The sequence below is a fragment of the Propionivibrio sp. genome (assembly GCF_029255185.1).
Lineage (GTDB): Bacteria > Pseudomonadota > Gammaproteobacteria > Burkholderiales > Rhodocyclaceae > Propionivibrio.
The window spans coordinates 1-57663 of sequence record NZ_JAPUVO010000101.1 but is presented as its reverse complement, the minus strand read 5'-3'; the positions used below and the strand labels follow the sequence as shown (position 1 = coordinate 57663).

The following is a 57663-nucleotide window of genomic DNA, read 5'->3' as shown; positions in this document are numbered from 1 at the left end:
TTCGACTCGCTCCACCGCCCACGGCAACGTCAGACCCAGCAATTGCCGATACAACTCCACGCTTTCCATCGCACGCCCTCCTTGAAGACCATGCGCGAAAGCGTACTACTGACCCACAGAAATGTCTGAAGGACCTTAATTGGTAGCGGCGGCAGTGACACCGTGCTGGGCGGTGCCGGCAACGACGTGCTTCTGGCCGGCGACTACACTACCTATTACCACGCCGGCATGGGCTATACGGAAACGGGAACAGCCAACATCCTCGAAGGCGGCACCGGGACGGACCAACTCTGGGGCAGCGGCGGCTCGGACACCTACCGCTATAAGCTGGGCGACGGTGCGGACACCATCAACGAGGTGGCCTACGCCAATCAACGCGCCCTGGACACGGGGACCGACCGTATCGTGCTGGGTGCGGGAATCGCCCCGGCGGACGTGACGGTCAGCCGCTCGGGCAACAATCTGGTGCTCAAGTTTGCCAATGCCGGGGACCAGATCACGATCAATGCCTGGATTGACAACAGGCAGCGCGTTGAACAGCTGCAGTTTGCCGACGGCACGATATGGACAGCGGCAGAGCTGACCAATCGTTCGATGATCGGATCGGACGCGGCGGATATCATCGAGATGTGGGCCGACGCCACCTCTGCCCAGGGCCGGGGCGGCAATGACACGATCATCGCTGGTGCGAGCATCAGTACGCTGAGCGGCGGCCAGGGCGACGACAGCTATGCCATCGACATTGCCGGCGATGTCGTTGTCGAAGCGGCCGGCGAAGGGGTCGATCTTGTCCGGGCTAGCGTGAGCTACACCCTCGCGGCCAACGTCGAGAACCTGACCTTGACCGGCACAGCGGCCATCAATGGCACCGGCAACGCACTTGACAACGTGCTCACTGGCAATAGCGCGGCCAACGTGCTGACCGGCGCGGCCGGTAATGACAGCTATGTCGTCGACAACGCCGGCGATATCGTTGTCGAGGCGGCCGGCGAAGGAGTCGATCTCGTCCAGACCAGCGTGAGCTACACCCTCGCGGCTAACGTCGAGAACCTGACGCTGACCGGAACGGCGGCTATCAACGGCACCGGCAACGCACTCGACAACGTGCTCACCGGCAATAGCGCGGTCAACACCTTGCGGGGGGGCTTGGGTAATGACACCTACGTGGTCGACAACACCGGTGATATCGTTGTCGAGGCGCTCGGCGAAGGGGTCGATCTTGTCCGGGCTAGCGTGAGCTACACCCTCGCGGCCAACGTTGAGAACCTGACGCTGACGGGCACGGCGGCCATCAATGGCACGGGCAACGCACTCGACAACGTGCTCACTGGCAACAGCGCGGCCAATACCCTCTCTGGCGGCGCCGGGGCTGACACCCTGCGCGGTGGTCTGGGCAACGACACCTTTGTCGTCGATAACGCTGGCGATATCGTCAGTGAAGCGCTCAACGAGGGGACTGACCTCGTCCAGGCGAGCATCAGCTACACGCTCGCCGCTAACGTCGAGAACCTGACGCTGACCGGAACGGCGGCTATCAATGCCACCGGCAACACCCTGAACAATGTGCTCACCGGCAATAGCGCGGCCAATACGCTGACCGGCGGCCTGGGTAATGACACTTATGTGATTGGCGCTGGCGATGTCGTCATCGAGGCGCTCAACGAAGGCACCGACCTTGTCCAGTCAAGCATCAGCTACACGCTCGCCGACAACGTCGAGAACCTGACGCTGACTGGGACGGCGGCCATTAACGCCACCGGTAACGCGCTCGATAACGTACTCACCGGCAATAGTGCGGCCAATATACTCGCCGGCGGTCTGGGGAGCGACACCTATGTGGTCGGCGCTGGCGATGTCGTCATCGAGGCGCTCAACGCCGGCACTGACCTCGTTCAGGCTAGCGTCAGCTATACGCTGACCGACAACGTCGAGAACCTGACCTTGACCGGAACGAGCGCCATCAATGGTACGGGCAACACGCAGAACAACATTCTGGCCGGCAATAGTGCGGCCAATAGTCTTGATGGCGGTAGCGGCGCCGATTCGATGCTTGGGGGTGCGGGTAACGATAGCTACGTTGTCGATAACACCGGCGATGTCGTTAGCGAGAATCTTAACGCCGGCACCGACCTTGTTCAGTCAAGTATCAGCTACACGCTGACCGACAACGTCGAGAACCTGACGCTGACCGGCGCCACCGCGATCAACGCCACCGGCAACGCCTTGAACAACGTGCTCACCGGCAACAGCGCGGCCAACACGCTGACCGGCGGTTTGGGTAATGACATTTATGTGGTCGACGCTGGCGATGTCGTCATCGAGGCGCTCAACGCCGGCACCGACCTCGTCCAGGCTAGCATCAGCTATACGCTGACCGACAACGTCGAGAACCTGACGCTGACTGGCGCAGCAGCGATTGACGGCGTCGGCAATGCGCTCAACAACGTGCTCACCGGCAACAGCGCGGCCAATACACTCGCCGGCGGCCTAGGTAATGACACTTATGTAGTCGGCGCCGGCGATGTCGTTATTGAGGCGCTCAACGCCGGCACCGACCTCGTCCAGGCTAGCGTCAGCTACGCGCTGACCGACAATGTCGAGAACCTGACCTTGACTGGCGCCACCGCGATCAACGCCACCGGTAACGCCCTGAACAACATGCTCACCGGCAATAGTGCGGCCAATATGCTCATCGGCGGTGCCGGTAATGACGCCTTAAATGGGGGCGCCGGGGCCGATATCCTCGAAGGCGGCGTTGGTAATGACGCGCTAATCGACACGGCGGGCAATGCGCTCTTTGACGGCGGTGCTGGTGCCGATACCCTGACCGGCGGTGCCGGCGCCGAAGTCTTCCTCGGTGGCCTGGGTAATGACACGCTCAACACCGGCGCGGGCAACGACGTCATTCTCTTCAACAAGGGGGACGGGCAGGACACCGTGCTGGCTGGCGGCACCGGCAGCGACACGCTGTCGCTTGGCGGCAACTTTGCCTACAACGACCTGACCTTCAGCAAGGCGAGCAACGACCTGGTCCTCAAGGTCAGCGCTGACGACAAGCTGACCTTCAATGGCTGGTATGCCGCACTGCCGTCGCGGCCGATCGTCACCCTGCAAATCGTTGCCGAGGCGCTGGCCGGCTACGCCGAGGGCGGCGCTGATCCGCTCCTTAACCACAAGGTCGAGACTTTCGACTTCACCGGCCTGGTCGCGGCCTTCGATGCCGCACGGGCGGCGGATTCAAACATGTCCAGCTGGACGGCGATGCATGCGCTCCTGGACAAGCATCTGGCCGCTTCGAACAGCGCCGCGCTGGGCGGCGATCTGGCCTACCAGTACGGTAACACCGGGTCGCTTGGGGGTGTTGGACTCATTGCTGCGCAGCAACTCATCGGCGACCCGCACCTGGGTACTGGGGCGCAGACGCTGAAGACTACGGCGCAGTTGCAGGAGGGGGTGGTTCGGCTTTGATTCTAAAATCCTTACCGCAAAGGCGCGAAGACGCGAAGATCACAAAGAAAACAAGGGATTGCATGGATTTCCCCATTCGCCATTTGGATGAGGGCTGTGGGCAGAAATAACAAGAGCTAAGCTGTTGATGTTTTTTGCGGCACTCTGCGTCCTTCGCGTCTTTGCGGTGAACAACTGGGTTTTTAAGGATAACTGAGTTTTGCAGAGTTATCATTGGCGGTCATCGCCGACGCGCTGTGCCGCCTTTGGCACAGCGCCAATTTTGGAGAAATGAAATGTCTGAAAACAACGCGCATGCCGCTGCTCTGGCAGCGCTTGAGCAAGCCAAAGACGGCTTGTCGAAACTGCCTATCCTCGGGCCGGCCTTGTGGCTTTACGCTCGTGATCCGATCAAGAAATTCATGTTCGTCGGCGATCTGGACTGGGCGGTATTGCCGCCCGTCGTACTCGACCAATGCCGGCTTTATACCAAGAATGGTCTGCCCTATGCCTTCGTGACCTGGGCTTTGGTGAATGAAGCCGTGGCGGATCGTTTGCGCTCCGCCCAACCAAAAATCGCCCCGCACGAATGGAAAAGCGGCGAGGCGGTATGGATCATTGACGCCGTGGCGCCCTTTGGCCAGTTGGAGGAAACACTCAAGGACTTGCGCGAGACGATCTTCCGCGGTCGCCAGGTCTGTGCGATGCTTCCCGATGCCGCCAAACAGGGCGCGATGACGGTGCACGAGTGGCCGCCAACACCCGTGCCGACGACGCACTGATGAACCTGCCGGTGACCAAAACGCTTTCGCCCGAGGCGCTTGATTTTGCTCCGGGGTTGCTGTCCATTCAGGAGAGTCCGCCGGCCAGGCTGCCGCGCACGGTGCTGTATGTGGTCAGCACGCTTTTTGTCATTCTTCTGCTGTGGGCGATTTTCGGCAAGCTGGATATCATTGCCAGCGCTGAAGGGCGGCTGGTGCCGCAGACCTATGTCAAAATCGTCCAGCCCGCCGATGCCGGCATTGTCCAGGAGATTCTGGTTCAGGAAGGTCAAGCGGTGCGCGCCGGTCAGGTTTTGATCCGCATGGATACCCAAATCGCCAAGGCCGACGAGCAAACGATAGCCACCGAGTTGACCTTGCGTTCCCTGCAACTGCGGCGCATCGACGCCGAACTCGCCGGTCAGCCGCTCAAGCGCACGGTGACTGATCCGGATGATTTATTCCGTTCGGTTGAGGCGCAGTACCGCGATCGCCGTCAGTCCTACCAGGACGCTCTGGGTCAGGCTCAGGACGCCTTGAGAAAAACCCAGCGCGATTATGACTCCGGCAAGGAGGTGCTGGCCAAGTTGCGCGAGGTCACGCCGATCCTCAAAGCGCAGTCGGATTCCTTCAGCGATATGGGCAAGGAAGGGTATGTCGCCCAGGTTACCGTGCGCGATAAGCAGCGCGAATACCTCGAAAAAGCCCGTGACCTGCGCGCCCAGGAGGAAACCGTCGCCAGCCTGGCAGCGGCCATGGCTCAGGCCGGCAAGCAATTGAGTCAGATTACGTCAAAGTATCGCAGTGAACTGCAAAACGAGCGGGTCGAGACCGAAGGGAATTACCGCAAATTGCAACAGGAGCAACTCAAACAGGAACACAAGTCCGGCCTGCTCGAACTCAAGGCTTCGCAGGCCGGCATCATCAAGGATCTTGCCACCCATACCATTGGCACGGTGGTTTCGCCCGGCACCGTCGTGCTTTCGCTGGTGCCTGAGAACGAGCCCCTGGTGGTCGAGGTCATGGTCAAGAACGACGATGTCGGCTTTGTCTATCCGCAGCAGCAGGTCAAGGTCAAGCTGGCGGCCTATCCCTTCCAGAAATACGGCATGCTCGACGGTGAGGTGATTCATGTCGGCCCGGATGCGAGTGAAGGCGCCAGCCCGTCGTCCAAAGACCCGGCAAAAGAAAAGGTGCCGGCCCAGCTCACGTACAAGGCGCTGATCGCGCTCAAGACCCAGGTGCTGGAAGCCCAGGGGCAGACTTTCAAGCTGGTTCCGGGTATGCAGGCGGTTGCCGAGATCAACCAGGGGCAACGCACGGTCATGGAATATCTGCTCTCGCCGATCCAGAAAACGCTGTACGACAGTGGGCGCGAACGATGAAGCGCCTGAAGCGTCTGATGTACCGGACAGTTTGTGCCGGTCTGTCGGCGATCATGCCGTTGGGATTGGCCTGCGCTGCCGATTTGCTCGATGTCTATCGACTGGCGCAGCTTAACGATCCGGGCTTCGAGGCGGCGCGTTACACGCTTGCGGCGGCTCAACAAAAAATCCCGCTGGCGCGCGCCGGGCTTTTGCCGGTTGTGGCGGCCACTGGCAACGATGGCCGCACACAGGCCAACACGGCCTTCAGCACTGCCCCGGCCCTGCAACGCGATGTCAATACCTGGAACTGGACGCTGCAACTGACCCAGCCGGTGATCCGAATCCAGAATCTCTACGCTTACAGTGAATCCGAATCGATTGTCGAGCAGGCCACGGCGCAGTTTGCCCAGGCCGAACAGGAGCTTGTCCTGCGCGTGGCGCGGGTTTATTTCGATGTGGTGGTGGCCGAAGATGGCATCGCCGTGGCCGATGCCCAACTTAGGGCCATGGGCGAACAACTGGCAATTGCCAAACGGGGTTTTCAGGCCGGGACAACAACCGTCACCGATGTGCATGAAGCCCAGTCACGCATCGACCTCGCCCGCGCGCAACGGGTCGCCGCCCTGAACGAGCTGGAGACCAAGCGTTCAGAACTTGAGAAGGTGGTGGGCCAGTTACCCACCCGGCTTGCGGTATTGCGTCCATCGGTCGTTGCGCCAAGGCCTGCGCCAGACGATCCCGAGGCCTGGATCAGCCAGGCCAAAGACAATAATCCACTGGTGCGCGCACAACAGGCCGCGCTGATGGCGGCGGAATCGGCAGTGAAAAAGTTCCGTTCGGAACATCTGCCGACCGTGGACTTTACGGCGTCTTACGGTGGCAATTATGCTTCGGGCAGCCTGACAACCCCGGTGGATTACTCAACCCAGGCCAGGTCGAAGGCGCTTGGTGTGCAGTTGAACATCCCGATCTTTTCGGGCGGCGCGACGAATGCACGGGTCGCCGAAGCTGTATCCAACCGCCATAAAACCCGCGCCGATCTCGAAGCGGCAAGGCGGCAGGCAGCCAGCGACGCCCGGCAGGCCTACGCGGGAATCACCAACGGCCTGGCCCAGATCGAAGCGCTCGATTCGGCGGTGCTCTCGGGAGAAAGCGCGGTCAAGGGGAATCAGGTTGGTTATACGCTCGGCATCCGCATTAACATCGATGTCCTGAACGCGGAACAGCAGCTCTATACGACGCAGCGTGATCTGAGCAAGGCGCGTTACGAGACCCTGTTTCAGGGGCTCAAACTCAAAGCTGCGGCCGGCGTGTTAAGCGAGGACGATCTGTCAGCGCTCAATGGCCTGTTGGGGCCGCGCTTGCTTGAAGCGCAGGCGGGGTAAGTATTGACACCAACTAAATTCGGTACTAAATTCAGACCTGTCGAATTCTGGGAGGCAACATGCAGTCCATCGCCAACATCAAGTCCATTTCGTACCTGAAGAGCCATGCGGCCAAGATTTCCGAAGATCTGGAAATGAATGGGAATCCGTTTGTTATCACCCAAAATGGTGAGGCCAGTATGGTGATAGAGGGCGTCAAGCAGTTTCAGGAAAAGGAAGCGCTCATTGCGGCTTTGAAAATCATCGCCTTGGGCGAGAAGGACCGCATATACGGGAAAGGCATTTCCGCTGCGGACTCAAGGGCGCAACTGCTGGCTGCTCGTCAAAGCCGAAAATAATGGCGGTCATCATTCTTCCCGATGCCCAGACGGACTTGCTTTCGCTTCAGGACTACATGCTCGACAAGTGGGGCGAAGTCGCATGGCTGAAAGCTGAGGACGAGATTTTTGACAAGTTGGAGAAAGTTGACTCTGGAGTTTTCAATGGAACGCCTGTCCAAGAACTGGCATCAGTGGGCATCTTGGACTACCAGAACGTCTATACCTCGCATCACAAATTGGTCTACCGACAGATCGGCAGCGATACCTATTTGTACCTCATTGCCGGGCATAGGCAGGACTACCCCACGATTCTAGCGAAACGGTTGTTGAGCAGGTGACTGGTTGATTGGTTAATACCGTTGAAATGCCCACGCTCCATCAACGCCAAGGCATTCGGATCGGCCGGGGAAGCGATCGGCATGATCAGCGACGCGCTTGCCTGAAGCGCAGGCGGTTCATACGGATCAAAAGAGGTGGGAAGCCGGTCGTTAAGCCGGGTTCTGTCGTGGACAACCATTCCTCTAGGCGTACTGTTGCCAGCACGCTCAAGCAGCCTACCCGGAAGCGGCGCGAGCCACGCCATGCGCTTCCCTATTTGGCCTTGCTTCAGATGGGGTTTGCCGTGCCGTCCGTGTTACCACGTCCGCGGTGAGCTCTTACCTCGGCCGGACTCTCGCCCGACCGCCCCGGCTTTCGCCAGGGCGCCGTTTCACCCTTACCGGCCCGGGTTTCCCCGTGCTTAGGCGGTCTATTCTCTGTTGCACTTTCCGTCACCTCACGGTGCCCGGTCGTTAACCGGCATCTTGCTCTGCGAAGCCCGGACTTTCCTCTCGGCTAAGACTTGCGCCTTTCGCCCAGCGGTTGCCTGGCCGACTTCCCGCGGCGATTATAACCTTGATCTCCTGCTCGGATTGCGGCGACAGTATTTGACAAGCCGGGGCTGGGTACGTAAATTCCGCCCATGACAACCCGTCGCGCTTTTCGCCGGCGGGTTGTTTGCTTTACACATCACGCACCAAGGTAGATATCATGCAGCCCGACCGCACAGCCGAACTCAAAACCCTGCTCCAGCAACGCATCCTCGTTCTTGACGGCGCCATGGGCACCATGATCCAGCGCCACCGGCTGCATGAAGCCGATTATCGCGGCGAGCGCTTTGCCGGCCATGGGCACGACCTGAAGGGTAACAACGATCTGTTGCTGCTCACCCGCCCGGAAGTGATACGCGGCATTCATGCCGAGTATCTGGCCGCTGGCGCCGACATTCTGGAGACTAATACCTTCAACGCCACGGCCGTGTCGCAGGCCGACTACCAACTGGAGGCCATCGTTTATGAACTGAACTTCGCCGGTGCGCAACTCGCCCGTGCGGCCTGCGACGAGTACACCGCCAAGGATCAGGCCAAGCCGCGTTTCGTCGCCGGCGTTCTCGGCCCGACCTCGCGCACGGCGTCGATTTCGCCGGACGTCAATGATCCGGGCTATCGCAATACCAGCTTCGACCAACTGGTTGACACCTATGGCGAAGCGATCCGCGGCCTGTGCGACGGTGGCGCCGATATCCTGCTGGTTGAGACGATTTTCGACACGCTCAACGCCAAGGCGGCGCTGTTCTCGATCGAGCAGCATTTCGAGAAGGTCGGGCGGCGCTGGCCGGTGATGATTTCGGGGACGATCACCGATGCTTCCGGGCGCACGCTTTCCGGGCAGACCGCCGAAGCCTTCTGGAATTCGCTCAGCCACATTCGCCCGCTGTCCTTTGGTCTGAACTGCGCGCTCGGCGCTGCGGAACTACGCCAGTACGTCGAGGAACTGTCGCGCATCTGCGACTGTTTTATCTCGGCGCACCCGAACGCCGGCTTGCCCAACCCGCTGTCGCCGACCGGCTACGATGAGACGCCCGAGCAACTGGCCGTGGAAATCGTCGACTGGGCGAAACAGGGTTTCGTCAACATCGTCGGCGGCTGCTGCGGTACCTCGCCGGCGCATATTGCGGCAATTGCCCAAGGCGTTGCCGGCAGCGCGCCGCGCGCGGTTCCGCAAATTGAAAAGAAACTGCGCCTGTCGGGACTCGAACCCTTTAACGTCGGCAAGGATTCACTTTTCGTGAACGTCGGCGAACGCACTAACGTGACCGGATCGAAAGCTTTTTCGCGCATGATCCTTGAAGGCCGCCTTGACGATGCGCTGGCCGTCGCTCGCCAGCAGGTCGAGAATGGTGCGCAGGTGATCGACATCAATATGGACGAGGCGATGCTGGACTCGAAAGCGGCGATGGACCGCTTTCTCAAGCTGATCGCCACCGAGCCTGACATCTCGCGCGTGCCGATCATGATCGACTCGTCCAAATGGGAGATTATCGAGGCCGGCCTCAAGTGCATCCAGGGCAAGGGCATCGTCAACTCGATCTCGATGAAGGAGGGCGAAGCCGCCTTCCTGCATCATGCTAGGCTCGCTCGCCGCTACGGCGCAGCGGTCGTGGTAATGGCCTTTGACGAGGCCGGGCAGGCTGATACCTATGCGCGCAAAACCGAAATCTGCAAACGCGCCTACGATCTGCTGCTCGGTATCGGTTTTCCGCCCGAGGACATCATTTTCGATCCGAACATCTTCGCCATCGCCACCGGCATTGAGGAACACGACAACTACGCCGTTGACTTCATCGAAGCCTGCCGCTGGATTCGCGCCAGGCTGCCGCACGCGCAGGTCTCCGGTGGCGTCTCCAACGTTTCCTTTTCATTCCGCGGCAACGACCCGGTGCGCGAAGCGATCCACACCGTATTCCTTTATCATGCGGTCAAGGCCGGGCTGTCGATGGGCATCGTCAATGCCGGCATGCTTGGCGTTTATGACGATCTTGATGCAGAACTGCGCGAGAAAGTCGAGGCGGTGGTGCTCAACCGCAACCCGGGATCCGGCGAAGCACTGGTTGAGTTTGCCCTGACGGTGAAGGAAGGCAAGGCGAAAGACACGGGCCCCGACCTTGCGTGGCGCGAGCTGGATGTTGAGGCCCGCCTCTCGCACGCGTTGGTCAAGGGAATTACCGACTTCGTCGTCGCTGATACCGAGGAGTGCCGCGCCGCACTCGAAGCCGCCGGCCAGCCGCCACTGTCGGTCATTGAAGGCCCGCTGATGAATGGCATGAACGTCGTTGGCGATCTCTTCGGCGCCGGCAAGATGTTCCTGCCGCAGGTCGTCAAATCGGCACGGGTCATGAAGCAGGCGGTGGCACATCTGATCCCCTTTGTCGAAGCCGAAAAGCTGCGCACTGGCGCGACGAGCAAGGGCCGGATCGTTATCGCCACGGTCAAGGGGGATGTCCATGATATCGGCAAGAACATCGTCGGCGTCGTGCTCGGCTGCAACGGCTACGATGTTATTGATCTGGGTGTCATGGTGTCTTGCGACCGGATTTTGCACGCCGCGAAGGAGCACGGCGCGCAGGCGATTGGCCTGTCAGGACTGATCACCCCGTCGCTTGAGGAAATGGGCCACGTCGCCGCTGAAATGCAGCGTCTGGGCTTTGCTGACGGCGGCCAGGGTGAAGCCATCCCGCTGCTGATCGGAGGCGCTACGACCAGCCGCGCGCATACGGCAATCAAGATCGCGCCGCACTACTCCGGCCCGGTGGTCTATGTGCCCGATGCCTCGCGCGCTGTGGGCGTCGTCACCAAGCTGCTGTCGATCGACAATGCCGCCGGTTTCAAGGCCGAAATTGCTGCCGACTACGAGAAGGTTCGTGTGCAGCATGCCAACAAGAAAGGCGTCCAGCTCGTCACACTGGCCGCTGCGCGCAGCAATCGTTTTATTTGGAATGCCGATCCCGCCTATCGGCCGCCCGCTCCGCTAAAGCCCGGCCTGCACGTGCTGCGCAATGTCGATCTGGCCACGCTTGCCGCCTATATCGACTGGGGGCCCTTCTTTCAAACCTGGGATCTGGCGGGTGCGTTTCCGAAGATCCTCGACGATGCGGTGGTTGGCGAAACGGCACGCTCGGTTTTTGCCGACGGCCAGGCCATGCTCAACGCCATGGTCGCTGAACAGTGGATCACCGCCAACGCGGTTTTTGGCTTATATCCGGCCAATGCCGTTGATGATGATATCGAACTTTATGCCGATGAATCGCGCAGCGAAAAACTGATGGTCTGGCACAACCTGCGCCAGCAACACGAACGCCCGGCGGGCAAGCCACATTACTGCCTCGCCGATTTTGTCGCGGGTCAAGGTACGCCTGACTGGATCGGTGTCTTCGCCGTCAGCGCCGGTCTGGGAATCGAGAAAAAACTCGCGCAGTTTGAAGCGGCACACGACGATTACCGCGCGATCATGCTCAAATCGCTCGCCGACCGCCTCGCCGAGGCTTGTGCCGAGTGGCTGCACGCGCAGGTGCGGCGCGACTACTGGGGCTATGCATCAGGTGAAACCTTGAGCAGCGATGCGCTGATTGGCGAGGCATATCAGGGCATCCGTCCCGCACCCGGCTATCCGGCATGCCCGGATCATACCGTCAAGGGGCCGCTGTTCGCGCTACTCGACGCTACGGTCAACGCTGATATGGGGCTGACCGAATCCTTTGCCATGACACCGGCGGCGGCTGTTTCGGGGTTTTTCCTGGCGCACCCGCAGGCACGCTATTTTGCGATCAGCAAAATCGGCCGTGATCAGCTCGAAGACTGGGCGCAACGCACCGGTTTGAGTGTTGCGCAAGCCGAACGCTGGTTGGCGCCGCTGCTCTGATCTGTGCGCTGAGGTCTGGGGTGAATCTTCCCGATTTCGTCGAACGCGAGGCCAATCTGGTCGCACGCAATACGCTGGCGCTGCCTGCACATGCGGCGCTTTACGCCAAGATCCATTCGGCCGATCAGCTCACCCTGCTTGCCGGCAAAGTCCCTTCACGCTGCTTCATTCTCGGCGACGGCAGCAATCTCGTTCTGACTGGCGATTTTAATGGTCTCGTTCTGCATATGGCCATCGGAGGCCGCGAACTGGCCGCTGAAGATGCCGATGCCTGGTACGTGCGCGCCGGCGCCGGCGAGAACTGGCACGACTTTGTCGGCTGGACGCTGGCGCAGGGTTGGCCGGGGCTGGAAAATCTGTCCTTGATTCCCGGAACGGTCGGCGCCGCACCGATCCAGAACATCGGCGCCTACGGGCTGGAAGTCGCTGATCGCTTCCATTGCCTCAATGCCTGCGACATGCTTACTGGCCAGACCGTGCGTCTTGACCACAGCGCCTGCCGCTTCGCCTATCGTGACAGTGTCTTCAAGCAGCAGGGCTGGCATCTGGACGGCCGTCTGGCGATCACCGACGTGACTTTTCGTCTGCCCAAGGTCTGGCAGCCGCTTACCCGCTACGCCGATGTCGCTGCCGAGCTTGAGGCGCAGGGCATCGTCACCGCAAGCGCCCAGCAGATCGCTCATGCCATCATTGCCATCCGCCGGCGCAAGCTGCCCGATCCGGCGCAGCTGGCCAACGCCGGGAGCTTTTTCCAGAATCCGGTGGTCGATGCGGCAGCGGCGGACCGCTTGCTGGCCTGCCACCCCGGTTTGCCGCACTACCCGCAGGCCGACGGTCGCAGCAAACTGGCTGCCGGCTGGCTGGTCGAGCAGGCCGGCTGGAAAGGCCGGGACCTCGGCCCGGTCGGCATGTACGAAAAGCAGGCGCTGGTTCTGGTCAATCGCGGCGGAGCGACGGGCAGTGACGTCATGGCGCTGATGCAGGCCGTTCAGCGCGATGTGCGTGCGAAGTTTGGCGTCGAACTTAAGCCCGAGCCGATCCTGCTCTGAGCAGCAAGAGGTGGAAAAAAATCCACCACCAAGATGCCCCGCAGGAAATCCCCTTGGGGGACACCAAGGGGGCACCAAGAAATACCAAGTTGTTTTGCTTGGTGAATCTTGGTGACTTGGTGGTTTGCTGTTTCTCGTTGGCTAGTCGACGCGCTCGAAGCGCACTTGCCCGTACATCTGCGGGTGCTTGCTGGCGATCCAGTAGCCTGCTTCGGATTCGGCGCGTTCCCAGGTGGCGGCGCGCAGCGGAACGTGCTGCACGCCGCCGTCGGCCGGCGTCCATTCGAGCGTATAACTGCGCACACCGCCGCGGTCCTGCAAACGAATTCGTCGGGTCCATCTGGGTGGCTCACGGCGCAAGGTGGCAGCGGGATGGTTAAGGTGCAGCCTGAACAAAGGCCCTTTGGCGCGATGCTGAACGATGTAAACGCGGTCCTTGACGACTTCTTCAACAATGCCCCAATCGGGACAGGCGGCGATGATTGCCGCAACAGCTTGTTCTGATTCGTTGCGAACAATTTCGGCATCGACCTGATGCGTCTCTTCCTGGCTTTCGACCAGATCGTGCCACGGCAAGCCTTGTCGTGTCGGCGGCGGGAAGGGCAGTGGCCGCTTACCTTCCCGGATGCGGGCGAAGAGCGATGACTTGTGCACGTCTTCCAGGTCGACCAGGGGAAAGGCCGAACGTGGTTGCGAGGGGAAGCTGCCGGCGCCCATGTAACCAACGTCCCACAACGTTCGCAACCACTCTGCGGCATCGAGCGCCACTTGTTCCAACTGCGCTTCAAACTCACTGTCTTCGCCCCCGCCTTCAGCGCCAACCGGCCCCGAAAGCAATTCGGCCTCGTGCATTCGCGCGCGCAGGCATTCCTGGTACAGGCGGCCTACCCATTCGGCATCAGCGGTAGGCAGGTGCTCAATGCGCTCCGCCAGGTTCATCAACTCGTCGGCGTCGAGCGGAGTGTATTCATTTTGCATGGATTGCATGGATTCCGCAGCTCAGGTTGTCGGTGCGAGTTTAGCGTTTAGCGCCAGCTTCGGATAGCTGCTTTTCTCGGCGGATAAATTAAAGATAGAATGGATAAACATTTAATAACTGCGTCGGCATTTAATCTTTCACATGCGCAAATCCGACCTTCACCCCAGCCTGCAGGCATCCTGCATCCCGATTCCGAATCGATCGGGATGTTATGCCGTGGTTCCGCCGCCGGTACCGACGTCCATCGATGTGCCGGCCAGCCACGGGTTGTTCGTGCTCGCGCGCCGGGAACTGGAGGCGCTTGGCGAAGTTATTGACCGCAACAAAGCCTTCGCGGATCTGGTCTTTCACATGTTGAATCGGCGGGAGGCTGTCGACAGCAGTCAGATCGAGGGGACGCATACCGGGTTCGATGGACTCTTGATCCATGAGATCGAGGCCGGTACCGAAGACGCGCGCCCAGACCAGGACGCCGACGAGACCTTGGGGTATGTTCGCGCGTTTATGTTCGGAAGTCGGGAGGTCGATCGCCGGGGGCAAGCGGCGCTGGATCTTGACTTGATCCAGAGCTTGCACGCGAAGCTGCTCGAAGGCCAGGACCGAGTCGATCCTGGCCGCTGGCGGACGATTCAGAACTATATCGGGATGCGGTTGGAGACCGCGCGCTACATCCCGCCGCCAGCGGCCGAGGTGCCACGACTCATGGGAGGCATGGTCGAGCTCTTGCAGTACGAGCCGGACGGTGTTGCTGAAGTGTCGATCCTGATGCGCGCGGGGATCGCGCATGCTCAATTCGAAGCTATCCACCCGTTCCTTGATGGCAATGGGCGGACCGGTCGTCTGTTGCTGCCGCTGATGCTCAAGGCAGCGGGCGCGCCACCGATCCACCTGGCAACCTTCTTGAAGGTCCGGCAACAGGAGTACTACGACACACTCTGGCAAGCGCAGACGCGCTTGAACTGGACACCTTGGATGCGCCTGTTCTTGGAGAGCGTCGTCGCCTCGTGTCGCCATACCGTGCAGGTTTTCGCGAACCTGCGAGACATTCAGGGGCGGTGGCAAGGCATCCTTGCCGAAAAGGGGAAGCGCCGGCATGCGGCGATCTGGAGCGTAACAAACTTGCTGCTCGGGCAGCCCGTCGTCACGGTGAATGCTGTCGCCGAGCGTCTTGATGTCACGTTCCCCGCCGCCAATGACGCAATCGCGGAACTGGTGGATCTCGACATCCTCCGGCCGGCGAATACGCAACGCCGGCATCGGGTATTCCACGCCCACGAAGTCGTGAATGCCCTGTATACGGGCCTGGATGCAGTTCTCGACGACGTTGCACGACTGACGGCGCTGGAAGTCGGGAACGAGGATGATGGAGGCGGTGGGTTTCGCCCGTAGGTTTGTAGCTATTTCAAAGAGTGAATGACGACTTTTTTCGCCATAGCCCTCATGGTAGAGTACTGGTCCGGGCGTGAAACACGATGCCCGATAATAAAAAGTTCCGGGCAGTTTTCGACAACTGATGCTGTACGTAACAGTACTTTTTTCGCTCGCTTGTCGACGTAGTCAGTCTCAACAAAAGCACTGCTGGCTCTGCACCCCTGGGGTGTTTCCTTCGGTTATCGAGTTGTTTTAACATGAGGTTATGGAGATCTGAATGGCACTGACTATCGGAGTACCGCGGGAAGTTTTTGCGGGTGAAAAGCGCGTCGCAACTGTTCCCGATGTCGTTGAGAAACTGATCAAACTGGGTTTCAAGGTCGCTGTCGAATCAGGTGCTGGCGATGCTGCAAACTTCGGTGACGACGTCTACCGCACTGCTGGTGCAGAAATCATTGGCGACGCCGCCACGCTGTGGGCTACGTCCGACATCGTTTTCAAGGTTCGCGGCCCGAGCACTGATGAAGTCGGCCTATTGCGCGAAGGCGGCACGCTGCTTTCCTTCATCTGGCCGGCACAAAATCCGGAGCTGCTCCAGAAGCTCGCCGCTAAGAAGGCGACCGTGCTGGCCATCGACTCGCTGCCGCGCACGCTCTCCCGCGCCCAGAAAATGGACGCGTTGACCTCCCAGGCTGGCGTCGCGGGCTACCGCGCCGTCATCGAGGCCGCCAACGCCTTCGGCCGCTTCTTCAACGGCCAGATCACAGCGGCCGGTAAGGTTCCGCCGGCCAAGGTCTTCATTGCCGGTGCTGGCGTGGCGGGCTTGTCGGCGATCGGTACTGCCGCCAACCTCGGCGCCATCGTTCGCGCCAACGACACGCGCGCCGAAGTAGCCGATCAGGTTGTGTCGCTGGGCGGTGAATTCGTCAAGGTTGATTACGAGGAAGAAGGTTCCGGCGGCGGCGGTTACGCGAAGGTGATGAGCGAGGGCTTTCAGAAAGCCCAGCGCGACATGTACGCCAAGCAATCCAAGGAAGTGGACATCATCATCACCACCGCGTTGATTCCTGGCAAGCCCGCGCCCAAGCTAATCACCGCCGAGATGGTCAAGAGCATGAAGCCCGGCAGCGTGATCGTCGACATGGCGGCCGAGCAGGGTGGCAACTGCGAGCTGACCGAGCCTGGCCAGGCCGTGGTGAAGTACGGCGTCACTATCATCGGCTACACCGATCTGGTCAGCCGCCTGGCGCGACAGTCGTCGACGCTGTACAGCACCAACCTGTTTCGCCTCGCCGAGGAACTGTGCAAAACCAAGGACGGCATCATCGACGTCAACATGGAAGACGAAGCCATTCGCGGCCTGACTGTAATCAAAGAAGGCAAGGTCACCTGGCCACCCCCGGCGCCGAAACTGTCTGCGGCACCGCCCGCCGCAGCGAAGCCCGCCACCGCCGCGCCCGCCGCCAAAAAAGGCCACGGCCACGGTAGTAGCAGCGAGCCGTTGCCTGGCAACAAGCTGGCGATACTGTTCGGTGTGGCTGCTGTCCTGTTCTGGCTCATCGGGTCTTCTGCTCCCGAAAAATTCCTCGGGCATTTCACGGTTTTTGTGCTGGCCTGCTTCGTCGGTTACATGGTGGTCTGGAACGTCAAGCCGGCACTGCATACGCCACTGATGAGCGTAACCAATGCTATTAGCAGCATTATCGCCATTGGCGCGCTGGTTCAGATTGCGCCTTCGGGAGATCTTGCCCCCGTATGGATACGCTCGCTGGCTATCGGCGGCATCGTCCTCGCCACCATAAATATGTTCGGCGGATTTGCCGTCACCCAGCGCATGCTGGCCATGTTCCGTAAGTAAGGAAAAGAAATATGTCTGGAAATCTGGCAACAGTCTCCTATATCGGGGCAACCATCCTCTTCATCTTGTGTCTTGGCGGCCTTTCCAACCAGGAAACTGCGCGGCGCGGAAATCTCTACGGCATGATCGGCATGGCCATAGCCGTTCTGGCAACCGTATTTGGTCCGCAAGTTACCGCCGCCGGCCTGCCGTGGATCATCGCGGCCATGGTCGTTGGCAGCGGCATCGGCATTTATGCCGCCCGCGTCGTACAGATGACGCAGATGCCGGAACTCGTTGCCTTGATGCACAGCATGGTCGGCCTTGCCGCGATGCTGGTAGGCTACGCTACCTACATTGATCCATCTGCTTCTGCCGGATTGGCTGGTGCTGAAAAAGCAATTCATGAGATGGAAATGTACGTCGGCATCCTGATCGGCGCGATCACCTTCTCCGGTTCTGTCATTGCCTTCGGCAAGCTGTCGGGCAAGATCGGCGGCAAACCGCTCCTGCTACCTGGCCGTCACTGGCTGAACCTGGCTGGACTGCTGCTCGTCATCTACTTCGGTCGTGAATTCCTGCACGCGACAACCGTTGCTGAAGGAATGACGCCGATGATCGTCATGACCATCGTTTCGCTGCTCTTCGGTATTCACATGGTGATGGCCATCGGCGGCGCTGACATGCCGGTCGTGGTTTCGATGCTCAACAGCTATTCGGGCTGGGCCGCAGCAGCCACCGGTTTTATGCTCTCCAACGATCTTCTGATCGTTACCGGCGCCCTGGTTGGTTCGAGCGGTGCGATTCTTTCCTACATCATGTGTTCGGCCATGAATCGCCACTTCATCAGCGTGATTGCCGGTGGTTTCGGCACTGACGGTGGAGCGCCGATGTCTGCTGGGGGTAATGTGCAACCAGCGGGTGAAGTTTCTCCGATCCTTGCCGCCGAGACGGCAGAACTCTTGCGCGAAGCCAAGAACGTGATCATCGTTCCTGGCTATGGCATGGCGGTGGCGCAGGCCCAACACACGGTCTATGAAATCACCCAGTTCCTGCGCGAAAAGGGCATCAATGTCCGCTTTGGTATTCATCCGGTTGCCGGTCGCATGCCCGGTCACATGAATGTTCTTCTTGCCGAAGCCAAGGTGCCGTATGACGTTGTGTTTGAAATGGATGAACTCAACGATGACTTTCCGCAAACCGACGTGACCATGGTCATCGGCGCCAACGACATCGTCAATCCGGCCGCACAGGATGATCCGAGCAGCCCGATCGCCGGCATGCCGGTACTCGAAGTCTGGAAGGCCAAGACTTCAATCGTCATGAAACGCAGCATGGCCTCAGGCTATGCCGGTGTTGATAATCCGCTTTTCTACAAGGAGAACAACCGTATGCTCTTTGGCGATGCCAAGAAAATGCTGGACGAAGTTCTTCTTGCTTTGAAATCCTGATCATTTTTCAGGAGGCAATATGGAGGTCAAAGATTCTGCGTTGTTTGCAGTTCGTCAAATTTCGCCTACCGAAAACATTCGGCGGTGTTCCTTGATCGCATAGCGATCGGTCATCCCGGCAATGTAGTCAGCTATCCTGCGTGATTGGTCGCCAGCCTCCTGATACTGGGGAGGCAGCATGCGCGGGTCACTGACGAATGCCGAAAAAAGGTCGCTGACGATACGCCCCGCTTTGCTGGTCATGCGCAAGACCTGAAAATGCTGGTAGAGATTCTTGTGCAGGAAACGTTTCATTTCTCGCTGCGCTTCACGCAGCTCATCCGAGAAGGCAACCAACGGCCTGCCCAGCCGGGTTTCAGCCAGATCTTTGGGTCGCTGTCGTGCAATATTGCCCGCCGTCGTTTCGATCATATCGCACACCAGGACATTGATTATGCGACGAATCGTTTCATGCACCAAGCGTCTCCCGCCAAGGCCCGGATAGGCTGCCCTCACATCAGCACTATGGCATGCAAATAAAGTGACTTCTTCCAGTTGCTCAAGCGAAATCAGGCCAGAGCGCAATCCATCATCGACGTCATGATTGTTGTAAGCAATTTCATCAGCAAAATTGCAGATTTGCGCCTCCAGCGAAGGCTGTGTGCGGTTTATAAAACGCTCGCCAAGTTCGCCCAATTGGCGAGCATTTTCTAGTGAGCAATGCTTGACGATACCTTCGCGCGTCTCGAAACACAGATTGAGTCCGTCAAATGCGGCGTAGCGCTCTTCAAGCAAATCAACAATACGCAGACTTTGCAAATTGTGTTCAAAGCCTCCCTGGCCACGCATGCACTCATTGAGCGCATCCTGTCCGGCATGGCCGAACGGGGTATGTCCCAGGTCATGGGCGAGCGAAATGGCCTCCGCCAAATCTTCGTTAAGGTGCAGCGCGCGTGCTATGCCTCTGGCGATCTGCGCGACTTCGAGCGTATGCGTCAAGCGTGTTCGAAAAAGGTCGCCCTCGTGGTTAACAAAAACTTGCGTCTTGTACTCGAGGCGCCTGAACGCAGTCGAATGCACGATGCGATCACGATCGCGCTGAAACTCACTGCGATGCGATGGCGACTTGTCGGCGTGGCGACGGCCCCGCGAGTTGACCATTGACACGGCATAAGGAGCGAGCTCAAACATGGGGTGAGCGTGCAGCAATCGCTTTGGCAATTTCAGTCTGTGCTGCGCAATCGCTTACTACCGCCTGACCAATCTGCTTGAACAGCACGAGACGCAACTTGCCGCTTTGCACTTTCTTGTCGTGCTGCATCAGTTCAAGATAACGACTCACTTCCATGGCCGGACCAAAGACCGGCAAACCGGCCCGAAGGAACAGATTTTCCACACGCTCGACGTCACCAGCGCTGATCCAGCCGAGTTGACGGGACAGTTCTGCGGCCATCATGGTGCCTGCCGCCACAGCTTCACCATGCAACCATTCGCCGTATCCCATGCCGGTTTCAATCGCGTGCCCAAAGGTGTGACCAAGGTTGAGCAATGCTCTTTCGCCGTTTTCATGTTCGTCTGCAACAACAACTTCGGCCTTGTTCTCACACGAGCGGCAAATGGCATATTCAAGCGCCTGTGGCTCACGCACCAGCAAGCGCTCCAGATTCGTTTCAAGCCAATCGAGAAAAGGCAAATCCCGGATCAATCCGTTTTTTATGACCTCGGCAAGGCCCGCCCGTAACTCGCGATCAGGCAAGGTATTCAAGACATCGATATCGGCCAGCACCAAGCTCGGCTGATAAAAAGCACCAATCATATTCTTGCCAAGCGGGTGGTTGATTGCTGTCTTGCCACCGATTGACGAATCGACCTGCGCGAGCAGGGTTGTCGGCATTTGAATGAAGGGCATGCCGCGCTGGTAACAGGCGGCCGCAAATCCGGCCATGTCACCGACAACGCCGCCCCCCAAGGCGATCATTGTGGTTGAACGCTCGCAACAGCGCGCAAGCAGCACATCGAAAATGGTATTAAGCGTCTGCCAATTTTTGAAGCGCTCGCCATCGGGCAAAATAATCTCGACAACATCAATGCCTGCATCACGCAATGGTTGCGCCAAGTGCTGTAGGTAAAGTGGTGCAACCGTTGTGTTGGTGACAATGGCAACCTTGGCTTGGCGTAAATAGGGGAGAAGCAATTCGCAGCGGTCAAGAATTCCCTGGCCGACATGGATCGGATAGGCTCGTCCCGGCAAGGCAATCGCTACAGTTTCCATCGCTCTCCAACCTCCTTGACTAACAATTGCAGAACAGCCTGTGCATTGCTCCGGCTTGCATCAACCACCAGATCAGCCACTTCGCGATAGAAGGGATCGCGCTGCGAGAAGAGCTCCTTGAGTTTGAGCAAAGGATCGGCAATTTGTAACAGCGGCCGGTTTCTATCATTGCGCGTACGTTCCCAAAGGGTGTGTGGCGGTACGTTGAGATAGACAACGAAGCCACTTGCCCGCAGGTTGATGCGATTCTCTTGGCGCAATATGACCCCGCCGCCAGTCGCCACAACCTGCCCGCTCAGTCGTGACAGATCTGCGATTACCTGAGCTTCGCGTCTGCGAAAGCCTTCCTCGCCTTCGATTTCAAATACCGTTGGAATACTAACGCCGGTACGCACCTCGATTTCATGGTCTGAATCAACAAAATCGAGGTTCAAACGTTTTGCCAGTGCCCGCCCGATAGTCGTCTTGCCAGCTCCCATCAGGCCAACCAGATAGACGTTTTTTGTACCGTATTGTTTATCCACGCCGTCATTCTACCGCAGAGCTTGCGTAACAAAATGACACTGGCTCGACCAGCCAGTGCACTGCGGTATTGAATATTGAGGTTCTTTGGTACAATGCGTTCAACTGTTGAACATGTTCTGGATGCCTGTCGTGCTCAGTGAAGCGCTTCGTTACAAACTATTGAAACTTCTCGCCGATGAGCCGCAAATCAGTCAGCGTGATCTGGCGTCTCGCCTGGGCATCAGCGTTGGCAAAGCCAATTACTGCATGAGTGCTTTGGTTGAGAAGGGACTGGTCAAGATCAACAATTTCCGCAAGGCGGACAATAAGCTCGCCTATGCCTATTTGCTGACACCTAGCGGCATTGAAGAAAAGGCGCTGGTTACGGTCAGCTTTCTCCAGAACAAAATGCGCGAGTATGGCGAATTACAAGAAGAGATTGCCGCCTTGCGACGCGAAGTGTTGGCTTCTAAGCCTCAAACTCAGCACCTGACTATCGGAGAGGTCCATTGATTCCGGCCGCGACGGGCGAAGCGCAGGCGGATGAATCGGGCTGGTATGTCGTTTATACCAGGCCGCGCCAGGAAGCGCGCGCTTTGGAAAATCTACGCAATCAGGGTTTCGATTGCTTCCTGCCAACGCTCATGACCGAGCGCTTGCGCGCAGGGCATCGGGTCACGCTACCGGAAGCTTTGTTTCCACGCTATCTTTTTGTTTACCTTGAAGCCGGTCGCAGCAACTGGTCGGCAATCCGCAGCACACGCGGGGTTGCCCGCTTGGTCGAGTTCGGTGGTGTAGCTGCGCGCATACCATCAGCACTAATTGTCGTGCTGGCTGAACAACCCGCTCAGAAGAAAGCGCTGTTTAAAGTGGGCGAACGGCTGAAAGTGGTTGACGGTCCTTTTGCCGGGATTGAGGCGGAGTTGCTCCGCCTGTATGAAACTGCGGATGGCGAAGCGAGAGTAATGCTGCTGATGGATATTCTGGCAAGGCCGCAGCAGATTGGTTTGCCAGCCTGCGCGGTGCGCAAGGCGGCCTAGAAGCCGCAGCATGTCGGGCGTCAGCCAGACATGCTGTCGAGATAATCGGAGAATCGCGTTTTTTGGAATGACGCTCAATCCAAGGGCGGTAGCGTGCCTGGGCATTGAACGTCGCTAACCGTTTGCACAATTTCACGGAAGATGAAAGATGAAAAATGAATAAAACTGCACTTATTACGGGAATAACCGGCCAGGACGGCGCCTATCTGGCCGAATTCCTGCTCAAGAAGGGCTATATCGTGCACGGCCTCAAACGTCGTAGCTCGCTCTTCAATACTGACCGCATCGACCATCTCTATCAGGATCCGCATGTCGATAACCGTAAATTCATCCTGCATCACGGCGACCTGACCGACTCGACCAATCTGATCCGCATCATTCAACTGGTACAGCCCGACGAGATCTACAACCTTGCCGCCATGAGCCATGTGGCGGTAAGTTTTGAAACGCCTGAATATACAGCCAATGCTGACGGCATCGGCACCCTGCGTCTTCTCGAAGCCATCCGCATCCTCGGCCTTGAGAAGAAAACCCGTTTCTATCAGGCCAGCACCTCTGAACTCTACGGCCTGGTACAGGAAACCCCGCAGAAGGAAAGTACCCCCTTCTACCCGCGCAGCCCCTATGCCGTGGCCAAGCTCTACAGCTACTGGATCACCGTTAATTACCGCGAAGCCTACGGACTCTTCGCCTGTAATGGAATCCTCTTCAACCACGAAAGTCCGCTGCGCGGCGAGACCTTTGTTACGCGCAAGATCACCCGTGCCCTGGCGCGCATCAAGCTCAACCTGCAGGACTGCCTCTACCTGGGCAATATGGACTCATTGCGCGACTGGGGCCATGCCCGCGACTACGTGGAGGCGCAGTGGCTGATGCTACAGCATGACCAGCCGGAAGACTTTGTCATCGCCAGCGGCGTGCAATACAGCGTTCGCGACTTCGTTAATGTTGCCGCCAAGGAACTTGGCATCACCATCACCTGGCAAGGTCAGGGGATCGAAGAAACGGGCACCGACCAGAACGGCAAAGTCATCGTCAAGGTCGACCACCGTTATTTCCGCCCAACCGAAGTCGAAACCCTGCTCGGCGATCCGACCAAGGCCAGGGAGAAGCTCGGCTGGACCCCAAAGACTGGCTTCGCAGAACTTGTTTCGGAAATGGTCCGCGAAGACCTGAAGAGCGCCGAACGCGACGAGCTCGTGAAAAAGCATGGCTACGCCACCTTTGATTACCACGAGTAAGCGGCAAGAAAATATGGACAAGCACGTCAAAATCTATGTGGCCGGACACCTTGGCCTGGTGGGTTCTGCGATTGTGCGCAAGCTGCAGGAGAAGGGTTTCACCAATCTCCTGGTGCGTACCCGTACCGAACTTGATCTGACCAATCAGGCCGCTGTCCATGACTTCTTTACATCGGAAAAACCCGACCAGGTTTACCTTGCGGCAGCCAAAGTTGGCGGCATCCACGCCAACAACACCTACCCGGCTGAATTCATTTACGAAAATCTGATGGTCGAAGCCAATGTCATTCACGAGGCCTGGCGCATGGGTGTGCAAAAGTTGCTCTTTCTTGGCTCCAGTTGCATCTACCCCAAGCTTGCTCCCCAGCCTCTGAGTGAAAATGCACTACTCACCGGCCCCCTGGAAGCCACCAACGAACCCTACGCCGTCGCCAAGATCGCCGGCATCAAACTCTGCGAAAGCTACAACCGCCAATACGGTGAAAGCCACGGCGTCGACTATCGCAGCGTCATGCCCACCAACCTCTACGGCCCTGGCGACAACTATCATCCGGAAAACAGCCACGTCATCCCCGCGCTCATCCGTCGTTTTCACGAAGCCAAGATCGCCAATGCGCCTGTGGTCACCATATGGGGCAGTGGTACACCGCGCCGTGAATTCCTCTACGTTGATGACATGGCCGATGCAAGTGTGCACATCATGAACCTCGACAAGGCGACCTACGATGCCCACACCCAGCCCATGAACAGCCTGATCAATGTCGGCTGCGGGTACGACATCACCATCAACGAACTCGCACGCACGATTGGCAAAGTCATCGACTACCAGGGCCAGATCGCCTTCGACCCCGGACAACCTGACGGCCCGCCGCGCAAACTGATGAACAGTCAGCGCATCAACGCGCTAGGCTGGGAGGCCAAAGTCGGTCTGAAAGAAGGGCTTGCCAAAGCCTATGCCGATTTTCGGGCAAGGACACAACCCGTGAGTGCGGTCACGAATCCTGAATGCCAGACATAAACCCAGTGCAACACTCCCAACCCATCCTTCAGCTCCTGAGCCGCCTTTGGCACCACATCAACCCTCGGCGGAGGAGGCAGTTCGGACTTCTACTCGCTTTGATGATTCTTGCTTCTTTCGCGGAAATTCTAAGTATCGGATCCGTGCTGCCCTTCCTTGGCGTGCTGACAGCCCCAGGACATGTTTTTGAACATCCGGCAGCACAGCCATTAATTCAAACTCTGGGCCTGACCAGGCCTGAGCAACTCCTGTTGCCACTGAGCATTATCTTTGGGCTGGCCGCTCTCATGACGGGTGTGATGCGCCTGCTGCTGCTCTGGGCCAGCACACGGCTATCCTTTGCAACCGGCGCTGACCTGAGTATCAGTATCTACCGCCGCACACTCTATCAACCCTATGCCGTCCATGTTGCCCGTAACAGCAGTGAAGTGATCAGTGGCATTGCAGGCAAAGCCAACAGCGTCATCTACAGCATTATCGTGCCAGCCCTGACCCTGATCAGTGCCAGCATCATGCTGTGCACGATCCTGCTTGCCTTGTTGTCAGTAGACCCGGTCATTGCTCTAGCGGCTTTTGGTGGTTTTGGCCTGATCTATGCTTTTATCATTCGACTTACCCGTAACCGACTTTTGATCGATAGCCAATGCATCGCCCGCGAGTCCATTCATGTGATCAAATCCCTGCAGGAGGGGCTAGGCGGCATACGTGATGTTTTGATTGACGGCAGCCAATCAACCTATTGCCAAGTCTATCGCGACGCCGATCTACCTCTGCGCCGCGCGCAGGGCAATAGTATCTTTATCAGTCTTAGCCCACGTTACGGGATGGAAGCCTTGGGTATGCTGCTAATCGCTACACTGGCCTATACCTTGGCACAACAAACGGACGGTATTGCCAGGGCCATCCCCGTTCTTGGCGCCTTCGCGCTCGGCGCACAACGCTTGCTTCCTGTATTGCAGCAGGCATATGCGTCGTGGTCTGGCATTCAGAGTGGGCAAGCTTCTTTGCAGGACACGCTGGAGTTGCTCGATCAGCCACTACCCAGCCATGCAGCTTGGCCTACTATCACCCCCTTGTCTTTCCAGCATCAGATCAGTCTAAAACAGCTCTCATTTCGGTATAGCCCGCAAACCCCATGGGTGCTCAACATGCTCGATCTCACCATTGCCAAAGGCTGCCGAATCGGCTTTGTCGGCACCACGGGTAGCGGCAAGAGCACGCTGCTCGATATTGTCATGGGCCTCTTGCAACCGAATGAAGGTACGCTCGAGATCGATGGTCAGCCCATCACCGTTCACAATCATCGCGCCTGGCAAGCGCATATCGCGCACGTCCCGCAAGCCATCTTCCTTGCCGACAGCACGATCGAAGAAAATATTGCCTTTGGCGTGCCTAAGAACCAGATTGACCCCGAGCGGGTGCGTCAGGCCGCTCACCAGGCACAGATTGCCGATACCATCGAGACTTGGAATAGACAATATCAAACCGTCGTGGGCGAGCGTGGCGTTCGTTTGTCCGGTGGTCAACGCCAACGCATCGGCATCGCCCGGGCGCTTTACAAACAAGCCGACGTCATTATTTTCGACGAAGCCACCAGCGCGCTAGACAACGAAACAGAAGAGGCCGTCATGCAGGCTATCGAATGCCTCAGCGAGGATCTGACCGTGCTCATCATCGCTCACCGCCTTACCACCTTGAAAAACTGTACGCAAATAGTGGAACTGGGCGATGGCGGAATCAAGCGAATCGGTAGCTATCAGGACATCGTAAGTCAGGCAGCATAATGTGGCTTCAATAGAGTCAGGGAAGTAATCCAATGCTTAGTAATTCATCAATCCTAATCACTGGCGGCACAGGCTCTTTCGGCCATACCTTTGTGCCTATGACGTTGGCCAAATACAACCCTCGTCGCCTAGTCATCTTTTCACGTGATGAGATGAAACAATGGGAAATGGCTAAACTTTATGGCAATGATGAGCGTGTTCGTTTTTTCATCGGTGATGTGCGCGACAAGGATCGTCTCGCACGCGCACTCAACGGTATCGATCATGTAGTTCATGCAGCCGCCACCAAGATCGTGCCGACAGCGGAATACAACCCATTCGAGTGTGTGAAGACCAACGTAATCGGTGCCATGAATCTAATCGATGCCTGCATCGACCAAGGGGTAAAACGCGTGGTGGCGCTCTCGACCGACAAGGCGAGTAGCCCGGCGAATCTGTATGGCGCCACCAAACTGACCTCGGATAAGCTGTTTATCGCTGGAAACTCATACTCAGGAAGCGGCGATACCCGATTCTCCGTTGTTCGTTACGGCAACGTCATGGGATCGCGCGGCTCGGTGATCCCTTTTTTTCTCTCGCTTGATGACCAGGGAGCATTGCCAATTACGGACGATCGCATGACTCGCTTCATGATCACACTAGAACAAGGCGTAGACCTCGTCTGGCATGCCTTTGAAGATATGGTCGGAGGTGAAATTTATGTGAAGAAAATCCCCTCCATGCGAATCATAGATATCGCACGAGCAATTTCGCCAAATGCGCCTCAACAAGTAGTCGGAATCCGCCCAGGTGAAAAACTCCACGAACAAATGATAGGTCCAGAAGACGCGCCGCACACCTACGAATATGCCAATCACTACAAGATACTGCCAGCGATCCATAACTGGAGCCTGGATCCCGAGCGTATAAGTGACGGCAAAGCGGTAAGTAGTGGTTTTACCTATTGTTCGGACAACAACACCGACTGGATGAGCATCAATACCTTGCGTGAATGGGTCGAGCAGAACCGAGAGAAGATTGGTAGCATTTGATGGTAACCATTCCGTATGGGCGACAGGATATCAACCAAGACGATATCGATGCAGTCATTGAAGTCCTGCGCTCAGACTTTTTAACCCAAGGCCCGGTAGTTCCGAAATTTGAACAGGTCGTCGCGGACTACTGCGGCTCGCAACACGCCGTTGCCGTCAACAGCGCCACCAGTGCATTACACATCGCGTGCCTAGCGTTGGGTATTGGTAAAGGTGACGTGGTCTGGACAACGCCAATCACCTTTGTCGCTAGCGCCAACTGCGCCTTGTACTGTGGCGCAACAGTCGACTTCGTGGATATTGATCCTAAAACATACAACCTAAGCGTAAAGTGTTTAGCAGAAAAGCTGGAGCAAGCGGACCGAACCGGGAACTTGCCAAAGCTTGTTATCCCGGTACATCTGTGCGGACAACCATGTGATATGGCTGGCATTCATGCTCTAAGCAGGCGATATGGTTTCCGGATCATCGAGGATGCTTCACACGCCATTGGAGGTCGCTACAAAGGGGAGCCCGTCGGGAATTGTCGATACAGTGACATGACCGTTTTCAGTTTCCACCCGGTCAAAATTATTACGGCGGGTGAGGGGGGCATGGTATTGACCAACGACGCCCAGAGCGCCAAGAGATTGCGCCTTCTACGTAGCCATGGCCTTACCAGCAATTTAGAAGATATGCAATCCAGGCCGGCTGAAGAGCTCTGGAATTACCAACAGACAGCGCTCGGATTCAACTATCGCATGACGGATATACATGCGGCACTAGGCGTTAGCCAGATGCGGCGTTTAGAGGAATTTGTGACTAAGCGGCACGCTATCGCAGAACGATACGGTAGCGGATTGTCCAATCTTCCAGTCATAACACCATGGCAAAACCCTGACTGCTATTCCGGGTTTCACCTCTACGTTATTCGCCTGAAACTTGGCGATATCGATAAAACACACCGACACGTATATGAAGCACTGCGGGCGACCAGCATACAAGTAAACTTGCACTACATCCCTGTTTATCGCCAGCCATATTATGAACAGATGGGATTTAAGCCAGGGTACTGCCCTCAGGCAGAACGTTACCACATTGATGCCATCAGTATGCCAATGTATCCGGGCTTGTCAGTAAAGGAACAAGATTATGTCATCAGTGCCTTGCGTGACGCGCTATGGCTATGAGCCAAGGCGATAAGCTTGGATTGGGCACCGTGCAATGGGGGCTCCCCTATGGTATTTCTGGTGAGAAAGAAATCACCCCTCCTCAAACTGTCGCAGCAATTCTCACCGAAGCACAGAGAGTAAAGATTAGGGTGCTGGATACAGCGGTACTGTATGGAGAGTCAGAGCGAGTCTTGGGATCGAACTGCCTTGACGAATTTGACGTAGTAACAAAAACACCGAGATTCGCGACCAGCGTCATAACGGATGATGATGCATCTCGGATTACGAAGGCTTTTTCACAGTCTCTTGAAAAACTCTCGACAAAAAATATCTATGGTTTGCTCCTACATCATGCAAATGACCTGCTCGTTCCGGGTGGTACAAAACTTCTCGCCGCAATGATGGCTTTAAAAGAAAAAGGGGCTGTCGAAAAAATCGGCGTTTCAGTGTACGACGCAGAGCAGATCGATGCTGTGTTAAAGGTGTTTACTCCTGATATCGTGCAGCTTCCAATCAGCGTCTTGGACCAAAGACTATTGACCAATGGCCGCCTGGACATGTTGAAGAGTGAGGGTGTCGAAATCCATGCCAGGTCGGTATTTCTGCAAGGGCTTTTGTTGATGCCCTTGCGTCAGGTACCAGCGTATTTCGACCCGATTCGCCCACTGCTCTCAATGTGGCACTCTGCAGCGGAGGTGCAGGGCATGACACTGGCCCAAGCGGCCCTAAGTTATGTGCGTGACATAGTCCTTGTCGATACTGTTCTCGTGGGCGTCGAGAGTCTGGAGCAGTTTCGGGCTTGTCTTTCCGACTTTTTCGGCGAGCGAACTTTCAATGCGGCAGGATTGTCCTGTCATGCTCCAGAATTCGTAAATCCCGCACTCTGGAATCTATCGTGAATCCTTTGAGTCTAGGCGTAATTGGCCTGTCTCCCGGGAACGGCCACCCCTATTCATGGTCCGCCATATTCAATGGCTACGACCCTGTCTATATGGAGAATTGTGGTTTTCCCGTCATCCCACGCTACCTGGAAAAACAGCACTTTCCTGAAGATACGATTGCGGAAGCGAAGGTCACTCATGTTTGGGCACAAAGCGAGAGTATTGCTGCCCATGTGGCTAGAGCGGCACTAGTTCCGAATGTCGTTGCATCATTCACCGACATGATTGGAGAAGTGGATGGAGTCTTGTTGGCGCGTGACGATGCCGAGACTCATCTTAAGTTCGCGGCACCGTTTCTTGAAGCCGGAATCCCGGTTTATATCGATAAGCCTCTCGCCTTGACGGTTGCCGAAGCGAAGCAGATATTCGCAATGCAGCGCTATCCAGGGCAGATATTTTCTTGCTCGGCCTTGCGGTATGCGAAAGAGTTTCAACTGTCTGAAATTCAGTCGGAACAGATAGGCCGTTTACGACAAATCCATGCAACCGTCCCGAAAGATTGGGGAAAATATGCCATCCATGTCATCGAACCGCTGCTCCTGATAGCACACGACCGGGGGGCAGTGGAGCGAACTCAATGCTGGCATTCTGATGAGACAACTACATTGGCCGTTAAATACAGAGGAGGGTTCGATGCGCTCATCAGCACGCTTGGATCAACGTATGCGCCACTCGCTCTGAGAGTCCTAGGCGAATCCGGCTGGATAGACCTGTTTTTCGAGGATACCTATGCCGCCTTCAAGAGTGCTCTGCACCAGTTTGTGCAGGGGATAATTCATCGTGATGAACGAACAAGTTCCACCTTCATCCTGGAGGTTATCGGTTTGATTGAGCGCGGGCGGAAATTGTGAAATCAAGAACGGTATTGATCTCGGGTGCAAGCGGAAAACTTGGCAGCGTTCTAGTCAGTCATTTTCTGGCGATTGGGGATCAGGTTGTGGGTATTTTTCGGCAGTCTGAATCAGGAATGAAGCTAATGTCGGAGCACACGAGTTGCGCTGAGAAGTTAGTGGGAATCCAGGCAGACCTTACGGAATCTTGTTCGACAAAACTCTTATTGGAGCAACTTGACGTACGGAACATTCAGCCTGACTGTCTAATTAATAATGCACGGAGTGTCGATTATCTGAAAGTTGAAGAGAACGGTCTCGTAAGTAGAGACAGCTTTGCCAACGAGTATTTGCTGGATGTCATCGTGCCTTACGAATTGACCATGGCAATGGTAATGCAGAAAAATAGCCGTTTGTGCAGAGTCGTGAATATGGGCTCAATGTATGGAGCAGTTGCTGCAAATCCATACCTCTATGAAGATCCGGTCACGCAATCTCCCTTGCACTACGGCGTCGCCAAAGCAGCGCTCGCGCATTTAACCAAAGAACTAGCAGTACGGCTTGTGAGCAAAGGTGTGCAAGTGAATTGTGTTGCGTTCGGCGGCGTTGAAGGGCGAGCAGATGAAGAGTTCAAACAACGCTACGCAAAACTCTGCCCAATGGGACGCATGCTAAGAGATGATGAAGTGACCGGCCCGGTGGATTTTCTTTTATCGGAAAAATGCTCAGGAGTGACGGGGCATACGCTCGCTGTCGACGGTGGCTGGAGTCTTTGGTAATGAAACACATTGCGATCATTTTGGCCCGTGGTGGTTCGAAGCGCTTACCGCGCAAGAATATCCTTGAACTGCACGGCAAGCCCATGCTGGCATGGAGCGTTGAGGCTGCACTGCAATCTGGTCAATTCGATCAAGTGCTTGTGTCAACGGATGATCCAGAGATCGCGGATGTGGCACGATCTTATGGTGCCGCGGTGCCGTTTCTCCGTGATTCAGCAGCCGATGATATTACGCCATCAAGTGAAGCAACCCTCACCGCACTAGGGCAGGCAGAGCAGCATTGGGGCGAGAGGTTTGATGTCGTGTCACAACTTATGGCAAATTGCCCGATGCGCAATGCTATAGACATACAAGCTGCGGTTAGGAATTTTATTGAACAGGGTGCCGAGTCGCAGATTAGCTGTTTTCGGTTTGGCTGGATGAATCCTTGGTGGGCGGTCAGATTGGATGAGAATGGTTCTCCTGACTACCTGTTTCCTGAAGCTCGAGTCGCGCGCTCTCAGGACTTGCCAGCCTTATATTGTCCAAGTGGCGCGATATGGATTGCCCGTGCTCCGACCTTGAAATCCGCCCGTACTTATTATGTGCCAGGTCACATTTTTCATACGTTGAGCTGGATGTCCGCCATGGATATTGATGATGTCGAGGATTTTGAGATGGCAACGGCTTGCTTCCTCAGCAAGACAGATTCGTAATGTAATGAATATTGCCTTTCGAGTAGATGCATCAACCCAGATTGGCATCGGTCACTTCATGCGATGTTTGACTCTTGCCGATGCTTTTAAAAAGCACGGGGCCCGGACTCGCTTTGTGAGCCGTTACATCTCAGATCATCTCCGCAGCATGTTGTTCACACGTGACCATGAATTTAGGCAATTCATCGAATATAAAGGCGGAGACGCCTTGGACGGACTTCCTCATTCACACTGGCTCGGCGTCAGCCAGACTAAGGATGCAACCGACACCGTCAACAGCCTCACTGATCAATACTGGGACTGGCTTATCGTAGATCACTACGCACTTGATAGCCGTTGGGAGAAAGAATTACGTCCAATTGCCCGAAAAATCTTGGTCATTGACGATCTCGCTGACCGCCATCACGACTGCGATGTGCTCCTTGACCTTAATCTGTACGCGAATATGGGTACTCGTTATGTCGGAAAAATTCCGGTCGACTGTCAGCTATTGCTCGGTCCGCGCTATGCATTACTGCGGGACGAGTTCCGGCAGCTGAGAAAGCAGGTCAAGCCTCGCGTTGGGCCGGTAAGGCGCGTCCTGGTTTCATTCGGCGGAGTGGATGCCGCTAACTACACCATAGCCGTTATCGATGCCCTCGCAGGAATCGGCATTCATGACTGGCACGTGGACGTAGTAATCGGGGCGCAGCATCCGCATCGCGAACAAATTGAAGAGGCATGCAATAAACACGGATTTGTTTTACATGTGCAAACAAACCAAATGGCTGAGTTGATGGTAGCAGCTGATCTCGCAATTGGCGCTGGCGGCTCGGCAATCTGGGAGCGATGCTGTCTGGGTTTGCCCTCGTTGAGTATTTGTGCAGCTGACAATCAATCACGACAGCTTGCCGATGCGGCCTCGGAATGCTTGCTATATGCACCGAATCTGAACGGCAAACTGGTTCATGCGATTAGGCGGCATGTGGTCGCCCTCATGGAAAATAGCCATCTTAGAATGGCCATTTCCCGCTGCGGAATGCAGGCCGTGGATGGGAACGGCGTACTCCACGTCGTTGGCGCGTTAGGGTGCAGCGATATTCTGATTCGAACAGCGATACCAGATGACTCAGAAAAACTGTTCGAGTGGCGCAATAACCCTGATATTAGGATGGCCTCACGTAGCTCAGACCTAATCAGTTTTATAGATCACCAGAAATGGTTTTCGTCGGTGCTGAGTGATCCGAGCAGGCAGCTACTCATCGGCGAGCAAAATGGGTTACCTATTGGCGTTGTTCGATTTGACGTGCAATACGATGAGGCAGAGGTTTCCATCTATCTCAATCCGGCGGTCAGAGGTCTGGGCCTTGGCCGTAATCTGTTGCGGGGTGCGGAATCCTGGTTCTTGCGTGATCATCACGACATCAATATTTTTCGCGCCGATGTTCTTGGGACGAACAAGCGCTCGCATCGTTTGTTCACGGAGTCCGGATACTCTGTCGAATCGACGTCCTACTTAAAGAGGTTCTGAAGTGTTGAAAATAGGGGAGCGATCAGTAGGGTTGGGGAGGGCACCTCTTATCATCGCCGAGATATCGGGGAATCATAACCAGTCGCTCGAACGAGCGCTGAAAATTGTCGAGGCCGCGGCCAAGGCAGGAGCACACGCACTAAAGATCCAAACATACACGCCCGATACCATGACTATTGATCTGGATGAACGTGAGTTCCATATCAGTGACGCCAAGAGTTTGTGGGTGGGAAGCTCTCTGTATCAGCTGTATGCACAAGCCTATACGCCGTGGGACTGGCACATGCCGATTTTCGATAGGGCACGCGAACTCGGCATGATTGCTTTTAGTACGCCATTTGATGTCACCGCAGTGGATTTTCTGGAAAGTCTCGATGCCCCGTGTTACAAGATATCTTCGTTCGAAAACACCGATTTACCGCTAATTCGGCGTATCGCCGCTACCGGCAAACCGATGATTATCTCCACGGGCATGGCCACAATCGCTGAATTGGACGAGACCGTGCGCGCCGCTCGGAGTGCTGGTTGTAACGATCTGATTCTTCTCAAGTGCACCAGCACCTACCCTGCGACCGCAGAAAACACCAACATCCTAACTATTCCACATCTGCGGGAGTTGTTCGGGTGTGAGGTTGGCTTATCTGACCATACCTTAGGAGTTGGCGTGTCGGTAGCAAGCGTGGCCTTGGGTGCAAGCGTTATCGAAAAACACTTCACATTGAACCGGGCCGATGGAGGGGTTGACAGCGCTTTTTCAATGGAACCTGCCGAGATGGTGCAACTGGTAGCAGAAACCGAGCGAGCCTGGCGTGCGCTTGGGCAAGTTAGCTATGGGCCGACGGAGGCCGAAATGAAATCCCTCCAATTTCGCCGCTCCCTATACATAGTTCAGGACTTGAAAGCCGGGGACGCTCTAACGCGTGAGAATCTGCGCGCAATCAGACCTGGGCTTGGTTTGCCCATGAAGTATCTAGAACAAGTATTGGGAATGAAAGTGAAGCAAGACGTCACGCGTGGAACGGCTCTGGGTTGGCGCCTCTTAAAATGATGCGATATGTATAAGGCACTTATCATTGGGTGTGGAAATATTGGCGCGATGTATGACTTCGAAACAGAGTCGATATCAACCTATGCGAAGGCGTTTCACCTTGATCCCGAAATTGAGTTCGAAGTTTATGATCTTGAACAAAAATTTTCGCTCAAGGTTGCAGAACGCTATGGCGTTCGGTGTTTGAATGAGTTGAGTCCTTTGGTTTTCAAAGGTTACGACATGGTGGTAATAAGCTCATCAACTGAGACCCATTACGAATATCTTTCTCTCATGCTCGAAAATGGACCCAAGCTGGTGATCTGTGAGAAGCCGGTGGATGTTGATCGTACTCGACTGGAGCGGCTGCTCACGCTTTATCAGAAAACGGACACCAAGGTGATGGTTAACTTCTTCCGTCGCTTTCAGCCTGGCATGATTCAGTTAAGAGAGAGGATCGGAAATATTTTGCGCGAGGAGCGATGCACGAACATCGTCCTGACGTATCAACGCGGATTTCACAACAATGCTAGTCATGCAATTGACTTACTTGAGTTTCTCTTTTGTTCGGTGATCGATTTTACAAAGGCTAAAATTAATCAAAGCGTTAACGATGAGTTCGATACGGATCCCACACTATCTGTGTCATGTGTCTGGAATGGTGCAAGCCTGCAAATGATCGGACTCGGATGTGTTGAATTTACACATTTCGAAATAGCCCTTTATTTCGAAACAAAAGCAGTGTTAATGAAGGATTGCGGAAATGAGGTTGAAATTCTATCAACGCTAGGCAAACGCGGTAGCTTTTATCCTAAGCTTTGTCTCCAGAGTAGGCAAACTGCGGTGCTTGATAACTACATGGTAAATGTTATCTCTAATGCAAAGAGCATGCTAGAAAGAAAGGTTAACGATAACTTCCTAGAAAGTGTGAGTATTTCGGAGCGTATATTGATACTGCAAAGACATTGATATTATGAGCAAACTAGCGATATTGGGTGGTGCTCCCGTAAGGCAGAAAGAATTCCCAAACAGAATTTCGATGGGATTGGAGGAGAAGAGAGCTGTGTTGCGCGTACTGGATTCGGATGTGCTTTCAGGGTTTATAGGAGCCGCCGGGAAATTTTTTAATGGCGGCAAAGAAGTCGTCGAGTTTGAAGGCTTGTGGGCCAAAACCTACGGGTTCAAGAATGCAGTCAGCGTTAACTCTTTGACGACTGGGCTACAAGTCGCGGTCGGGGCGGTCGGCATCGAGCCAGGGGACGAGGTGATTTGCTCACCCTACAGCATGTCTGCAAGTGCGACTGCAGTCTTGTTCTACGGCGGGATTCCGATATTCGCCGACCTTGATCTCCATCGCTTTACCCTGGATCCAAGGTCAATTGAACGCTGCATTACCCCTAGAACCAAAGCCATACTCGTGGTGCATTTGTTTGGCTATCCTGCGGATATGGACCCGATAATGGAGATTGCGGCCAAGCACGGTTTGAGAGTTATCGAAGATGCGGCTCAGGCACCTGGTATTTACTATAAAAGCAGACCGGTAGGTACGATTGGTGATGTGGGTGGATTCAGCTTGAATTTTCACAAACACATTCATACCGGTGAGGGCGGTCTTCTGGTAACGAATAACGATGATATAGCTCTTCGCTGCAGACTAATTCGGAATCATGGCGAAAACGCCACCGAAGCATACGGAGTTGAAGATTTGTCGAATATGATTGGTAGCAATTATCGTTTCACAGAGCTTCAAGCAGCCATTGGAATTGAACAATTTAAGAAATTGAATGGCTTCCTGTCTCATCGCGCTGATCTCGGTCGCTACCTCGACCGGAGGTTGCTCGGCATTCCTGGCCTAGGCATACAACACATTGAAAGCGGAAGCACTCACTCCTACTACATGTATCCGGTACGTTTTAATGAGGAGATCGTTGGAATACCACGAAGCCTTTTTTTACGTGCGGTAGCAGCTGAATTACCGAAACCAAGGTTTTGGGACACTACTCCATTCGCTGAGGGATATGTAAGACCGCTATACCTCAATCCGTTGTATCAGAAGAAAATTGCAATCGGGAAAAAAGGATTTCCGTTCAATTTCAATTGTGGCGTCACCTATGATTATCCAAAGGGTTTGTGCCCAGTGACCGAACGTCTTTATGAAAAAGAACTCCTTTTGTCGCCGCTTGTGCGGGAAGGCATGAGTATTGAAGATATCAAAGATTTTGCTGATGCAATCGAGAAAGTCATAGAAAGGATACATGAATTAAAAAAATGGTCAGATAGCGCAGGTACAGAGACCATGTACGATGCAGTAAAGGCCATTAACGAAAATGTATTGTAAGAAAGTCGCCTTGGTCTCGCACGATGCTGGAGGCGCAGAATTGCTGGCGAGCTATATCAATCAAAGCCAGTTAACTTGCCGACTGGTTCTTGAAGGGCCTGCGGTTAGTGTCTTTTCGCGACGTTTTGGTTTGGTTCAAACATGCGCTTTGCAGGAAGCTCTGTCATCTAGTGAATGGTGTCTTTGCGGAACCAGTGGGCAAGCAGATCTGGAATGGCTTGCAATTGCCAAAGCAAAGGAGACAGGGATGCGAGTTGTATCATTTCTGGATCATTGGATGAACTACCCAGAGCGCTTTACTCGAAACGGCATTCAACATTTGCCAGATGAAATCTGGGTAGGTGATAAAGATGCGGAGAAACTTGCGAAGATACATTTTCCAAATATTCTCATCCGATTTGTCCGCAATCCCTATTTTATCGATATAAAAAAAGAAATAAAAGCCCTTGAAGGAGGGAATCGAAAACTAGATATAAGCGGAAAATTAGTCTTGTTTGTCAGCGAGAATATTTCGGGCCATCCCCACTTGAAGCATCTTGACGATGGTTATGTACAATATGATGAATTTGATGCAATAGATTATTTTTTAGAAAATATGAACGCACTTGGGGAGAGAATAAAAAGCGTTGTGATTCGCCCACATCCATCTGATCCGCCGAATAAATATGAACGAACTGTCGAGAAGTATTCTGATATTGTCAAAATAAGCAACGAGAAAACATTGCTCGAAGATATAGTGGCGTCCGATATTGTCGTTGGTTGCCAGAGCATGGCAATGGTGGTGGGTTTGTTGGCGAGAAAAAAAGTCGTAAGTTGTATTCCCCCGATGGGGCATGACTGTTGCCTTCCGCAGGAAAATATAGTTCGCCTGCGTGAATTAGTAGAGCAAAAATTAAGCGCTTCAATATTTTTTAATTGAATTTTGCTCACTGCAAGCTTCGTGACAAGCGACATTTATAATCTACTCGGTTTGGCTTGCGAAATTTTATTTTTATATACGTAATAGAAAATTGGAATTTGTATCATGGATGAAAATGACACCATAGCGGCTCGACAAATTGATGTATATAACAAGGTTGCAGACACCTACGGAGTTAGCAGTAAAGCAGTTCTGCTCGACGATCCTCAGACGCAGTACCTAAGGTTCTCTGAGTTAACCAAATTTATGGATTTCAATGACGAGAATAAAGTTGTTCTTGATATCGGCTGCGGGAATGGTGAACTATACAAATTCATAAATTTTCAGGGTTTCAGAGGGCAATATATCGGATATGACATCAATGAAAAACTTCTTAATCAAGCCAGAAGTCGATTTCCAGGAATCAATGTTCAAAACAAAGACGTCATGCGTGAAGAGATAGCGCAACATTTCGATTATGTCGTATTAAGCGGTCTCTTTAATTTGAACGTCGGGCAATCCAAGGCATGGATTTATGAGTTCTTGAGGAAAATATTTTCATTATGCAATGGCATTATGGCTTTTAATATGATATCGACATATGTTACGCACTCGAATGAGCGAATGTTCTATCTTGATCCAGCCGAAATTCTCACGTTTTGCATTCAGAATATTTCTAAACGAATCACGCTGGCTCATCATAATTTGCCGTACAACTATACGGTTACCGCGTTCAAAAACGACTCTTGGAATTCCGTCAAAGAAATTATTACGTAAATGCATAGCTATGAAATAAATTACAAAGAGGACAAACAGGTGTGGGATAGCTTTGTGTCGACATCTCCACAAAGAAGTGTATTCGTGTACAGCAGGTTTCTTGATTCGCTCTTGGTGAATTATGATTTGGTAACTTGTTACGACAAAGAGAAAATTGTTGCCGGTGGGGTAATGATTTACTCGGATTCTGGAAAACTTATTGGCGCACCATTTCCGTTTACTCAGTACCAGGGAGTTTTGTTGGCTGAGAGCTCAAGTCAACTGGGGCATAGCCGAACAACGCGAGAATTCAGGGTTATGGAGAAGTTCATTGCCCAGCTGGTCGAACGCTATACGAATTTCTGTTTCTGCCAATCCTGGCGTCTGCACGATCTCCGTCCGTTTCAATGGCACAACTACAGCGAACCGAGCATGGGTATGTTTGACATATCCCTCCGCTACAGTAGTGTTTTGGATATAAGAAAATTTCATGATTTTGAAAGTTATTTTTCGTCCATTAGAACGGTCAGAAAACAAGAATTCAATAAATCATCTAAACTTTTGACCCTGAAAATAAGTAGCGATGAAATAATACTTGACGATCTTCATGCCAAAACTTTGGAGCGACAGAACATAATCCGCACAGATCGTGAATCTTCGCTGGTTAGATCCATAGCCAAGCAAGCGATCTTGGGCGGATATGGCGAAATGGCCTGTGCCATTTTGGATGATTTGCCAATCTCGGCGGTGCTGTTTCTGTATGACGATAGAACTGCGTATTATTTGTTTGGTGCAAATGACCCGTCAAAGAGACATAATTTTTCTGGAACATTTACGCTTCTGAACATGATTAAAAACGCCTTTGAAAAAGGGATTCAGGAGATTGATTTTGTCGGAGTTAACTCACCCAACCGTGGAGATTTTAAGATCAGCCTTAATTCGGAGTTGAGACCTTATTTTGTAACTTCAATCAATACAGCCTGAATGAAAATATCAAATATCAATATCAGGGCAACCGCATTAAATGAATTCTGGTCCGATGAGTATTCAGACTCTTTGTATTTATGGCAGGGGGCTAAACACACTAGCACTCTTAAATATATTGAAAATGACTTAGTACCAACTAATCCTGACCTTTTTTCAACCAAAGAGGAAATCCAAGAGGCCCATGACGTTTGCAAAAATTTCTATTACAAAATTCTTCCTGAGTTGGCTAGGAGGTTAAATACAATTCACAATCTTGAACTACCGGTATCATTTTGGGAAGTGGTTTTTGGTTATTGGCTGTTCCGGCACATTTCCATTGTCTACGAGAAATATGTCTATCTCAGCGCATTGGATATTGACGCGACTGGCATAAAAATATTAAACAAAAGTGATTTTAACATCCCAAAAAATCATGTCGATTACATATTTTGCTTTGCTGGTGATTTTGGCGTTCAACAATTGGTCAGTCAGTACTACCATTTATACAAGACCAAAGATTTTGAGATCGTACGCCTGAAATACACATCCTGTATCAGTTCGACAGATGATGGTTCGATGCTCTTTGGGTTAAGACGTAAAATTGCCTTGATGCAAGTTGAACCCCAGATTGCACTTCTAAATGTAGTCTTGTCAAAAAATAACCGGAAAGTTTTGGAAGAACGGTCACAAGGGAGAGTAAACAGTTTTTCATTGCCAAGAATCAAAAGAATTCCTCTTGATGCTGATTTCACAAAAAGAAAATTTATAACACGAAGCACTATCGAGCGCAGCTTTGAAAGTTATTTTATGCAGTCGCTGTATTATTGTTTACCCATGGATTTCTTGGAATATTTTATGGGGTACTACAGTGTTTTTAAAAATGATATCAAGTGCAGAAAATTCACTCACATAGTTTCAGAATGCTGGATAAGCAACGTCCAGGACGCCATTTACGTCGCTTTGGCCAAGGAAGACAACAGAAAATTTATTTGCTACGAGCATAGTTCTGGCACTTGCTACTACAAGAATTACATGCAGTTTATGGACTACGAAGCGTCTGATATCTATCTGTCAGTTGGATGGAAAGGAAATATCAAGAACCTCATCCAAGGAGGTTTTGCCTGTAGGGATGTTATTCCGTACCAGTTTGACCCGAAAAAGAAGAGCATTCTTTTCATTACCCGAACAAAATTTATCTATGGGGTCGAAATCAACGAATACAGTGCGAGCAACTCAACTTTTATCAGAGAGTTAAAAACTATCGCGGATATAATCACATTACTTCCTTCTGCATTGATTGAACATTTCTTGTTTAGGCCAAGACAAGAAAATGGGTTCTGGGATGTAGAGCACCTGTTGGAACTCGAAAAACTTAACATTAAAATTGATCGGGGCAGTTTCAACGAAAGTATCATTAAATCAAAAATTGTAATTATTGACCACATGAGCTCCGGGTTTTCTGAAATATTATTAATGAAGGTTCCTTTTATATTGGTTTGCGACATTAGTTGCATCCCGTTATCGGGTGAATTGAAGGAGATATTTGATGACCTGATCGATTGTGGTGTCATTCATGCTTCAGCACAGTCTACCATAGCCAAATTATCATCAATTTATGACAATGTGGAAGATTGGTGGTTTAGTGAGGCCGTTCGCCATCCAGTTGAGAGACTAACTGATTACTCTTTAGCACCAGAAAGCAAAACTACGGATTATTTTTTGTCCCTGTTACCAGAGGGTATTGCGACTCCACCTAATTTACAAAATCGGTTTTTAACAAAAGCAATTCTATGCGCAAAATCGGCATTAAGCATGATGAACAAAATAATAACTTCCTGAGGATGTAGCTAAGGAGCTTGAAATTGATCTGCGAGCTCCTATTGGCCGATCAAAGCCATTAAAAATGAATTATTCGGACAGCGCATTTTTTCTATTCATCGCAGCCGTATTCCCAAGCTACTATCTCGTCCGCACGTCAACATTGCAGTTGCTTGTCCTGGTAGTTGCCTCACTCTTCTTCTATGCATGGCAGTCTCCACCTCTGCTCGGGGTATTTCTTTGTGCCTGGTTGATTACCAGCTTGTCAAGTTACGGTGTGCTTACGGCCAACACCCCACTGCAGGCGAAGTTTTCCGCAACTGTCGGCGTGTTGATGAACCTGGGCTTGCTGGGTTTTTTCAAGTATAAGGTTTTATGGATCCATGATTTTTCGGATATCGCAGCCAAGGGATCTCATTCACTAGGAGACTGGCTTGTTCTCGCACCTCTCCCCATCGGGATTTCCTTCTACACGTTTCATGGCATCAGTTTGATGGTTGATGTCTATCGGAAAAATAGCGCAATTGCTATCGAGAATTCCGGCATGGATGGCGTAATGAAGCACCTTGCCAACACTCTGCTATATCTCGTTTTTTTCCCCCAGTTGATTGCCGGGCCGATCATCAAGGCGAAGGACTTTTTTCCACAAGTCGGCCATAAGTATCTTCAAGAAATTGATTTCGCGGCGTGTTTCCGCATCCTGGTTCTCGGCTATTTTCTAAAGACTGTCGTTGCCGATAACCTTGGCGAACAAACGGCATGGATGGCCTATCCGCATTTCCAGCGGAAATCTTCGCTTGAACTGTTGCTGCTGCTTTACGGATATTCTGCACAAATATTTGCCGATTTTGCCGGGTACTCGCTGATCGCAATCGGAATCGCGAAACTATTTGGGTACCGTCTCCCTGACAATTTTAACTTTCCGTATCTGTCGAGTTCGATTTCCGAATTCTGGCGGCGCTGGCATATTTCGCTCTCAAGCTGGTTGCGTGACTATCTGTATATTCCGTTGGGCGGCAATAAATACGGGGTACTACGTACCTATGCCAACTTGATTGTGGTGATGTTTCTGGGAGGCTTGTGGCATGGTGCGGCCTGGAGTTTTGCTTTCTGGGGATTGTGGCACGGTGTCGGCCTGGTCATGGAAAGGCCCTGGCAAAAAAGCTGGTTCATGACGAGCGATCACCCATTTCTAAGAGGCTTTCGTGTCTTCCTGGTATTCAATTTTGTAAGTTTTGGATGGTTATTCTTCAAGCTTCAGGATTTTTCACAAGCCTGGGCGTATCTTGGCTCGCTGTTGCACAATGGGGTCAGTGGTAGCGAACTATTGAGAGTGTTCATGGTTGTAACGTTCAGCTCAATTGTTTTTGCGTATCATTTTTTTGGTGCGTACAACAGGAAAATTTCGCCTCAGTTGCAGAGTGTCCTCTATGGAATAATGCTGTTCCTAATAGTTACCAACTCTGGGCCCTCAACCCCGTTTATTTATTTTCAATTCTGATTTTGAAGATTTCACTGGCAGTCGCGTCAATCCTCATTGGAGCCTATGGAGCTCTTCTTGGATATCGCCAGATGGAACCTGCCACACCACTACAAAGGTATTGGAAACAAAACCGCAGTACGGTTGCAATGTATCTTCAGAACACCAAGGCACCGGTTGTATTTACGGGAAGTTCGCTTACGGTGACCCTTGAATTCAGAGAGGCCGATAAGTGCGTCTATAACCTTGGATTAATTGGCGAATCGGCATTGACCGGGCTCGACATCATCACAGAGTCATTGCACAAGCCGCGCGTAGTTTTTGTTGAAGTTAATTTCCCCGGACGGGATAGCAATAAAATTCTGATTAATGAGGCATCCGGATTTCTTGCAAAAAACTTTCCGGAATTCACTTATACATCGCCGATTAGCCTTGCCGGCAATATGCTTGTCAGTTTTTATCATATTTTAAAAGACAAGCCTCAAGAAGAAAATAACAGTAATGTTAAACCGGATACGGAAGAAGCTCGCAAGAAAGAGCTCGCATTACAGAGTGAAAGTTTCAACCTGCCTTTGCCAACTATTCTCTTGACGACAAAAATCGCCGAATTCAGAGCCAAAGTGAATAATCTGGAAAATAACGGGGTCAGGGTCGTGTTCTTTGAAATGCCCGTCCATCCGGAACTGGAAAATACAAACCAAGTCATACAGGTCAGAACAGCCTTCCGAAGCGCTTTTCCAGATAACAAGTTTATTGGTTTCGAAGAGTTGGCTGATGGTATTGAAATAAACCCCGCTGATGGCTTGCATCTGAATGTTAATGACGCGAATGGCGTAATAAGGAAGCTGAAATTCTATTTTGCTAATGATTGCTGATGAAGGCGGCTTTGAACTTTCGACTGAAAAAGCAGCCAAATGGTAGTCTGATTAAAGAAGTGGTGGAGTTATGAAAAAGACAATTATGTTGGTGCAAGTGCCGGTGCACAAAGGATTCGTAAATCGGCTAAAAGACTCAGAATTCATCAGAGGACTAAAAAAAACGGCGTTCATCCAGCGCTTTCGCGGCGTCTATCATTCAATCAGATTCTATAAAAATTATAAAAAATTTGATTATGGAACCGAATTCCAGGACTATGTTTGTAAGTTACCCTTTGAATATGCTGAAATAACCAACAATGGCGAAATCAGCGCCTGCTGTTACCTGCCAAAAAATTTCGGAAATGCATATAAAAGCTCGTTCAGAAAAGCCTGGAATTCATATTTTGCAAAACAGGTACGCAAGTCCATGCTCAACGGAAGCTTCAAGTATTGCGACAAGACGCGATGCAGGTCGATGCAGTATTACAACGCAAATCTTGTAAAAAAGACTGAAGTTGAAGATGAACGATTGAAGAACATCATTAGGAATTCAGAAATAAACATGAACTCCGACGTCAAGACACTCAGTTTGGGCATGGATTATACGTGTAATCTGGAATGCCCCTCCTGCCGCACCGGCATGAGAAAAATCGGTAAGGATGAGGTAGGTTTTCAACTGGCCAAGTTCAATTCGATCATAAGGGAAATTGGGTCGCAATTGGAAATGATTCATATTTCTGGCGATGGTGACCCTTTTTCAAGCAAGGTTTACCACACTATTTTGTTGAAAACGAACTGGGATCAATATCCAAACCTGAAAATTGGCATCCAGACCAATGGAATAGCGTTGCATGACAGGACGTGGAGCGGTTTGCCACGTTCCGTGAAAAGCAAGATTTCATACATCGGAATTTCCATCGATGGCGCTACCGCTCATACCTATGAAAAATTGAGATTGGGAGGAAAGTTCGAGAAATTGATAAGTAATATTGAATATCTTGCCAACATGCCGGATAAGAAGGATTTTAGTATCAGCCTTAACCTGAACATGATTGTGCAGGTTGACAACTACCAGGAAATGATACCGTTGATCGAGCTGGGGAAAAGGATAGGGGTGGACAAGATTGGCTTCACCTACATGTACAATTGGGGCACTTTCATGCAAACAGAATATGAGCAGAAGGCGGTACATCTGCCGTCCCATCCCGAACATTCAAAGCTTCTTGCAATTCTTGGGAATCCTATTTTCAACGATCCTGTTATTGATGTGGGCAATCTAACCTATCTGAGACAAGCTTGACAGGCGGGTAGGCGTGTGATTTAAAAACAAATTCATGTTTGAATCTACTTCAAAAGCCCAAACGCTCAGGCGAGTCGAGTCCAAGGTATCCTTGTTCAGGGTGCCTGAACTACAGATATTCGACGTGGCCTTTTTCACAGCCTGTCCTGACGAAGTGATTCGTCAGGTACAAAACACGTTTTCCGGCCGTTCCGTAGTGATCCGCTCGTCTGCGACTGATGAAGACGGGGCAAATAATGCATGCGCCGGGGAGTACGACTCCGTTCTTGACGTCCCTTCGGCCGACGCGGGTGCGCTGCGCAGGGCAATCTCCGATGTGATTGCCAGCTACGAGCGCAAGAGGCCGCACAGGGGTAATGATGAAGTCATTGTTCAGGAAATGGTGCTCAACACCAGCATGAGCGGCGTTGTATTTACGCATGATCTGAATACCGGCGCCCCCTATTACGTCATCAACTATGACGACGTATCCGGGCTGACCAATACGGTGACCTCAGGCGGTGGCGAATATGCAAACCGTACACTCTTTATTCACCGTGGGGCGTCACAGTCTCTTCGCTCGGAGCGCTTTCAACGATTGATACATGCGGTACAGGAACTGGAAAGAGTCATGGGTAGCCAGTTTCTGGACGTGGAGTTCGCCATTGGCGAAGACTTTGTCCCCTATCTGCTACAAGTACGGGCGATCACCACTCAGCCCAACTGGAACCGGGCCGTTGCCAAACGCATAGATGCGGCATTACAGGGGATTCAGGCATTTGTCGGGGAACGGCTGCAACCCATGGCCGGCGTCTACGGAAGCACCACGGTACTTGGGCAGATGCCCGACTGGAACCCCGCCGAGATGATAGGGCGGGCGCCTCGTGCCTTGGCTTTTTCGCTCTACAAGACTTTGATCACCGATCATGCTTGGCGCATCGCCAGGGAAGCGATGGGCTACGCTGTTCCGGATGGACAGCCTTTGATGGTTTCACTCGCCGGGCAACCTTTTATCGACACCCGCTTGAGTTTCCACTCCTTCCTGCCCGCCGGTCTAGCACCGGAGATCGGCAACAAACTGGTCGACGCGTGGGTGAAACGGCTGCAGGCTCACCCGGAGCTGCATGACAAGGTTGAATTTGACGTAGCGATCACGACCTACAGCTTCGACATCGAGGAAAAAATCGAGGTGCAGATCGGTGCCACGCTTGATCAGGAAGAGCAGTCGGCATTCAAGGAAGCGCTGCGACAACAGACGCGTACGCTGCTTGCGGATGGCGGCGAGGGCGGCATCCGCAAAGCATTGGCCCGTGTTGAAGCGCTGGCAGGAAAACAGCTTGTCGAGTCTTCGCCAGGCACCGGGGATATCACGGCACTGTTTGGCATAATCGACGACTGTATTCGTCTGGGGACCGTACCTTTTTCGATTCTGGCCCGTCATGGCTTCATTGCGCGGACGATTCTTCTGTCACTCCACCGGCGTGGCATCTTGACGATGGAAGATATCCACCTCATGCAGTCCAGTGTTCGAACGGTCGCCAGCTCGCTGGTGAGCGATATGCGCCGCTTGCAACTTGGCGAACTGTCGCGAACCGATTTCATGGCTAAATACGGGCACCTGCGCCCAGGCACTTATGACATCCTGTCACCGCGTTACGATCAGATGCCGGATCTGGGTATGAACGATTCGCAAGTTCGCCCCGAGCAGGAACAGAGCAAGTTCGAGCTAGATACAAGCCGGAAACGTGAGATTGACCGGCTTCTGTGGGCCGAGGGTTTCCCGGAACTTGACGCCGACAAGTTATTGGCTTACGTTGAATCTGCCACAGTGGGCCGGGAATATGGCAAATTTGTGTTCACCCGCTCGATCAGTTCAATGCTCGAACTCATCGCGTGCTTTGGCGAGCGCAATGGTCTGAGCCGGGATGAAATGTCGCACGTCTCGATTGGTAATTTGCTCGATGTTGTCACTAGAAGCAGTGAGGGCAGTATCGAAGAACGGCTTCGCCTGATCGCTGAAGATGAAGTCGAGCGGCATGCCTTGAGTGTGGCGATACGCCTTCCCCAGGTTTTGTTTGATGTGGCGGGTGTGCATGTCGTTCCATTTCAGGTGAGCCACCCGAACTTCATTACGCACAAGAAAATTACCGCCGCCTGCGTTGGCCTGCCCGTGGGGCAAACATTTCCCGCGCTTGCCGGTAAAATCGTACTGATTGAAAATGCAGACCCAGGCTTCGACTGGATATTTTCTCAACAAATTGGTGGGCTCATTACCAAATACGGTGGCGCAAATTCACACATGGCCATTCGTTGTGCAGAATTTGGTATACCTGCAGCGATCGGCTGTGGTGAGCAGCGTTTCGAGATGTTTATCAGCGCGAATCAGTTGCTTCTTGATTGTGCAGCCGGACTGATTAATCCTCTGCATTAACAGGGATTTTATGGTTATTTGGATTATCGGCCTGTCGGGTACTGGAAAAACAACGTTGGCCACCCAAGTGACTGAGCGAATTCGAAATTTGGATGGTAAGGTTGTTTTATTGGATGGTGATTTGATACGAACACTTTTCGGTAACGATGTTGATCACACCATCGAAGGACGGAGGCGAAATGCCGAACGACTCTCGGTGTTATCAAAATTCCTTGCCGACCAAGGAATACACGTAGTTGCTGCTGTTCTTTCCATCTTTCCTGAATGGCGTCTTTGGAATAGGAAGAATATTCGTGATTATTCCGAGGTATATATCAAAGCATCGATGCAAACTTTGCTAAGACGAGACATAAAAAATTTGTATGCCAGAGCGGCTCGTGGAGAAATTCAGAACGTAGTTGGTGTGGATATCCCATTCCCTGAACCAGAGAATCCAGATTTAATAATTGAGAATGATTCTGATCGTCTGGATTTCAAAGAATTAGTAGACAGAATTGTGGGACTTAAAGTCGTGCAAGAGGCACTCCAGGGTACATGAATTTTCTCGGGTTAATTACTATCTTAGTAGGTGTCGAAGTCAGCTTGTTTTTAATAGTAAATCGGCAGCGACGATGCTTTCCGTGGTTAATTACAGAGGAAGATGAGTCGCCAAGCTTTGACCCTCACGCATTAAAAAAATTTATAGATTCAAGTTTCGATCCACATCTTGGTTGGGTAAGAAGACCTAACTCCAGTGGAATCGAGAAGGGCCAAAAAGGTCCGATAACCTTTCACATTGATTCGCTAGGATCACGAATCAATTCCTTTGAAAAATCACCGCCGGTCATCGCTGCTTTTGGCGATTCCTATGCATTTTGCAGACAGGTAGAAGATGATGAAACATGGGAGGCTCAGCTTGCGCAGCAGGAAGGTTTCGGGGTTTTAAATTTTGGCGTTGGAAATTATGGCGTGGACCAGGCGTTACTGCGTTACGAGGCTATGACTTTACCGGATACGGTACGGGTTATTGTTATGGGATTTGTTCCGGAAACGATTTGCCGGGTACAGTCTTACTGGAAGCATTACCTAGAATTTGGGAATACCTTCGCATTCAAACCACGCTTCATACTCGATCCGGAAGGGAAGTTAGTACTTCTGGAAAATCTTGTACGCAGCGCAGAGGATTTTGCCGGTTATCAGGAAAAACTTTCCGCAATACGCGAGGCCGATGGCTTCTATGAGTCAAAATTCCGCTTTCAGCAGTTTCGCTTTCCTTATATCGTCAGTCTGATGCGCAATCCGCTGCGGCAAGGCATGCTGATTTGTGCAGTGGCGGTTCGCGGAGCCTTTCGTGCTTTAGGTCTTTCAAGCCATAGAACAGAAAATATTCCATTCACATTGGTGATGAAAAACAATCTCTGCGATGCTTACAAACTATACAGTGACAGTAAAGCGACAAAACTTTTAAGTGAAATATTACTGCGATTCAATGGAGAAGCTCGACGGCGCGGGCATTTGCCATTGGTAGTCGTAATCCCGCAGCTGCTTGATCTTAAACTGAATAAAAATAAATTTGCGCCTTATCAAAGGTATTTCAGTGAGTTAGATGAAAATATTCCCGTGCTTGATCTTACCGGTAAATTCATGAATGAGGCATACGAAAAACTCTACATCAACGATCAATACGGTGGTCATCTATCGATTGATGGGAACCGCCTAGTTGCAGAAGAAATCAGGACTTGGCTAGACTCGAATACGAATCAGCAATATTGAAAAGGTAAAGAATAAGATGAGAATTACTTATCGAAATGCAAACAATAAGGATTATTGGACCAAGCGCTGGGACGATATTCCAGCAGATGCCCCAATGGAGAATCCAGAGGTGTATCCACTCAAATATGCCCAGATGACGGTAACCGACAAAATTGGGAAAACCCTCGAGGCAGGCTGTGGCGCCGGGCGTATTTTGCGCTATTACCACGACCGGGGTTATGACATCATCGGCATCGATTTTATCGATGTCGCAATCAGCAAGCTCAAGGAAATCGATCCTAGCTTACAGGCCGAGGTCGGTGATATAACGAATCTGAGATTTTCCGACCAGTCGTTCAAGTATGTGCTGGCGTTTGGCCTGTACCACAACCTTGAACACGGGTTGGATAAAGCCATTCGAGAAACGCATCGAGTGCTGGAGAAGGACGGCTTGGTCTGCGCTTCTTTCCGTGCCGACAACATTCAGACCCGGCTTACAGACTGGTTGGCTAACAGGAAGGCAAAGAACAAAAATGGCGAAGGCAAGGGACGATCTTTCCACAAAATGAACCTGACCCGGAGCGAATACGAACAATTGTTTACACGATCGGGCTTTACAATCGATTTTGTCGGTCCCGTCGAGAACATGCCCATCCTTTATAAATTCGCCATATTTCGTTCTTCTGGCCACAAAAATTTTGATGAGAACAAAGCGAGAATGGAGGGATATCGCCTATCGTGCTTTGGTCAGAAATTGCAAAATTTCCTGATGCATTATTTTCCGGACCAGTTCTGTAATATCTATGTTCTCATTGCCCGGAAGATTTGATCATTAGTCCAAATTGCAAAATTGTCGTTGGCATTACCCAGCGCATAGACAGCGTTCCAGGGCGTACGGAACTCCGCGACGCACTCGATCAGAGGCTTGCCCAGTGGCTGCTACACTCAGGGTTTCTGCCAGTTGCCGTACCTAATACCCTTGCGGTCACCGAAGATGCCGATAAGCCAACGCTTGAAGACTGGGTGCGAGCCATACAACCCAATGCATTGATTCTCTCCGGGGGCAATGACATCGGTGAGCATCCTACGCGAGATGCAACCGAACGCTATCTTCTTTCGTGGGCTGAAGCAAAGTGGATCCCGGTTCTTGGAGTTTGTCGGGGATTGCAAATGATGGCGGTATGGGCTGGTACCAATCTTGTCAAAAAGGGCGGTCATGTCGGAAGCCGGCATCAATTGGTGATTCCTGCCCGAAAGGATGACTGGCCTGCAAATGTGAACAGCTTCCACAACTGGGGCCTGGCGTCTTGTCCGAAGGGGTTCGAGGTTGCAGCGCAAGCAGAAGATAATTCAATAGAGGCAATAAAACATAGTCAATTGCCATGGGAAGGATGGATGTGGCATCCGGAGCGGGAGATGCCATTCTCTCTACAAGATATCAAGCGGCTAAAAAGGTTATTCAATGGACAATGAAGTTGGGTTGAAAGCAATTATTCTTGCGGCCGGTGAAGGTACCCGCTTACGCCCCTACACTCTGGATCGGCCAAAGTGTCTGGTTGAAGTCGATGGATTTAGCCTATTGGATCGCCAGTTGGCCGTGCTGGCAACGGCAGCCATTCATCCCATCGTAGTGATAGGCGGGTATCGCGTTGAAATGCTTGAACGTCCTGGCATCGAGCTACGGGTAAATACCCAATATGCCGAAACCAATATGGTGTGGACGCTGTTTTGCGCTGAAGATGATCTTGAAGGCGAACTGCTTCTTTGCTACGGCGATATTGTTTATTCACGCGAAGTTCTACAAATGCTTCTGAATTCCAAGGCAGACATTGCCGTAACCATTGACCTCGACTGGGAGTCCTACTGGCGCGCGCGCAACGAGAATCCGCTGGATGATGCTGAAACTCTCAAACTGGCCGCCGATGGCCGGATCCTCGAGATCGGGCAGAAACCAAAGTCACTCACGGAAATTGAGGGGCAATACATGGGCTTGATGAAGTTCTCGGCCAAGGGTACGCAACTGCTGAAAAAGACGTTTCATGACGCCAAGTCGGCAGGGGTTCTACGCGGCAAAAAAACGGAGAAAGCCTATATGACCGACTTGCTGCAAGCGATGATCGACCTGGGCTACCGACTCGATGCCGTGCCTGTGCATGGCGGATGGGTCGAAGTGGATACAGTGGACGATTTACTCTCCCCAGTAACCGAAAGTCGCCTGGCTCAGATCGAGTTGTCGATCTGAATATTGGATGGTGGCCACGGGATACATGAAACAAATTATCGATCGTATATTTTCTGAAAGATACGTGAATCACGGCGCTGTAGTCGGCAACGTTGTGCTGTTGCTGATGTACCGGTTTGCCTATCCTTTTGCTGTGTTACTGAACACGCTGCGCCTGAGCCCAAACCAGATTACATCGTGCTCGCTCATGTTTTCTATCGCTGCATTTTTGTCGCTTGTTTTTGATGAAGGCTGGAGGCTGTTCGCAATATTCTGGTCGGGATCGGTGTTATTTGATTTTTGCGATGGCACAGTCGCTCGAATGACAAACAAGGTATCGAAATCTGCATTCCGATACGATCATATGAGTGATATTTTCAAAATCAACCTGGCTGTCTTTGGGGTGGGATTAAGAAACGACGTTACGCTGTACTGGGTGTTGTGCTGTATCTTCATTTTTTGTTATACCTATTCTGAACTGGTAGATCACGATTTAAACACTGCCCTAGCACGAACTGGAAATAAAATCCCCTCTGGTCGGCCAGAAATTCAACCATTAAGGCAAGGGCAGACTCAGGAGAAATCTGGACTCGTGAGCCTGTTGAAAATAAATTTTCCGTTTACGATACAGATACTCAGCAACGTATACGCGATGATCATTGGCTTTAATGGGCATACGCTACTTGTTTTTTTTACTTTTCCGTTTGGTGGATGGGTCACCACCACCGCTCTTCTGTACTTGATATTTATAACTATTTTTTACGCATCAAGGTGTATCAATACCCTACGCCATATGAGTCGATAACGTGAGTCTGGAATTAAATTCTATGAGAAACGCGAGAGTTATCGCATTTTATTTGCCGCAATATTTCCCAATTCCTGAGAACGATGAGTGGCATGGAAAAGGCTTTACTGAATGGACTAATGTCACAAAAGCCAAACCGATGTTTAAGGGGCACTATCAGCCTATTCTTCCCTCAGAATTGGGGTTCTATGATTTACGCGTTCCAGAAACGCGTAAAGCTCAAGCCGATCTTGCCAGAGAGTATGGCGTAGAAGCCTTCTGTTACTGGCACTACTGGTTTGGCGCCGGGAAGCGAATTCTTGAGCGACCTTTCAACGAAGTGCTCGAATCGGGTGAGCCGGATTTCCCTTTTTGTCTGGCCTGGGCAAATGCAAGTTGGACCGGAATCTGGTACGGCATGCAAAACAACATGTTATTGGAACAGAAATACCTTGGTGAGCAAGAAGATACCGAGCATTTTTACTTCCTGTTGAAAGCTTTCAAGGATTCGCGCTACTTGAGAGTGAACAACAAGCCTCTTTTCTTTATTTATGCCCCATTGGATCATCCAGATGTGCAAAATTTTATGCGTTTGTGGCAGAAATTGGCTCAGAAAGAAGGTCTTGATGGCGTATTTTTTGTTGGGGCATTATGGGGTAGCGAGGACTTACCAAACTTTTCTGGAACAGCAAGAATAGATCCTTTCGAACTGCCTGGGCAAAGTAAACTTAACAAGGCAATCTCACTGATTAAACAACGATTTTTTGGCTACCCAAGAAGAATTGTTGATTACGATGATGTTGTTGAATGTTTGAAAAATCGCGCTCTAAAAGAAAACGAATTTCCTGTAATCACCCCGAATTGGGATAACACGGCAAGAAGTGGAAGTCGGGGGTCTGTCATTACTAATTCTACGCCGGAAAAATTCGATCTAATGTTGAAGAACGCGATAAAGAAAATTGAACGCAGGGATCCAGATGAGAGAATTATTTTTGTTGAAGCCTGGAATGAATGGGCTGAGGGAAATTACCTGGAACCCGATATAAAATTCGGCAGGGGTTTCCTTGAGGCAATCAGGAAGAATATTTTTTCGGCATTATCGACATGATTGAGTATATTCGTCATGCTGATGAAGTTCTTGCGGTTATTCTCCGCGCCAATTTTTATTCGGAAGGCATTGAATTTTTTACACCAGCTCATTTTTCCCAGCAGCTGGGCTATATGAACAGACCGCAGGGCTACATGATACCGCCGCATGTGCATAATCCGGTGGCGCGCGAGGTTCAGTTTACCAAGGAGGTCTTGATCATCAAGACCGGCAAGGTTCGAGTAGATTTTTACGATGATGATCAAAGCTATCTCGAAAGCCGTATTTTATACCAAGGCGATATCGTGCTACTGGCCTTTGGCGGCCATGGCTTCGAAATGCTGGAAAGCAGCGAAATTATCGAAGTAAAACAGGGGCCTTACGCAGGTGATGCGGACAAGACACGCTTTTGTGGAATTGAAAGCGCGGCCGCTAGGATCGTTCAATGAGCATTATTAAAAAGATTAAAAAACATGGATTGGTACGCTCAGCGAAACTTGGCCTTTCCATGATTTTCAGGAATGCGGGTAGGGCTTACAATAAGCACAGGGTTCGTAACGCACCGACGTACAATAATCCGACTGCTGAAGATTTTGTAAACATAGAAATTAACCTCAAGAAACTTGGTGTCAAGGTAAAGGATTACTCCCCAAGCATTCAGGATTTCATTCAGTTTCAGTCTGCCGGATTTTTTCCTCCGGATTATCATGGTGGATGCCCTATTCCGGTGTGGGAAGAGAAGTTGCTAGAGCATTGGGTTGCTTCCGATCGGTTGGGGTTGCGCGCATATCAGTCGGAAGATATTTACGTGGATATTGCAGCCGGAAGTTCGCCATGGGCAATGGCATTGCGGCAACACGCAGGAATTTCGGCTTTTGCAATTGATCTCAACGAAGTCGGTGAGCGCTACAAAGATCTGCCGTATTACAGGACAGAAAATGCAACTGCGACAAATTTTTCTGATGCGTCCGTCACTGGCGCATCGCTGCAATGTGCCTACGAAATGTTTGCCGGAGACAATGACTCTAAATTGCTCAAGGAGTTTGCGCGGATTCTTAAGCCCGGTGGGAAGGTAATCATATTGCCTCTCTACATGCATACGCACTACTGTGCATTCTCAACCCCGGAGTATTTTGGGAAAGGTCATTCTGATCCGGTTGCGATAGAGTATGCATGCCTTGATTGGGAGGGAATACCGTCGGCCAGATATTATGATGGAAGCGCACTTAAGCAACGCGTCTTGGATGAAATAGATCAGCTTGGTATGCGCTATCAACTACTTGCATTGAGAAACAAGGCTGATCTTGGAAAAAACATTTATTGCCACTTTATTCTCGAAATCACCAAATGAGCTTCGTACCGGTTAACGAACCTCTTCTCAATGGCAACGAAGAGAAATATCTCATCGAATGTATCCGCACAGGGTGGATTTCCTCCGAAGGACCTTTCATTAAGCAGTTTGAGGAACAATATGCTGCCCGTGTTGGGCGTAAGTACGGAGTGGCAGTATCAAATGGATCGGTGGCGCTCGATGCCGCTGTGGTGGCGCTGAATATTGGTCCGGGTGACGAGGTCATCCTGCCGACGTTTACAATCATTTCCTGTGCGGCGGCCGTGGTGCGTGCCGGGGCGGTGCCCGTGGTGGTGGATTGCGACCCTGCGACCTGGAACATGAATATTGCGCTGGTCGAAGAGCGCATCACGCCCCGAACCAAAGCAATCATGGTGGTGCATATCTTTGGCTTGCCGGTGGACATGGACCCACTGCTGGAATTGGCCAGAAAGCATGGCCTGAAGGTCATTGAAGACGCTGCCGAGATGCACGGTCAGACCTATAGAGACAAGCCGTGTGGGAGCTTTGGCGACATCAGCACGTTCAGCTTCTATCCCAACAAGCTTATCACCACTGGTGAAGGCGGAATGATCGTAACGGATGATCCGGTCCTTGCCGAAAAATGCCGTTCCCTGCGTAATCTTTGTTTCATCCCCGAGCAGCGTTTCATTCACGACGAGTTGGGCTGGAATCTTCGCATGAGCAATTTGCAGGCGGCGTTGGGTGTGGCGCAACTCGAACGGCTTGATGAGTTTGTGAAAATCAAGCGTCGCATGGGCGCGCGTTATATGGAGTTGCTGAGCAACGCCCCTGGAATCCAGTTGCCTGTGGCGCACACGGATTACGCCGACAACATCTACTGGGTGTATGGCATGGTGCTGGATGATGACGTGCCCTTTGATGCCAAAGAGGCGATGGCCCGCCTGGGAAAACTGGATGTTGGTACACGCCCATTTTTCTGGCCAATGCATGAGCAGCCCGTGTTTCGCAAGATGAATCTGTTTGCCGACGAAAGTCATCCTGTGTCGGAACGAATTGCTCGCCGTGGATTTTACATCCCTAGCGGAATGGCGCTTAGCGACGATCAAATTCAACGCTCGGCAGCCGCAGTAATGGAAATCTTGCGATGACCCAAGTTTTTGACGCTTATGCACGTTATTACGAATTGCTTTACCACGACAAGTGTTATGCCGCAGAAGCGGACTATATCGCTTCGCATATTAGGAAACAGGCGCCCCAAGCAAAAAGCATTTTAGAACTGGGTTGCGGCACGGGTTCCCATGCCGAACACTTGGCACGTATGGGTTATACAGTTCATGGTGTTGATATGAGCGAAGAGATGCTTGCCCGTGCTGATGCACGCAAGGCAGCTTTGCCTGTCGAGGTAGCTGCCAGGCTATCTTTTGGCATCGGAGATGTCCGCTCTGTGCGTACAGGAGAACGCTACGACACGGTGATTTCGCTTTTTCATGTCGTGAGCTATCAGGCGACAAATGCTGATCTCATTGCCGCTTTTGAAACTGCAGCGGCGCATTTGTCGCCCGGCGGGCTCTTCCTTTTCGATTTCTGGTATGGGCCGGCAGTGTTAACACAAAAGCCGGAAGTGAAAGTCAAACGGCTGGAAGACGAGAAAATCAAGGTAACCCGGATCGCCGAGCCAGTGATGCACGTGAATGAAAATCTGGTGGATGTGAATTACACGGTATTTGTCGAGGCGAAGGCGACGGGGAGAGTAGAACAGGTGAGGGAGACGCATCGGATGCGCTACCTGTTTTTGCCGGAGCTGAATCAATTACTGTCAGACGCTGGCTTTGAAGTGTTAGACCAATACCAATGGATGGGAAATCAAGCCCCGGACGAGGCTAGCTGGGCCGGCTTCGTGATCGCCAGAAAATGATTCAGTCCGTTCTCCATGTTCTTAATGGCGAGCGGGGGCTGGGTACCTACCCAAGCGTTTATAACGCCATGCAGGTTTTATCCGAGCATGGATGGGAAAACCACATTTTTACCGGCGGCACGATTGATGGATTTGAGTCCATCATCAAGGACCGCCATGATTTTGTCGGCGGGTATCTGCGCCGCGCATACCAGCTTGCTCGACTGAAAGGTGATTTTGATCTCGTAATTTTGTACGAGCCACGAGATGTCGAGATTTATCAGCTTTCACGTTTAATGATGGGAAAGGTCGAAACGAAGTGCCTTGCCCATCACAGCCTTGAGATTCCGACTGAATCGTGGAGGGGCTCTCTTCTAAACTCCTTGGCACATCGTTTCCTTTACCAAGGATATCTCAGGATTGATCGACTGATTATTCAGGATGTAGTCAGAAAAGATCTTTTGCTCAAGTATTTCCCTGCGCTCAATGAAATCAAGTGCAATTATGTGCCGAACTCTTACCTTCCTGAACTTGAGCCAGTATCGGAAAAAATAAGATGGTTCGATGAGTTGAGAGCTGAAAAGCGTTGGTTTGTTTTGTACGTAGGTGCGATTGAGCGCTGGGCGCTTTCTCTGGATTTGTTCAGAAGCATCAAGGATATGAAAAATGTTGGTTTTCTGTTTAGTGGATGGTCTAACGATGGGCTGGCTCAAGATGCAGTGGCGTTGTGTAGCGGCTTGAATCACATCCACTTTGATTTAAGAATCAAAGATAGAGCCGAATTCAACTATATGGTGAAAAATTCAGATCTTGGACTAGTCTTTTATGACTCCAATGACCCTAACGTAGCGGTGATCGGCTTGTCTTCCGGAAAACTGCACAAGTTTCTGTCCTACGGAAAACCAGTTGTCATAAATGAATTGCCTTCGATGAAGGTGTTTCTGGAGGACAACGGTTTCGGATTGTCCAGCCATCCACAGGACATTCCCGGGGCCATAGCCGGAATTTTTAGTGACTATGAAAACCATGTTGATCACATCAATAAAAAGTACGTTTCGATGATCAATTATCGGTCTGCCTACAGTGAGTTTATTGATTCATTACCCTTTGGGACAGTAGCATCATCAAAACAGTAACCGTAATTGAGAAGCACAAAATTTTGGTCCTTCAGACATTTCTGTGGGTCAGTAGTACGCTTTCGCGCATGGTCTTCAAGGAGGGCGTGCGATGGAAAGCGTGGAGTTGTATCGGCAATTGCTGGGTCTGACGTTGCCGTGGGCGGTGGAGCGAGTCGAATTGGAT

The 57663-nt window shown here is 52.3% G+C and carries 50 protein-coding genes and 1 other RNA gene; 46 read left to right on the top strand and 5 right to left on the bottom strand.

Annotated elements, in window-relative coordinates; all coding sequences use genetic code 11:
* The first annotated feature begins 138 nt into the window (after positions 1-138).
* The 6 genes from Q1J43_RS08650 to Q1J43_RS08625 all read left to right on the top strand — a co-directional run bounded on the left by Q1J43_RS08650 (position 139) and on the right by Q1J43_RS08625 (position 7618).
* Positions 139-3468 (top strand): calcium-binding protein, encoded by a 3330-nt coding sequence (locus Q1J43_RS08650; RefSeq protein ID WP_366141869.1) that lies wholly within the window; start codon positions 139-141, stop codon positions 3466-3468.
* A 275-nt stretch (positions 3469-3743) separates the two neighbouring features.
* Positions 3744-4229 carry a toxin-activating lysine-acyltransferase gene (locus Q1J43_RS08645; RefSeq protein WP_301102074.1) on the top strand — a complete coding sequence of 162 codons (486 nt, stop codon included), beginning with the start codon at positions 3744-3746 and terminating at the stop codon, positions 4227-4229.
* Positions 4196-5593, top strand: a complete 1398-nt coding sequence (locus tag Q1J43_RS08640; RefSeq protein WP_301102073.1) for an HlyD family type I secretion periplasmic adaptor subunit — start codon at positions 4196-4198, stop codon at positions 5591-5593. The genes Q1J43_RS08645 and Q1J43_RS08640 overlap by 34 nt, the downstream gene beginning before the upstream one ends.
* A complete protein-coding gene (locus tag Q1J43_RS08635; protein WP_301102072.1) occupies positions 5590-6960 on the top strand; it encodes a TolC family outer membrane protein in 1371 nt (456 codons plus the stop codon). Before Q1J43_RS08640 ends, Q1J43_RS08635 begins: the two co-directional genes overlap by 4 nt.
* Positions 6961-7019: 59 nt before the next feature.
* Positions 7020-7298: a type II toxin-antitoxin system Phd/YefM family antitoxin gene (locus Q1J43_RS08630; protein WP_301102071.1), complete on the top strand. Its 279-nt coding sequence runs from the start codon at positions 7020-7022 to the stop codon at positions 7296-7298.
* Positions 7298-7618: a type II toxin-antitoxin system RelE/ParE family toxin gene (locus tag Q1J43_RS08625; protein WP_301102070.1), complete on the top strand. Its 321-nt coding sequence runs from the start codon at positions 7298-7300 to the stop codon at positions 7616-7618. The genes Q1J43_RS08630 and Q1J43_RS08625 overlap by 1 nt, the downstream gene beginning before the upstream one ends.
* A 135-nt stretch (positions 7619-7753) precedes the next feature.
* On the opposite strand, the gene rnpB is transcribed toward Q1J43_RS08625, so the two are convergent.
* Positions 7754-8157, bottom strand: an RNA gene (gene rnpB / locus Q1J43_RS08620) — RNase P RNA component class A.
* A 152-nt stretch (positions 8158-8309) separates the two neighbouring features.
* On the opposite strand from rnpB, the gene metH reads away from it, so the two are divergent.
* Entirely contained in the window at positions 8310-12017 is a 3708-nt protein-coding gene (metH, locus tag Q1J43_RS08615; protein ID WP_301102077.1) for a methionine synthase, read from the top strand.
* 20 nt (positions 12018-12037) lie between these two features.
* Entirely contained in the window at positions 12038-13066 is a 1029-nt protein-coding gene (gene murB, locus Q1J43_RS08610; RefSeq protein WP_301102069.1) for a UDP-N-acetylmuramate dehydrogenase, read from the top strand.
* Between the two features lie 141 nt (positions 13067-13207).
* Here the strand turns inward: murB and Q1J43_RS08605 are convergent, their stop codons facing one another.
* A complete protein-coding gene (locus tag Q1J43_RS08605; protein WP_301102068.1) occupies positions 13208-14044 on the bottom strand; it encodes a hypothetical protein in 837 nt (278 codons plus the stop codon).
* Positions 14045-14186: 142 nt separating this feature from the next.
* On the opposite strand from Q1J43_RS08605, the gene Q1J43_RS08600 reads away from it, so the two are divergent.
* From Q1J43_RS08600 to pntB, 3 genes are all read left to right on the top strand, one after another.
* Positions 14187-15434: a Fic family protein gene (locus tag Q1J43_RS08600; protein WP_301102067.1), complete on the top strand. Its 1248-nt coding sequence runs from the start codon at positions 14187-14189 to the stop codon at positions 15432-15434.
* Positions 15435-15693: 259 nt separating this feature from the next.
* Positions 15694-17274 carry a Re/Si-specific NAD(P)(+) transhydrogenase subunit alpha gene (locus tag Q1J43_RS08595; protein WP_301102066.1) on the top strand — a complete coding sequence of 527 codons (1581 nt, stop codon included), beginning with the start codon at positions 15694-15696 and terminating at the stop codon, positions 17272-17274.
* Positions 17275-17285: 11 nt separating this feature from the next.
* A complete protein-coding gene (pntB, locus tag Q1J43_RS08590; protein ID WP_301102065.1) occupies positions 17286-18704 on the top strand; it encodes a Re/Si-specific NAD(P)(+) transhydrogenase subunit beta in 1419 nt (472 codons plus the stop codon).
* 54 nt (positions 18705-18758) lie between these two features.
* On the opposite strand, the gene Q1J43_RS08585 is transcribed toward pntB, so the two are convergent.
* From Q1J43_RS08585 to Q1J43_RS08575, 3 genes are read right to left on the bottom strand one after another with little or no spacing between them, the layout of a single operon-like run.
* The gene (locus Q1J43_RS08585) at positions 18759-19874 is read right to left on the bottom strand and encodes a deoxyguanosinetriphosphate triphosphohydrolase (protein WP_301102064.1); all 1116 of its coding nucleotides are present in this window, start codon (positions 19872-19874) and stop codon (positions 18759-18761) included.
* The gene (gene aroB, locus Q1J43_RS08580; protein ID WP_301102063.1) at positions 19867-20955 is read right to left on the bottom strand and encodes a 3-dehydroquinate synthase; all 1089 of its coding nucleotides are present in this window, start codon (positions 20953-20955) and stop codon (positions 19867-19869) included. Before aroB ends, Q1J43_RS08585 begins: the two co-directional genes overlap by 8 nt.
* On the bottom strand, positions 20943-21479 hold the full coding sequence (locus tag Q1J43_RS08575) for a shikimate kinase (protein ID WP_301102061.1): 537 nt from the start codon (positions 21477-21479) through the stop codon (positions 20943-20945). Before Q1J43_RS08575 ends, aroB begins: the two co-directional genes overlap by 13 nt.
* Positions 21480-21591: 112 nt before the next feature.
* On the opposite strand from Q1J43_RS08575, the gene Q1J43_RS08570 reads away from it, so the two are divergent.
* From Q1J43_RS08570 to Q1J43_RS08400, 35 genes are all read left to right on the top strand, one after another.
* Positions 21592-21972, top strand: coding sequence for a MarR family EPS-associated transcriptional regulator (locus Q1J43_RS08570; protein WP_301102076.1), 381 nt, complete (start codon positions 21592-21594; stop codon positions 21970-21972).
* Positions 21969-22499, top strand: coding sequence for a transcription/translation regulatory transformer protein RfaH (gene rfaH, locus Q1J43_RS08565; RefSeq protein ID WP_301102059.1), 531 nt, complete (start codon positions 21969-21971; stop codon positions 22497-22499). Before Q1J43_RS08570 ends, rfaH begins: the two co-directional genes overlap by 4 nt.
* 155 nt (positions 22500-22654) lie before the next feature.
* The gene (gmd, locus tag Q1J43_RS08560) at positions 22655-23740 is read left to right on the top strand and encodes a GDP-mannose 4,6-dehydratase (RefSeq protein WP_301102058.1); all 1086 of its coding nucleotides are present in this window, start codon (positions 22655-22657) and stop codon (positions 23738-23740) included.
* Between the two features lie 13 nt (positions 23741-23753).
* A complete protein-coding gene (locus Q1J43_RS08555) occupies positions 23754-24758 on the top strand; it encodes a GDP-L-fucose synthase (RefSeq protein ID WP_301102057.1) in 1005 nt (334 codons plus the stop codon).
* Between the two features lie 251 nt (positions 24759-25009).
* On the top strand, positions 25010-26542 hold the full coding sequence (locus Q1J43_RS08550) for an ABC transporter ATP-binding protein (RefSeq protein WP_301102056.1): 1533 nt from the start codon (positions 25010-25012) through the stop codon (positions 26540-26542).
* Between the two features lie 32 nt (positions 26543-26574).
* A complete protein-coding gene (gene pseB / locus Q1J43_RS08545; RefSeq protein ID WP_301102055.1) occupies positions 26575-27573 on the top strand; it encodes a UDP-N-acetylglucosamine 4,6-dehydratase (inverting) in 999 nt (332 codons plus the stop codon).
* Positions 27573-28742 carry a UDP-4-amino-4,6-dideoxy-N-acetyl-beta-L-altrosamine transaminase gene (gene pseC, locus Q1J43_RS08540; protein ID WP_301102054.1) on the top strand — a complete coding sequence of 390 codons (1170 nt, stop codon included), beginning with the start codon at positions 27573-27575 and terminating at the stop codon, positions 28740-28742. The genes pseB and pseC overlap by 1 nt, the downstream gene beginning before the upstream one ends.
* A complete protein-coding gene (locus Q1J43_RS08535; RefSeq protein WP_301102053.1) occupies positions 28739-29623 on the top strand; it encodes an aldo/keto reductase in 885 nt (294 codons plus the stop codon). The genes pseC and Q1J43_RS08535 overlap by 4 nt, the downstream gene beginning before the upstream one ends.
* Positions 29620-30516, top strand: a complete 897-nt coding sequence (locus Q1J43_RS08530; RefSeq protein WP_301102052.1) for a Gfo/Idh/MocA family oxidoreductase — start codon at positions 29620-29622, stop codon at positions 30514-30516. Before Q1J43_RS08535 ends, Q1J43_RS08530 begins: the two co-directional genes overlap by 4 nt.
* The gene (locus Q1J43_RS08525) at positions 30513-31274 is read left to right on the top strand and encodes an SDR family oxidoreductase (RefSeq protein WP_301102051.1); all 762 of its coding nucleotides are present in this window, start codon (positions 30513-30515) and stop codon (positions 31272-31274) included. Before Q1J43_RS08530 ends, Q1J43_RS08525 begins: the two co-directional genes overlap by 4 nt.
* Positions 31274-31969 carry an acylneuraminate cytidylyltransferase family protein gene (locus Q1J43_RS08520; protein WP_301102050.1) on the top strand — a complete coding sequence of 232 codons (696 nt, stop codon included), beginning with the start codon at positions 31274-31276 and terminating at the stop codon, positions 31967-31969. The genes Q1J43_RS08525 and Q1J43_RS08520 overlap by 1 nt, the downstream gene beginning before the upstream one ends.
* Positions 31970-31973: 4 nt before the next feature.
* The gene (pseG, locus tag Q1J43_RS08515; protein WP_301102049.1) at positions 31974-33479 is read left to right on the top strand and encodes a UDP-2,4-diacetamido-2,4,6-trideoxy-beta-L-altropyranose hydrolase; all 1506 of its coding nucleotides are present in this window, start codon (positions 31974-31976) and stop codon (positions 33477-33479) included.
* Between the two features lies 1 nt (position 33480).
* Positions 33481-34527 (top strand): pseudaminic acid synthase, encoded by a 1047-nt coding sequence (gene pseI / locus Q1J43_RS08510; RefSeq protein WP_301102047.1) that lies wholly within the window; start codon positions 33481-33483, stop codon positions 34525-34527.
* A 6-nt stretch (positions 34528-34533) separates the two neighbouring features.
* Entirely contained in the window at positions 34534-35475 is a 942-nt protein-coding gene (locus Q1J43_RS08505) for a Gfo/Idh/MocA family oxidoreductase (RefSeq protein WP_301102045.1), read from the top strand.
* 4 nt (positions 35476-35479) lie between these two features.
* On the top strand, positions 35480-36844 hold the full coding sequence (locus Q1J43_RS08500) for a DegT/DnrJ/EryC1/StrS family aminotransferase (protein ID WP_301102043.1): 1365 nt from the start codon (positions 35480-35482) through the stop codon (positions 36842-36844).
* Positions 36834-37763 (top strand): polysialyltransferase family glycosyltransferase, encoded by a 930-nt coding sequence (locus Q1J43_RS08495; protein ID WP_301102042.1) that lies wholly within the window; start codon positions 36834-36836, stop codon positions 37761-37763. The genes Q1J43_RS08500 and Q1J43_RS08495 overlap by 11 nt, the downstream gene beginning before the upstream one ends.
* A 105-nt stretch (positions 37764-37868) precedes the next feature.
* Entirely contained in the window at positions 37869-38519 is a 651-nt protein-coding gene (locus Q1J43_RS08490; protein WP_301102041.1) for a class I SAM-dependent methyltransferase, read from the top strand.
* The gene (locus tag Q1J43_RS08485) at positions 38520-39482 is read left to right on the top strand and encodes a GNAT family N-acetyltransferase (RefSeq protein ID WP_301102039.1); all 963 of its coding nucleotides are present in this window, start codon (positions 38520-38522) and stop codon (positions 39480-39482) included.
* Positions 39483-41303: an LIC12162 family protein gene (locus tag Q1J43_RS08480; protein WP_301102038.1), complete on the top strand. Its 1821-nt coding sequence runs from the start codon at positions 39483-39485 to the stop codon at positions 41301-41303. It begins immediately after the preceding gene.
* Between the two features lie 64 nt (positions 41304-41367).
* Positions 41368-42783 carry an MBOAT family O-acyltransferase gene (locus Q1J43_RS08475; RefSeq protein ID WP_301102037.1) on the top strand — a complete coding sequence of 472 codons (1416 nt, stop codon included), beginning with the start codon at positions 41368-41370 and terminating at the stop codon, positions 42781-42783.
* Positions 42784-42854: 71 nt separating this feature from the next.
* Positions 42855-43637 (top strand): hypothetical protein, encoded by a 783-nt coding sequence (locus Q1J43_RS08470; protein WP_301102035.1) that lies wholly within the window; start codon positions 42855-42857, stop codon positions 43635-43637.
* 70 nt (positions 43638-43707) lie between these two features.
* Positions 43708-44919, top strand: coding sequence for an SPASM domain-containing protein (locus tag Q1J43_RS08465; RefSeq protein WP_301102034.1), 1212 nt, complete (start codon positions 43708-43710; stop codon positions 44917-44919).
* A 34-nt stretch (positions 44920-44953) separates the two neighbouring features.
* A complete protein-coding gene (locus Q1J43_RS08460) occupies positions 44954-47329 on the top strand; it encodes a PEP/pyruvate-binding domain-containing protein (protein WP_301102033.1) in 2376 nt (791 codons plus the stop codon).
* 10 nt (positions 47330-47339) lie between these two features.
* Positions 47340-47867, top strand: coding sequence for an adenylyl-sulfate kinase (locus Q1J43_RS08455; protein ID WP_301102032.1), 528 nt, complete (start codon positions 47340-47342; stop codon positions 47865-47867).
* Positions 47864-49081 (top strand): hypothetical protein, encoded by a 1218-nt coding sequence (locus Q1J43_RS08450; protein ID WP_301102031.1) that lies wholly within the window; start codon positions 47864-47866, stop codon positions 49079-49081. Before Q1J43_RS08455 ends, Q1J43_RS08450 begins: the two co-directional genes overlap by 4 nt.
* A 16-nt stretch (positions 49082-49097) precedes the next feature.
* Positions 49098-49889, top strand: a complete 792-nt coding sequence (locus Q1J43_RS08445) for a class I SAM-dependent methyltransferase (protein WP_301102030.1) — start codon at positions 49098-49100, stop codon at positions 49887-49889.
* The gene (locus Q1J43_RS08440) at positions 49886-50533 is read left to right on the top strand and encodes a gamma-glutamyl-gamma-aminobutyrate hydrolase family protein (protein ID WP_301102028.1); all 648 of its coding nucleotides are present in this window, start codon (positions 49886-49888) and stop codon (positions 50531-50533) included. The genes Q1J43_RS08445 and Q1J43_RS08440 overlap by 4 nt, the downstream gene beginning before the upstream one ends.
* A complete protein-coding gene (locus tag Q1J43_RS08435) occupies positions 50523-51302 on the top strand; it encodes a phosphocholine cytidylyltransferase family protein (RefSeq protein ID WP_301102026.1) in 780 nt (259 codons plus the stop codon). Before Q1J43_RS08440 ends, Q1J43_RS08435 begins: the two co-directional genes overlap by 11 nt.
* A gap of 25 nt (positions 51303-51327) precedes the next feature.
* Complete coding sequence (locus Q1J43_RS08430; protein WP_301102024.1) at positions 51328-52086, top strand: CDP-alcohol phosphatidyltransferase family protein; 759 nt, start codon at positions 51328-51330, stop codon at positions 52084-52086.
* 1 nt (position 52087) lies between these two features.
* Complete coding sequence (locus tag Q1J43_RS08425) at positions 52088-53173, top strand: glycoside hydrolase family 99-like domain-containing protein (protein ID WP_301102023.1); 1086 nt, start codon at positions 52088-52090, stop codon at positions 53171-53173.
* The gene (locus Q1J43_RS08420) at positions 53170-53601 is read left to right on the top strand and encodes a hypothetical protein (protein WP_301102022.1); all 432 of its coding nucleotides are present in this window, start codon (positions 53170-53172) and stop codon (positions 53599-53601) included. The genes Q1J43_RS08425 and Q1J43_RS08420 overlap by 4 nt, the downstream gene beginning before the upstream one ends.
* Positions 53598-54503: a methyltransferase domain-containing protein gene (locus Q1J43_RS08415; protein ID WP_301102021.1), complete on the top strand. Its 906-nt coding sequence runs from the start codon at positions 53598-53600 to the stop codon at positions 54501-54503. Before Q1J43_RS08420 ends, Q1J43_RS08415 begins: the two co-directional genes overlap by 4 nt.
* Positions 54500-55615, top strand: a complete 1116-nt coding sequence (locus Q1J43_RS08410; RefSeq protein WP_301102020.1) for a DegT/DnrJ/EryC1/StrS family aminotransferase — start codon at positions 54500-54502, stop codon at positions 55613-55615. Before Q1J43_RS08415 ends, Q1J43_RS08410 begins: the two co-directional genes overlap by 4 nt.
* Complete coding sequence (locus Q1J43_RS08405; protein ID WP_301102019.1) at positions 55612-56382, top strand: class I SAM-dependent methyltransferase; 771 nt, start codon at positions 55612-55614, stop codon at positions 56380-56382. Before Q1J43_RS08410 ends, Q1J43_RS08405 begins: the two co-directional genes overlap by 4 nt.
* A complete protein-coding gene (locus Q1J43_RS08400) occupies positions 56379-57497 on the top strand; it encodes a hypothetical protein (RefSeq protein ID WP_301102018.1) in 1119 nt (372 codons plus the stop codon). Before Q1J43_RS08405 ends, Q1J43_RS08400 begins: the two co-directional genes overlap by 4 nt.
* Positions 57498-57663: the final 166 nt, after the last annotated feature.

What these genes read in the sequence shown, in the direction of transcription:
- Q1J43_RS08645 (WP_301102074.1), top strand. Translation starts at nt 3,744, where the DNA reads ATGTCTGAAAACAACGCGCATGCCGCTGCTCTGGCAGCGCTTGAGCAA.
- Q1J43_RS08635 (WP_301102072.1), top strand. Translation starts at nt 5,590, where the DNA reads ATGAAGCGCCTGAAGCGTCTGATGTACCGGACAGTTTGTGCCGGTCTG.
- Q1J43_RS08630 (WP_301102071.1), top strand. Translation starts at nt 7,020, where the DNA reads ATGCAGTCCATCGCCAACATCAAGTCCATTTCGTACCTGAAGAGCCAT.
- Q1J43_RS08625 (WP_301102070.1), top strand. Translation starts at nt 7,298, where the DNA reads ATGGCGGTCATCATTCTTCCCGATGCCCAGACGGACTTGCTTTCGCTT.
- metH (WP_301102077.1), top strand. Translation starts at nt 8,310, where the DNA reads ATGCAGCCCGACCGCACAGCCGAACTCAAAACCCTGCTCCAGCAACGC.
- Q1J43_RS08605 (WP_301102068.1), bottom strand. Translation starts at nt 14,044, where the DNA reads ATGCAAAATGAATACACTCCGCTCGACGCCGACGAGTTGATGAACCTG.
- Q1J43_RS08600 (WP_301102067.1), top strand. Translation starts at nt 14,187, where the DNA reads ATGCGCAAATCCGACCTTCACCCCAGCCTGCAGGCATCCTGCATCCCG.
- Q1J43_RS08595 (WP_301102066.1), top strand. Translation starts at nt 15,694, where the DNA reads ATGGCACTGACTATCGGAGTACCGCGGGAAGTTTTTGCGGGTGAAAAG.
- pntB (WP_301102065.1), top strand. Translation starts at nt 17,286, where the DNA reads ATGTCTGGAAATCTGGCAACAGTCTCCTATATCGGGGCAACCATCCTC.
- Q1J43_RS08585 (WP_301102064.1), bottom strand. Translation starts at nt 19,874, where the DNA reads ATGTTTGAGCTCGCTCCTTATGCCGTGTCAATGGTCAACTCGCGGGGC.
- aroB (WP_301102063.1), bottom strand. Translation starts at nt 20,955, where the DNA reads ATGGAAACTGTAGCGATTGCCTTGCCGGGACGAGCCTATCCGATCCAT.
- Q1J43_RS08570 (WP_301102076.1), top strand. Translation starts at nt 21,592, where the DNA reads ATGTTCTGGATGCCTGTCGTGCTCAGTGAAGCGCTTCGTTACAAACTA.
- gmd (WP_301102058.1), top strand. Translation starts at nt 22,655, where the DNA reads ATGAATAAAACTGCACTTATTACGGGAATAACCGGCCAGGACGGCGCC.
- Q1J43_RS08555 (WP_301102057.1), top strand. Translation starts at nt 23,754, where the DNA reads ATGGACAAGCACGTCAAAATCTATGTGGCCGGACACCTTGGCCTGGTG.
- pseB (WP_301102055.1), top strand. Translation starts at nt 26,575, where the DNA reads ATGCTTAGTAATTCATCAATCCTAATCACTGGCGGCACAGGCTCTTTC.
- pseC (WP_301102054.1), top strand. Translation starts at nt 27,573, where the DNA reads ATGGTAACCATTCCGTATGGGCGACAGGATATCAACCAAGACGATATC.
- Q1J43_RS08535 (WP_301102053.1), top strand. Translation starts at nt 28,739, where the DNA reads ATGAGCCAAGGCGATAAGCTTGGATTGGGCACCGTGCAATGGGGGCTC.
- Q1J43_RS08520 (WP_301102050.1), top strand. Translation starts at nt 31,274, where the DNA reads ATGAAACACATTGCGATCATTTTGGCCCGTGGTGGTTCGAAGCGCTTA.
- pseG (WP_301102049.1), top strand. Translation starts at nt 31,974, where the DNA reads ATGAATATTGCCTTTCGAGTAGATGCATCAACCCAGATTGGCATCGGT.
- Q1J43_RS08505 (WP_301102045.1), top strand. Translation starts at nt 34,534, where the DNA reads ATGTATAAGGCACTTATCATTGGGTGTGGAAATATTGGCGCGATGTAT.
- Q1J43_RS08500 (WP_301102043.1), top strand. Translation starts at nt 35,480, where the DNA reads ATGAGCAAACTAGCGATATTGGGTGGTGCTCCCGTAAGGCAGAAAGAA.
- Q1J43_RS08495 (WP_301102042.1), top strand. Translation starts at nt 36,834, where the DNA reads ATGTATTGTAAGAAAGTCGCCTTGGTCTCGCACGATGCTGGAGGCGCA.
- Q1J43_RS08490 (WP_301102041.1), top strand. Translation starts at nt 37,869, where the DNA reads ATGGATGAAAATGACACCATAGCGGCTCGACAAATTGATGTATATAAC.
- Q1J43_RS08485 (WP_301102039.1), top strand. Translation starts at nt 38,520, where the DNA reads ATGCATAGCTATGAAATAAATTACAAAGAGGACAAACAGGTGTGGGAT.
- Q1J43_RS08480 (WP_301102038.1), top strand. Translation starts at nt 39,483, where the DNA reads ATGAAAATATCAAATATCAATATCAGGGCAACCGCATTAAATGAATTC.
- Q1J43_RS08475 (WP_301102037.1), top strand. Translation starts at nt 41,368, where the DNA reads ATGAATTATTCGGACAGCGCATTTTTTCTATTCATCGCAGCCGTATTC.
- Q1J43_RS08470 (WP_301102035.1), top strand. Translation starts at nt 42,855, where the DNA reads ATGGAACCTGCCACACCACTACAAAGGTATTGGAAACAAAACCGCAGT.
- Q1J43_RS08465 (WP_301102034.1), top strand. Translation starts at nt 43,708, where the DNA reads ATGAAAAAGACAATTATGTTGGTGCAAGTGCCGGTGCACAAAGGATTC.
- Q1J43_RS08460 (WP_301102033.1), top strand. Translation starts at nt 44,954, where the DNA reads ATGTTTGAATCTACTTCAAAAGCCCAAACGCTCAGGCGAGTCGAGTCC.
- Q1J43_RS08455 (WP_301102032.1), top strand. Translation starts at nt 47,340, where the DNA reads ATGGTTATTTGGATTATCGGCCTGTCGGGTACTGGAAAAACAACGTTG.
- Q1J43_RS08450 (WP_301102031.1), top strand. Translation starts at nt 47,864, where the DNA reads ATGAATTTTCTCGGGTTAATTACTATCTTAGTAGGTGTCGAAGTCAGC.
- Q1J43_RS08445 (WP_301102030.1), top strand. Translation starts at nt 49,098, where the DNA reads ATGAGAATTACTTATCGAAATGCAAACAATAAGGATTATTGGACCAAG.
- Q1J43_RS08435 (WP_301102026.1), top strand. Translation starts at nt 50,523, where the DNA reads ATGGACAATGAAGTTGGGTTGAAAGCAATTATTCTTGCGGCCGGTGAA.
- Q1J43_RS08430 (WP_301102024.1), top strand. Translation starts at nt 51,328, where the DNA reads ATGAAACAAATTATCGATCGTATATTTTCTGAAAGATACGTGAATCAC.
- Q1J43_RS08420 (WP_301102022.1), top strand. Translation starts at nt 53,170, where the DNA reads ATGATTGAGTATATTCGTCATGCTGATGAAGTTCTTGCGGTTATTCTC.
- Q1J43_RS08415 (WP_301102021.1), top strand. Translation starts at nt 53,598, where the DNA reads ATGAGCATTATTAAAAAGATTAAAAAACATGGATTGGTACGCTCAGCG.
- Q1J43_RS08410 (WP_301102020.1), top strand. Translation starts at nt 54,500, where the DNA reads ATGAGCTTCGTACCGGTTAACGAACCTCTTCTCAATGGCAACGAAGAG.
- Q1J43_RS08405 (WP_301102019.1), top strand. Translation starts at nt 55,612, where the DNA reads ATGACCCAAGTTTTTGACGCTTATGCACGTTATTACGAATTGCTTTAC.
- Q1J43_RS08400 (WP_301102018.1), top strand. Translation starts at nt 56,379, where the DNA reads ATGATTCAGTCCGTTCTCCATGTTCTTAATGGCGAGCGGGGGCTGGGT.